This window comes from Nitrosospira sp. Nsp14 (assembly GCF_900113575.1).
Classification (GTDB): domain Bacteria; phylum Pseudomonadota; class Gammaproteobacteria; order Burkholderiales; family Nitrosomonadaceae; genus Nitrosospira.
Genome location: NZ_FOPV01000018.1, coordinates 1 through 57,671 on the forward strand (window position 1 = coordinate 1; position 57,671 = coordinate 57,671).

At 55.1% G+C, this 57,671-nt stretch carries 51 protein-coding genes (1 of these 51 running past the window's edge); 29 read left to right on the plus strand and 22 right to left on the minus strand.

Features of this window, described 5'->3' with window-relative positions:
- Window positions 1–712 (plus strand): exodeoxyribonuclease III (gene xth, locus BM022_RS11840; protein ID WP_143079579.1); only part of this gene is annotated, 712 nt, incomplete at its 5' end.
- Window positions 713–826: 114 nt separating this feature from the next.
- On the opposite strand, the gene BM022_RS11845 is transcribed toward xth, so the two are convergent.
- The 3 genes from BM022_RS11845 to pmbA all read right to left on the minus strand — a co-directional run bounded on the left by BM022_RS11845 (window position 827) and on the right by pmbA (window position 4,344).
- Window positions 827–1,561, minus strand: coding sequence for a LuxR family transcriptional regulator (locus BM022_RS11845; protein WP_091139551.1), 735 nt, complete (start codon window positions 1,559–1,561; stop codon window positions 827–829).
- 319 nt (window positions 1,562–1,880) lie between these two features.
- Complete coding sequence (locus tag BM022_RS11850; RefSeq protein WP_091139552.1) at window positions 1,881–2,918, minus strand: phosphoglycerate mutase; 1,038 nt, start codon at window positions 2,916–2,918, stop codon at window positions 1,881–1,883.
- A 67-nt stretch (window positions 2,919–2,985) separates the two neighbouring features.
- On the minus strand, window positions 2,986–4,344 hold the full coding sequence (pmbA, locus tag BM022_RS11855) for a metalloprotease PmbA (RefSeq protein ID WP_091139554.1): 1,359 nt from the start codon (window positions 4,342–4,344) through the stop codon (window positions 2,986–2,988).
- Between the two features lie 74 nt (window positions 4,345–4,418).
- On the opposite strand from pmbA, the gene yjgA reads away from it, so the two are divergent.
- Window positions 4,419–4,967: a ribosome biogenesis factor YjgA gene (gene yjgA, locus BM022_RS11860; protein ID WP_091139556.1), complete on the plus strand. Its 549-nt coding sequence runs from the start codon at window positions 4,419–4,421 to the stop codon at window positions 4,965–4,967.
- Window positions 4,968–5,092: 125 nt separating this feature from the next.
- Here the strand turns inward: yjgA and BM022_RS11865 are convergent, their stop codons facing one another.
- Window positions 5,093–6,196 (minus strand): transglutaminase-like domain-containing protein, encoded by a 1,104-nt coding sequence (locus tag BM022_RS11865; RefSeq protein WP_091139557.1) that lies wholly within the window; start codon window positions 6,194–6,196, stop codon window positions 5,093–5,095.
- 289 nt (window positions 6,197–6,485) lie between these two features.
- Here BM022_RS11865 and BM022_RS11870 point away from each other — a divergent pair, with 289 nt between their 5' ends.
- From BM022_RS11870 to BM022_RS11880, 3 genes are all read left to right on the plus strand, one after another.
- Window positions 6,486–7,169, plus strand: a complete 684-nt coding sequence (locus BM022_RS11870) for an alpha/beta hydrolase (protein ID WP_091139655.1) — start codon at window positions 6,486–6,488, stop codon at window positions 7,167–7,169.
- Between the two features lie 256 nt (window positions 7,170–7,425).
- Window positions 7,426–7,869 carry a response regulator transcription factor gene (locus BM022_RS11875; RefSeq protein WP_091139559.1) on the plus strand — a complete coding sequence of 148 codons (444 nt, stop codon included), beginning with the start codon at window positions 7,426–7,428 and terminating at the stop codon, window positions 7,867–7,869.
- A gap of 30 nt (window positions 7,870–7,899) precedes the next feature.
- Window positions 7,900–9,426, plus strand: a complete 1,527-nt coding sequence (locus BM022_RS11880; protein ID WP_091139560.1) for a sensor histidine kinase — start codon at window positions 7,900–7,902, stop codon at window positions 9,424–9,426.
- A gap of 24 nt (window positions 9,427–9,450) precedes the next feature.
- Here the strand turns inward: BM022_RS11880 and arfB are convergent, their stop codons facing one another.
- From arfB to BM022_RS11945, 13 genes are all read right to left on the minus strand, one after another.
- On the minus strand, window positions 9,451–9,873 hold the full coding sequence (arfB, locus tag BM022_RS11885; RefSeq protein WP_091139562.1) for an alternative ribosome rescue aminoacyl-tRNA hydrolase ArfB: 423 nt from the start codon (window positions 9,871–9,873) through the stop codon (window positions 9,451–9,453).
- Between the two features lie 128 nt (window positions 9,874–10,001).
- Complete coding sequence (locus tag BM022_RS11890; RefSeq protein ID WP_091139564.1) at window positions 10,002–10,916, minus strand: NAD-dependent epimerase/dehydratase family protein; 915 nt, start codon at window positions 10,914–10,916, stop codon at window positions 10,002–10,004.
- 69 nt (window positions 10,917–10,985) lie between these two features.
- A complete protein-coding gene (locus tag BM022_RS11895; RefSeq protein ID WP_091139566.1) occupies window positions 10,986–11,900 on the minus strand; it encodes a glycosyltransferase family 2 protein in 915 nt (304 codons plus the stop codon).
- Window positions 11,901–11,992: 92 nt separating this feature from the next.
- Window positions 11,993–12,871: a glycosyltransferase family protein gene (locus BM022_RS11900; RefSeq protein ID WP_256209149.1), complete on the minus strand. Its 879-nt coding sequence runs from the start codon at window positions 12,869–12,871 to the stop codon at window positions 11,993–11,995.
- Window positions 12,872–13,083: 212 nt separating this feature from the next.
- Window positions 13,084–14,196, minus strand: coding sequence for a non-hydrolyzing UDP-N-acetylglucosamine 2-epimerase (gene wecB, locus BM022_RS11905; RefSeq protein WP_091139569.1), 1,113 nt, complete (start codon window positions 14,194–14,196; stop codon window positions 13,084–13,086).
- A gap of 153 nt (window positions 14,197–14,349) precedes the next feature.
- Window positions 14,350–15,651, minus strand: a complete 1,302-nt coding sequence (locus BM022_RS11910; protein WP_091139570.1) for a glycosyltransferase WbsX family protein — start codon at window positions 15,649–15,651, stop codon at window positions 14,350–14,352.
- Window positions 15,648–16,499: a class I SAM-dependent methyltransferase gene (locus tag BM022_RS11915; RefSeq protein ID WP_091139572.1), complete on the minus strand. Its 852-nt coding sequence runs from the start codon at window positions 16,497–16,499 to the stop codon at window positions 15,648–15,650. Before BM022_RS11915 ends, BM022_RS11910 begins: the two co-directional genes overlap by 4 nt.
- Window positions 16,500–16,610: 111 nt before the next feature.
- Window positions 16,611–18,629 (minus strand): TylF/MycF/NovP-related O-methyltransferase, encoded by a 2,019-nt coding sequence (locus BM022_RS11920; protein ID WP_091139574.1) that lies wholly within the window; start codon window positions 18,627–18,629, stop codon window positions 16,611–16,613.
- A gap of 3 nt (window positions 18,630–18,632) precedes the next feature.
- Window positions 18,633–20,060: an ABC transporter ATP-binding protein gene (locus BM022_RS11925; RefSeq protein WP_091139576.1), complete on the minus strand. Its 1,428-nt coding sequence runs from the start codon at window positions 20,058–20,060 to the stop codon at window positions 18,633–18,635.
- A 34-nt stretch (window positions 20,061–20,094) separates the two neighbouring features.
- The gene (locus BM022_RS11930; RefSeq protein WP_091139578.1) at window positions 20,095–21,162 is read right to left on the minus strand and encodes a glycosyltransferase family A protein; all 1,068 of its coding nucleotides are present in this window, start codon (window positions 21,160–21,162) and stop codon (window positions 20,095–20,097) included.
- A 33-nt stretch (window positions 21,163–21,195) separates the two neighbouring features.
- Window positions 21,196–21,933, minus strand: coding sequence for a hypothetical protein (locus tag BM022_RS11935; RefSeq protein ID WP_091139580.1), 738 nt, complete (start codon window positions 21,931–21,933; stop codon window positions 21,196–21,198).
- A gap of 65 nt (window positions 21,934–21,998) precedes the next feature.
- A complete protein-coding gene (locus BM022_RS11940; protein ID WP_091139581.1) occupies window positions 21,999–22,814 on the minus strand; it encodes a hypothetical protein in 816 nt (271 codons plus the stop codon).
- 94 nt (window positions 22,815–22,908) lie between these two features.
- Entirely contained in the window at window positions 22,909–23,763 is an 855-nt protein-coding gene (locus BM022_RS11945) for an ABC transporter permease (RefSeq protein WP_371264333.1), read from the minus strand.
- 357 nt (window positions 23,764–24,120) lie between these two features.
- On the opposite strand from BM022_RS11945, the gene hemP reads away from it, so the two are divergent.
- The 10 genes from hemP (at window position 24,121) to BM022_RS12000 (ending at window position 32,500) form a co-directional block, all read left to right on the plus strand.
- Entirely contained in the window at window positions 24,121–24,306 is a 186-nt protein-coding gene (hemP, locus tag BM022_RS11950) for a hemin uptake protein HemP (RefSeq protein WP_091139583.1), read from the plus strand.
- A gap of 19 nt (window positions 24,307–24,325) precedes the next feature.
- The gene (locus BM022_RS11955) at window positions 24,326–24,523 is read left to right on the plus strand and encodes a (2Fe-2S)-binding protein (RefSeq protein WP_091139585.1); all 198 of its coding nucleotides are present in this window, start codon (window positions 24,326–24,328) and stop codon (window positions 24,521–24,523) included.
- A 42-nt stretch (window positions 24,524–24,565) separates the two neighbouring features.
- Entirely contained in the window at window positions 24,566–25,030 is a 465-nt protein-coding gene (bfr, locus tag BM022_RS11960; RefSeq protein ID WP_091139587.1) for a bacterioferritin, read from the plus strand.
- A gap of 107 nt (window positions 25,031–25,137) precedes the next feature.
- Window positions 25,138–26,043, plus strand: coding sequence for a DUF2325 domain-containing protein (locus BM022_RS11965; RefSeq protein WP_091139588.1), 906 nt, complete (start codon window positions 25,138–25,140; stop codon window positions 26,041–26,043).
- A gap of 195 nt (window positions 26,044–26,238) precedes the next feature.
- Window positions 26,239–26,883, plus strand: coding sequence for a DUF4198 domain-containing protein (locus BM022_RS11970; RefSeq protein ID WP_091139590.1), 645 nt, complete (start codon window positions 26,239–26,241; stop codon window positions 26,881–26,883).
- A gap of 116 nt (window positions 26,884–26,999) precedes the next feature.
- The gene (locus tag BM022_RS11975; RefSeq protein ID WP_256209150.1) at window positions 27,000–27,626 is read left to right on the plus strand and encodes a PepSY-associated TM helix domain-containing protein; all 627 of its coding nucleotides are present in this window, start codon (window positions 27,000–27,002) and stop codon (window positions 27,624–27,626) included.
- Between the two features lie 167 nt (window positions 27,627–27,793).
- Window positions 27,794–29,971 (plus strand): TonB-dependent receptor, encoded by a 2,178-nt coding sequence (locus BM022_RS11980; protein WP_256209151.1) that lies wholly within the window; start codon window positions 27,794–27,796, stop codon window positions 29,969–29,971.
- Window positions 29,972–30,622: 651 nt separating this feature from the next.
- Window positions 30,623–31,237, plus strand: coding sequence for an acyl-homoserine-lactone synthase (locus BM022_RS11985; RefSeq protein ID WP_177191713.1), 615 nt, complete (start codon window positions 30,623–30,625; stop codon window positions 31,235–31,237).
- Window positions 31,234–31,722 (plus strand): hypothetical protein, encoded by a 489-nt coding sequence (locus BM022_RS11990; RefSeq protein ID WP_091139593.1) that lies wholly within the window; start codon window positions 31,234–31,236, stop codon window positions 31,720–31,722. The genes BM022_RS11985 and BM022_RS11990 overlap by 4 nt, the downstream gene beginning before the upstream one ends.
- Window positions 31,723–32,281: 559 nt before the next feature.
- Window positions 32,282–32,500 (plus strand): hypothetical protein, encoded by a 219-nt coding sequence (locus BM022_RS12000; protein ID WP_091139597.1) that lies wholly within the window; start codon window positions 32,282–32,284, stop codon window positions 32,498–32,500.
- 53 nt (window positions 32,501–32,553) lie between these two features.
- Here the strand turns inward: BM022_RS12000 and BM022_RS12005 are convergent, their stop codons facing one another.
- From BM022_RS12005 to BM022_RS12015, 3 genes are all read right to left on the minus strand, one after another.
- Window positions 32,554–33,054 (minus strand): ferritin-like domain-containing protein, encoded by a 501-nt coding sequence (locus BM022_RS12005; protein ID WP_091139662.1) that lies wholly within the window; start codon window positions 33,052–33,054, stop codon window positions 32,554–32,556.
- Between the two features lie 122 nt (window positions 33,055–33,176).
- Window positions 33,177–33,779, minus strand: coding sequence for a peroxiredoxin (locus BM022_RS12010; protein ID WP_091139599.1), 603 nt, complete (start codon window positions 33,777–33,779; stop codon window positions 33,177–33,179).
- Between the two features lie 722 nt (window positions 33,780–34,501).
- Window positions 34,502–36,028, minus strand: coding sequence for an NAD(P)H-hydrate dehydratase (locus BM022_RS12015; RefSeq protein ID WP_091139601.1), 1,527 nt, complete (start codon window positions 36,026–36,028; stop codon window positions 34,502–34,504).
- Window positions 36,029–36,205: 177 nt separating this feature from the next.
- On the opposite strand from BM022_RS12015, the gene purL reads away from it, so the two are divergent.
- The 11 genes from purL to der all read left to right on the plus strand — a co-directional run bounded on the left by purL (window position 36,206) and on the right by der (window position 52,547).
- The gene (gene purL / locus BM022_RS12020; protein ID WP_091139664.1) at window positions 36,206–40,195 is read left to right on the plus strand and encodes a phosphoribosylformylglycinamidine synthase; all 3,990 of its coding nucleotides are present in this window, start codon (window positions 36,206–36,208) and stop codon (window positions 40,193–40,195) included.
- A gap of 84 nt (window positions 40,196–40,279) precedes the next feature.
- The gene (locus BM022_RS12025; RefSeq protein ID WP_256209152.1) at window positions 40,280–41,518 is read left to right on the plus strand and encodes a ChaN family lipoprotein; all 1,239 of its coding nucleotides are present in this window, start codon (window positions 40,280–40,282) and stop codon (window positions 41,516–41,518) included.
- Window positions 41,515–43,614 carry a M1 family metallopeptidase gene (locus tag BM022_RS12030; protein WP_256209153.1) on the plus strand — a complete coding sequence of 700 codons (2,100 nt, stop codon included), beginning with the start codon at window positions 41,515–41,517 and terminating at the stop codon, window positions 43,612–43,614. Before BM022_RS12025 ends, BM022_RS12030 begins: the two co-directional genes overlap by 4 nt.
- 204 nt (window positions 43,615–43,818) lie before the next feature.
- Window positions 43,819–44,244 carry a nucleoside-diphosphate kinase gene (gene ndk, locus BM022_RS12035; RefSeq protein ID WP_091139604.1) on the plus strand — a complete coding sequence of 142 codons (426 nt, stop codon included), beginning with the start codon at window positions 43,819–43,821 and terminating at the stop codon, window positions 44,242–44,244.
- Window positions 44,245–44,265: 21 nt separating this feature from the next.
- Window positions 44,266–45,363, plus strand: a complete 1,098-nt coding sequence (gene rlmN, locus BM022_RS12040; RefSeq protein ID WP_091139606.1) for a dual-specificity RNA methyltransferase RlmN — start codon at window positions 44,266–44,268, stop codon at window positions 45,361–45,363.
- Between the two features lie 100 nt (window positions 45,364–45,463).
- Complete coding sequence (locus tag BM022_RS12045; RefSeq protein ID WP_177191714.1) at window positions 45,464–46,471, plus strand: RodZ domain-containing protein; 1,008 nt, start codon at window positions 45,464–45,466, stop codon at window positions 46,469–46,471.
- A 38-nt stretch (window positions 46,472–46,509) separates the two neighbouring features.
- Window positions 46,510–47,754: a flavodoxin-dependent (E)-4-hydroxy-3-methylbut-2-enyl-diphosphate synthase gene (gene ispG, locus BM022_RS12050; RefSeq protein ID WP_091139609.1), complete on the plus strand. Its 1,245-nt coding sequence runs from the start codon at window positions 46,510–46,512 to the stop codon at window positions 47,752–47,754.
- Window positions 47,744–49,033, plus strand: a complete 1,290-nt coding sequence (gene hisS, locus BM022_RS12055; RefSeq protein ID WP_091139611.1) for a histidine--tRNA ligase — start codon at window positions 47,744–47,746, stop codon at window positions 49,031–49,033. The genes ispG and hisS overlap by 11 nt, the downstream gene beginning before the upstream one ends.
- A gap of 14 nt (window positions 49,034–49,047) precedes the next feature.
- Complete coding sequence (locus BM022_RS12060) at window positions 49,048–49,686, plus strand: tetratricopeptide repeat protein (protein WP_091139613.1); 639 nt, start codon at window positions 49,048–49,050, stop codon at window positions 49,684–49,686.
- 131 nt (window positions 49,687–49,817) lie between these two features.
- Complete coding sequence (gene bamB / locus BM022_RS12065; RefSeq protein WP_091139614.1) at window positions 49,818–51,047, plus strand: outer membrane protein assembly factor BamB; 1,230 nt, start codon at window positions 49,818–49,820, stop codon at window positions 51,045–51,047.
- Between the two features lie 99 nt (window positions 51,048–51,146).
- Window positions 51,147–52,547, plus strand: a complete 1,401-nt coding sequence (der, locus tag BM022_RS12070; RefSeq protein WP_091139616.1) for a ribosome biogenesis GTPase Der — start codon at window positions 51,147–51,149, stop codon at window positions 52,545–52,547.
- An 85-nt stretch (window positions 52,548–52,632) separates the two neighbouring features.
- Here der and apaG read toward each other — a convergent pair whose 3' ends face one another.
- A complete protein-coding gene (gene apaG / locus BM022_RS12075) occupies window positions 52,633–53,016 on the minus strand; it encodes a Co2+/Mg2+ efflux protein ApaG (RefSeq protein WP_091139667.1) in 384 nt (127 codons plus the stop codon).
- 203 nt (window positions 53,017–53,219) lie between these two features.
- On the opposite strand from apaG, the gene rpe reads away from it, so the two are divergent.
- From rpe to trpE, 3 genes are all read left to right on the plus strand, one after another.
- Entirely contained in the window at window positions 53,220–53,903 is a 684-nt protein-coding gene (rpe, locus tag BM022_RS12080) for a ribulose-phosphate 3-epimerase (protein WP_091139617.1), read from the plus strand.
- A gap of 313 nt (window positions 53,904–54,216) precedes the next feature.
- Entirely contained in the window at window positions 54,217–54,870 is a 654-nt protein-coding gene (locus BM022_RS12085) for a phosphoglycolate phosphatase (protein WP_091139668.1), read from the plus strand.
- A 165-nt stretch (window positions 54,871–55,035) separates the two neighbouring features.
- A complete protein-coding gene (gene trpE / locus BM022_RS12090) occupies window positions 55,036–56,520 on the plus strand; it encodes an anthranilate synthase component I (RefSeq protein WP_091139619.1) in 1,485 nt (494 codons plus the stop codon).
- Between the two features lie 52 nt (window positions 56,521–56,572).
- Here the strand turns inward: trpE and dacB are convergent, their stop codons facing one another.
- Window positions 56,573–57,671 carry the 3' portion of a D-alanyl-D-alanine carboxypeptidase/D-alanyl-D-alanine endopeptidase gene (gene dacB, locus BM022_RS12095; protein WP_177191715.1) on the minus strand. 512 nt of this gene lie beyond the right edge of the window, so only the last 1,099 of its 1,611 coding nucleotides appear in the window; its start codon lies off the right edge, out of view — the gene reads right to left on this strand; its stop codon occupies window positions 56,573–56,575.

Here is a 57,671-nt window from a genome sequence, read left to right on the forward strand (position 1 = left end):
AGTCAACATAATCGGCAGCCAAAAAGCCACCATATTCGCCCAGGTGGGTCAGTTTTACTCCGGCTCAGTGGGTCAGTATTACAGCGGCGCTAACAGGTACCAGACAGTTTTTTCGGGCCAGAAAACCTACAATGGCGTCGCGCTGCTCAGCAAGCTACCTGGAGTAGACATTGTCAGCGGTATTCCTGGTCTGGAGGACCAGCAAAAACGTGTGCTGGGTGCGGTTTATGACGACATCCGGGTGGTGTGTATTTACGTGCCCAATGGCGAGCATGTCACATCTGAAAAGTATCAATACAAGCTGAAATGGCTGGGCGCCCTTCGGGACTGGGTTCGGGATATGTTGTGCAGTCATCGGAAACTGGTACTGCTGGGCGACTTCAACATCGCGCCTGAAGAGCGCGATGTCCATGACCCCGCGTTATGGGAGGGGCAGGTTCTGTTCAGCCGGCCGGAGCGCGAGGCGTTTCAGCAAGTGCTTGACCTGGGGTTGCTGGATAGCTTCCGTTTGTTTGAGCAACCGGAGAAATGCTATACGTGGTGGGACTATCGTATGATGGCCTTTCGCCGTAACATGGGTTTGCGGATAGATCATATATTATTGAGTAGCGAACTGGCTGGAGTATGCACTGCCTGCGTGATTGACAAGGCAACGCGCAAGCTGGAACGTCCTTCTGATCATGCGCCGGTAATGGTCGAGCTGGTAAGGTAGCGTTGACGTAATCTTTGCGCTCGCATGGCATTGAAGCTGGGTTCTACGCCAGTGCTTGGCTCGGGTTGCGACGTCGGAGGGCGGGGGCGGACTAAGCCGGCATTCCGTGCTTTATTAACCGATATGTCCGGCTTCAATAAGTCCCATCGAAAGCGCACGCGAGATAGCTTGGCGCCGGTTGACGACGCCTAATTTCTGGGCTGCGTTCTGAAGGTGAAATGTTACGGTACGTTCCGAAATATTCACAATATTTGCTATTTCCCAGCCTGTCTTGCCCTCGGCTGCCCACAACAGGCACTCCTTCTCCCGATCCGTCAGGTTGATTTTTTTCAACGGGACGGGTCCTTTACTTAAAACGATGCGCTGTACGGCCTCGTGCAAGTAACAAGTCAATAGCTGGGCTTGGCCCATCATGGCCACAATGTCGTTTTGCGCTTCGCGAGACTCTCTGGATGTGGCCAGGCTCAGCATCGCAGATTCACCCCGCCCGCCATGAACGGAGAAGCTGGCACCGCTGACCAGTCCGCAATCCTTCGCTTCGCTTCTTACACGCGCCTCCTTGCGCCCCTTGAAAATTTCATTTTTCCAGATGATGGGAATCGCTGTCCTAGCGCAGTGAGAAACGGTTGGGTCGATGTTGGCGTAACCTTCCGCATCATAGTGTTTGCGCCACACCTCTGGATAACAGCTGAGGATGAACCGATAAGGGCGGGTGAGGGAGGTGTTTACCTGAACCCCATACAGAAAATGCTCGAATCCCATCTCCCGCGCGATGGCCGTGGTATTGGCGTGCAATTCCTCGACGGAACTGCAAGTCAGCAACGATTCAAACAGATTAATATCAGTCATGATCCTCCCTCTTACAATACATCCGCTTTATTGCAGAGCTGTTACCGCCTGTAAAAACCGCCGCATTTATTATTAATTGCTTGTTTGCGCGCTATTTGCAGGCTGCATTTTGCCTGTAATCATACCCGAAGCAACCAACTTTTCGCGAACGAAAAACCTTGCCAGTAACCTTGGGTTGCCGGCGAGCCCTCTCGCTTCGCGGCGAGCGGAGAACCTTTTACTAGGCATCACTGTATATTGCCCGATAACAGCGTATTCCAAGTTTCAGAAAAGACCTCTTAATACAGGGCTTTTTCGAGCCGCCAGAGTTAGCCAGAGGTTACTTGAGGGCATGGCTCAAGATCGGTTTAGGTCTACGCCAGAATTTTCCTAAATCACTGCGCCTGACGACGAAGTTCGTGGTTCCCTTATCGTCCAGTGTTGTGAGCGTCACTTGATCGACTTGCCCTTGCCTGAACATCCCCCAAAGCGGCCCGAACCAGTCGCGGTCAAGCGCTTTCAGGCTTTCACGCCATCCGTACGCATCGCGGTACTGAGCGGTTCCCTGCAGGGCGTCAAGCACGACGAGGTGCTTACCGGAGGTGGCGGATGTCCCCAATATTGTCGCGTTCAGGGGAAGCGGCGCGTGGTTTGTTTTGGAGGCAACCGCGAGAGACAGCGCAAGAACATCGTTGCTCCACACGTGAGCGTAAGGGGACTCCACCGATTCAGGCATGATTCCTCCCCCCCAGAACCAGGCGCCGTTAATGGCCGGTTCTCCACGCGCCTCGCGCGACTGATTAAGCGGGTGCTCGTGCAGCAGCATTTGAATCTCATTAAAAAAACCGCGCCAGATCGTATTATTTGCGCCGAACGGCAATCGTTCATTGATGCCGCGGTTGACGACATCGCTGAGTAAATGCGTTTGTCCCAGCGGCGTCTTGATCACCCGCAAATACCAGCGATCAGGCCGCAAGGGCAGGAATGCCATTTCGCTTGCGGAGAAATGCCGGTTGAGCAAGCTTGTCAGCTGATCGGCTTCGTCTGGCGAGATCGGGAAGACGCGGCTGTCAGCCAGCACAATCTGGTCCCGCTCGATATGCAAGTGCACGGGGTCGGCACGGATCCAGTAATCGTCTGCGGGATTAATATGAGCTTTACCATCGCCCAGCAGCGTGATAGGCGCAACCGGCCAGTCAAGCTGTTTCGCTACGCCAAAAACGCGGCAAAGCCGAGGTTCAAGGCGCTCTGGCTCATCATCGGTGCGTGAGCATTTAGCTAGGAAGTTTTCCAGCGCGGGCAGCGGCAAGTCATGGTAAATTTCGGGAAGTGACGCGTCTGGCCAGAAAAGCGCGGGAACGAGCAAATGCAGATTCATCGGGATTAGGGCTGTGGCTTTCCGTCTGTAAGCAGAAAATCATCCGCTAACGCTTCCTCAGCGGCAGCTAGCCGCCGGCAACCATCATCTTGTCTATCAGCAGCGATCCGCACTGTTTTGACCCTCGCACAACTACATCATTTCCCGCGGCAGAAATGCCAAGAAGCATATTTTTCAGGTTGCCTGCAATGGTGATCTCTTCCACCGCATGCTGAATCTCTCCGCCCTCGACCCAGAAGCCGGCTGCGCCGCGCGAATAGTCTCCGGTCACCGGATTCACGCCTTGCCCCAGCAATTCGGTAACCAGCACGCCTCTGCCCATCTCTTTCAGAAGCGCGGGGAAGTCCAATCCAGCCCCATTCTCAAGAATGAGGTTGTGGTTGCCACCGGCGTTTCCAGTGGTGCGCATCCCAAGTTTGCGCGCGGAGTAACTGCCGAGAAAATAACCTTGCACCACACCGTTCTCGACAATGTTTCGCTCATGCGTGGCTACGCCTTCGTCATCGAACGCCTGGCTGGCCAAACCTCTTTTCAGGTGAGGTACTTCCCGAATCTGGATATGTGGCGCGAAAACCTGCTTGCCGATACTTTCCAGCAGAAACGATGACTTCCGGTAGAGGCTGCCACCACTGATGGCTTTGACAAAATGCCCCATCAGGCTCGAAGCGATGGGCGCTTCAAACAGCACCGGGACTTCACAGGTGGGGATTTTTTTGGCGCCGAGCCGGGCAACAGTACGCATGCCTGCTTTTCTGCCGATGCTATCGGCTTCCTCGAGGTCGGTTGCGTTACGTGCCACGCTGTACCAGTAGTCACGCTGCATGGTGTCCTCCTGGCTCGCTATCACGGCGCAACTGATGCTGTGACGCGACGCCGGATAACCCCCCATGAACCCCAGGCTGTTTGCATAAACAAACTGTGATTCATTGAGATAGACGCTTGCCCCTTCAGAGTTGGTAATGCGCTTGTCAACTTCAAGCGCAGCCGCCTCGCATGTCTTTGCCAGTTCTATCGCCTGCTCTACCGGCAGGTCCCAGGGAAAATAAAGGTCGAGATCGGGAAATTCCCGGGCCAGTAACTCCGCATCGGCCAGTCCCGCGCAATCGTCAGCCGCTGTATGCCCGGCTATCGAGATAGCCGCCGCGACCGTGTCGTTCACCGCCTGGGGTGAAAAATCGGAAGTACTCGCATTGCCGCGCCTCTGCCCGATGTAAACGCTTACGGACAGACCCTTGTCCCGATTGTATTCGATTGTTTCAACTTCCCCTCGTCGTACAGTAACGTTCTGTCCGAAGCCATCGGAGATGTCGGTTTCGCAGGCGGTGGCGCCAAGCTTCTTTGCCTGGCTCAACACATCTTGCGCGATTTTCTGTAGCGTGGTGGAAGGATAGGAGAAGCGGGGCGAAGATTTTGCGATGGCGGTCATGGACAATGATTTCTGCAGTTGTGGGAATTTGTTGCAGGAGAATGGCGCTATGATAACAGTTTCTTAATGCGGGAATGACTGTGGAAAAAAACACGCCTCTTAATTCTGAATCCGAGCTTCCGCTCAGCAAGACGCGGCTCAAGCAGCAAATGCATGCGCTACAGGATATTGGCGAACAACTCATCCAACTCGATCTCAAGCGTTTGACGGAGCTCAGCTTACCGGAAGCGCTAACGGAAGCCATACTCGAGGCCAAGAGGATGCGCAAACATGGCGCCATTCGCCGCCAGATGCAATTTATCGGCAAACTGATGCGTAATGTTGATGCGACGCCTATCAAGCAAAAGCTGGAAGCATGGAACAATGTATCGTTGCAGCAGACCGCGTGGCTGCATGGGCTGGAACGCTGGCGGGAACGGCTGCTGTCGGATGAACAGGCTCTGGGGGAGTTCGCGCAGCAATTTCCCGCTGCCGACTTGCAGCAGTTGCGCGCACTCGTGCGCAATGCCCACAAGGAACGGCTTGCAAACAAGCCGCCCAAGAGTTTTCGCGCCTTGTTTCAGGAACTTCAGAAGATTATTCCGCAAACAGTGGAGGAGGCCGGATCCGTTCGGGACGAATAAGGAGGATGGGGAGGCATCACGGCCGAGATACCCGTTCTTGTCTTGTAGCTACGCGGTTGGCTCAGGCACGGCCCGCCAAAGGCTGTAAGACCACATGGAGACCGCGCGATCTACGCGGACGAATGTTAAAACTTGATGCCTGTGCCAACCAATTGCGCTGAAACGATCTTATATGCAAATTCTTCCGGTTCCAGACTGTCCTGCGCATGCCCGCCGACCTCGGCCTGGGGATACATGAAGAATGGCAGGTCGCCGAGGACGCTGTCTCGAGCGAGAATAACATCTCGGGCCTGGTTAAACGCCACCCAATTCATTTCCCACGAGCCAAACAGTTTTTCGCGCAATGCAGCCACTCTGGGGTGGGCAAGCGGCAAGTCTTCGTCCAGCGCCAGTTGACGCACATCGGAAGGATCGACGGGCACCCAGCCCAGGCTAGCAAGATAAAACTCGGGACGGCAATGTTGGGCCGTGGTGACATCCCCCGATTTGCCCAGCGTCTTATGCGCGGCGGACTCATCTATCCGAATCCCATAGTTGTCTCGCGCGGGAACTCCCGCTGCCCTGGCCAAACCAACAAACAAGGTGTTGAGGTCGGCGCATTTGCCGCGCAGATTGCCAGACTCAAGCATGGATTTGATATCTCCCCGCCCGCAGCCTCGTGTTTCCGGGTCGCGATAGGAATTATCCACTACCCAATCATATATCGCCTGCGCTTTTTGCAACGGCGAGTGCGCGTTCGCTTCCTTGACGATCGAGAGCGCGGTCTTGCGTACGATTCCATCCAGCGGAATACGCTTAGTGGCCTGCAGGTAACGTTTCACATCTGAGGGAATCGCGGCTCCGCGTTGCTCGGAGTAATGCTGCAGATCGACAGTGCGGTTGGTTGTTTTGACGACGCTGCTCACTGTAGCAGTGCGGGGTCCGCCCCCGCGCCACTCCCCATAAAACATGGGCGAAGCCGTGCCGGGAACAGTATCAAACCGTGCGATGGTTGCATTACCGCTCCAAACACTGCCCTGAGAAAACTGATGGGCGCTATCGTTAATATCAGGCAAAGGAAGCCATAGGCGCGCCTTGTTCCCATCGGCGGGCAAATCGACCTTATAAGTCAGGCGATACGTTTGCGTTCTTGGCCGGATGACTCCCTGGTCCTGACCAAACACCGACGGTGCAACGGGAAGCAATGCCGCGCCAACGCCCGCCAGCTTGATAAAATCCCTGCGTTTCATGATTTTCTCCTGCTGTATGATTTGAACAAGAAAATCGAAAGGTGCGAATCTAATCCTCCATTTGGGTTAAGTCAACAGGGGAAGCCCTGTGCCGATCTGGGTGCATATATGACACCTGTTGCGCCTCGGTTTCTGCCACAAACAGGCGTTCCCGTTGTTTGCACTTCTGGCCGTCGTAGGCTACGCTAGCGGTTATCTGGGCATTTTTTTGGCAGCATCTGTTGCAGATACTTCCAAGTGCCAGCGACCCATTTGGCCAAATTTGTCCAGCTCGTTTTTACTTCTCCCGATGAGCGTTCCAAACAGTCTACTCCCTGCCGTCGAGCTTGAGACCGGTACACACCCCACCCACGCGGTCCTGTGGCTGCACGGCCTTGGCGCGGATGGGCATGATTTCGTCCCTATCGTGGACGAACTCGCGTTGCCCTCAACCATCAGTGTCCGCTTTGTGTTCCCACACGCTCCCATGCGCCCGGTAAGTATCAACCGGGGCATGGTGATGCGGGCGTGGCACGATTACGACATGATCGACGCCAAGGTCGGGGTTCAGGAAAACATGGAGAGCTTGCGCAGTTCGCAGCAAGCGATTGAAGCTCTGATTGATCGAGAAAGGCAACGCGGGATCAAGCCGGAGAATATTGTCCTGGCCGGCTTCTCGCAAGGTGGAGCGCTGGCGTTGCATACCGGTCTGCGCTATCCCGAAAGACTCGCCGGCATGCTGGCGCTATCATGCTATCTGCCGGCTCCGGCAACACTTGCGGCTGAAGCGCAGCAAGCCAATTTAACTACCTCGGTTTTTATGGCTCATGGCCGCTCTGATTATGTCGTGCCGTTAGTGCTGGCACAGGCTTCGAAACGGCAGTTGCTCGAATCGGGCTATGCAGTGGAATGGCATGAGTATTCCATGGCGCACACTGTTTGCCGCGAAGAAATCGACGACATCAGCCACTGGCTGAACCACGTGTTGAAATAGCTTAACCAATCCCATCCACCATCATTAATCATCGTTTTTAACGCTATCCCGTATGCGGATACGTCGCGGTTTCGCCTCCACAGCCCTACCTCTTCCCAGCCGATAGTGCTGAAATCTTCACTAATTTTTTATGTATAAGTGACGGTTACCTCACATCCGCTATATTACCCTGATGACAATATGGAATTATGTGCTATATTCCTTTTTATCAACAGGGTAATTTATAACGAGAACTAACCAAGCGGAGGAAAGCTAAATGCACGCGGTTGCCGAATATCAAAATACTGACCAGTCGCCGAGTTCCATAACAGCTAAACAAAGCGTGACCCGGAGAATCGCCCATATTGATGATGATCCCGACATTCGCGACACCGTGAGAAAAATTCTGACGGCGAATGGATATGCGGTCGATAGCTACCAGGCGATGAACGATTTCACTGAATCGTTACGGAATACGACAGATCTTCCGGATTTGGCGATTCTGGACGTGATGGTGGAGACGATGGACAAGGGACTCGAAGCCTACGTTGAAATACGCAGTCGTTTTCCCAAGCTTCCTATGATATTCATGACTTCCCTGGGCCAGGAGATCCGCCCTTATTTCACCGGGCTTTCCGACGAATGGATATTGATCGTGGAAAAACCAGTGGACCCCATGAGTTTCTTGTCGATCGTTCGTAGCCGTCTGGAAGACGCCTGAAGGTAACCAGTTGTCCGCGGAAATCTAATCATGGCAGTCGCCGAGTTTTCCTGGGATGGTTCCAAAAATCGCTTCGCATTTCCGGGGGCGGGCGTGGGTCGCGCCAAGCTGAGTGACCAGGTATTAATCGGCAATGCGCGGTGGTTTATCATCTTTCGCTGGGCCGTAATCGCGCTACTTATTGGTTTTCAAATATTTGCGCTTATCGCCTCCGACACGCTCACCACCATTGGCATCACTCATCAGCAGGGGTGGCCAGTCGCCGTAACGGCCATATTGTCCATTGCCAATATTTTCTATATCTATGCTCTGGATTTCCGTCCGCGAACAAGATATAACTCCCCATCCATTAACATCTGGGCGCAAATAATAGTCGACCTTCTTTGCCTGTCGATCGTCGTGCATTTTGCGGGCAGCATCGGCACACCCGCTCCGTTCTTCTATGTACTGCACATTGTCCTGTCCTGCATTTTTTTCTCGACCATCGAGAGCCTGATCGTTACCGCGCTGGTCTGTTGCATGTACGGAACGGTTTTGCTGATTGAGAATCCTTTGCTTTTCCTGGCCCCTCAATCTGTGCTGATAGATTCAGGCGCAGCCGAAGTTACCCCGCTCAAGGTCAATATCCTCTTATGGATGGTTACGCTGGATGTGCTTTTCCTCATAGTCTGGTATGTCGTCTCGCGACTCGCAATCGTCGTGCGCACCAATGAGCGGCATCTTATGGATGCCTATAAGCAGATCAGCCAGGCTCAAGTCGAGAAGGACCGGTATGCGGTTCTTATGACCCATCAGCTCAAGGCGCCCCTGGATGCCATTCGCAGCAAAATTGGCTTGGTAAAAGGGAATTATTGTGGGGAGGTGTCACCTGAAATAAAGGATATTCTTGGAAAAATCGATGACCGCGCCTCAGGTATGGCAGGCTTGATCCTTGACGTGCTTAAACTGGAACGCTTGAAAGCCGCCGCTAGGGATCCAAATAATCATGAGTGCGTCAATATTGGCCCGGTCATTCGCAAATGCATCGATAAACTCGGGCCCATAGCAAATTCGCGCCAGATCCGGGTCAACGCCTCGACCGAGGATTTTCTCGTGCAATGTATTCCCAATCAGCTTGAAGTACTTTTCGAGAATATCATCTCAAATGCCATTACCTACTCCTACGATGGTGGTTCGGTGGAAATTGTGTCCAAATTCAACCGGCAAAGCTTATCCGCTGTGGTAACCGTTATCGACCACGGAATCGGCATCGGCGATACGGAGTTGCCGCATATATTCGACGAATATTTTTACGCGCCCAGGGCAGCTCTGCACAATCGGACGTCGAGCGGAATCGGACTGTCAATCGTGAGAACAGTGGCGGAAAATAACAAGCTCCACATCCAGGTTGCCAGTGAACGCGACGTCGGGACCGCTTTTTCCGTTCTTTTCCAGGACGTGGGAAATGCCTCGGATATGGAAAAGGAAATGCAAAAAATAAATACGGGTAAGTATGTGGCCGCGGATCCCGCGGAAGAATCATTGGAACACTCCAAAGGCGGGTGCCAGCCCGCGTAGCTCATGGGACATTGCGAGTCCGCCTCATGTCGGATAGTCATTCATTTTTTTTCGCATGATTTTTAGCTGTCCGCGCTGAGTTTTACTCTCAAGCCGTTTTTGTTTGGATATATGCGTGGGCTTGGTTGGCTTGCGCTTGGCAGGCACCATGGCTATGCGGTCAACGAGTTCTTGCAGCCGTCTTAGCGCGTCTTCGCGATTTTTCTCCTGATTGCGGTACTGTTGGGCCTTGATGACGATAACGCCTTCCCGGGTGATCCGCGTATCGTTGAGCTTCAACAACCGCTCCTTGTATATATCGTCCAGCGAAGAAGCGGCAATGTCGAAGCGCAAGTGAATTGCACTCGATACCTTGTTCACATTCTGTCCACCAGCGCCCTGTGCTCGAATCGCTTTTATCTCAAGCTCGCTTTCGGCGACGGATATTTTGCCGGGATTCTCCACCATTTTGTTGTGCGGGCAGTGCCCGCGGCGTACGTTCCAGTTCCTGTTCAGTTGCGATTGGCCCAGGTTAGTATCCTCGCGCTCGTGCACCGTGATTACACAACGCCGCCCGCTTCACGCCCGGTTCATTTTTACATCGGGTTCCCACGGTGCCTGCGGTCGCCACGGTTCCATTGGGGAAGAAACAACCGTGGCGAAAAACCGAAGTCCCTGGTCGCTTCCGCATGATTAAAACACAAATCGGTGTTCATCCGAGTCGCCATTTCCGGGTTCAGGCCCTGCTTTCCGGGTAGCAGCCTGACGACACGTATCGCCCGATTAAATACCCATTCAGGAACCGAAAGAAAACGTTCCGGGTGACCAAGCGAATGAAAGATTTTCGCGACCATTTGCCGATAGCTCAATGTTTCGCCACCGCTCAAGTTGTAGGCCCGGTTGAACGTCTCCAGCCGAGAGAGGGCCAGAACGCACGCATTCGCGAGATCGTCCGCGTGCACCGGCTGGCGCAACCCCTTCGCTTCTCCCAGCAAGGGAAAAAAGCCAAAGCGCCGGATGAAATTCGCGATTCTTGTAATATTTTTGTCCCGAACACAATCGTATACCAAAGTCGGGCGGAACACGGTCCAGTTGATTCCGAACTTGGCACAGAGCTTCCTGGTAGTCTCCTCCGCCTCGGCCAAGTTTGCGGCCACGCGACGCTCGTCCGGATTTCTGGAATTCGCCTTGCTGAATACGCTGGTGGAACCGAAGCCAATTACCCGTCGGACCTGACGTGAATCAAGAACGGGCAGCAGGGGGGGAAGCAGCCAAAGGGGCGCAAGATGAACCAGCGCACTCGCGGAAGGGCAGCGTAACTGCTCCGGATGGCTGATGTCGCTCGAATGCCAAAAGATATTTTTATGGATCGCGACCAGATTGCTGCTGTTTTCGCGGCTGATGGCATATACCTCGTTGCCGGCAGCCGCAAGTCTCGGCAGCAGGAACTGGCCGATGATGCTGGTCGCGCCGGTGATAATAACGCGGTGAGGTGAAGAGGACTCAGACATCGACTCGACTGGCAACCATCATGGTAACGTTAATAACGCTTTGTTTGTTACGCGAGGAGAGCGCACGGTTTATTTTCGACCAAGACCGAGTCGGCGTCCGGCGTTGCGAATGGCATGAAATGACGCCACCGCTCCAAACCTTAACCACACGCCCGTCGCCACCAGCCACATCACCGCACCAGGGTATTCCTGCCGAAAGAACTTGCGGTAGAACCGCATCATCCCTTTGTGCTTGTGCCATTCCACGAAAATGGGGCGAGAGCGGCTGCAGGTTCCCTTATGATGCACAACCGGTGCATCTGGCACAAACAGGATTTTCCAGCCTTTTTGCTGAAAGCGCATGCACCAGTCCAAGTCTTCGCAGTGAAGAAAATACCCTTTATCCCAGGGGCCGGCGTCTGCCATCGCCGCTCGCCGTACCAGCATGAGCGCGCCGGAAATAGCCTCCACCTCAACTGGAGTGGGCGGCAAAGGCTGCTTGTGCAGGTGGAAATCATAAAACAGGCGAGGCCAGTGACGATGAAAGCGATACAGCCCAAACGCCCGCACGAAGGCGCGCCACGGCGTCGGCACTGCCCGTCGACCGCCTTCCTGCTCGGTACCGTCGGCATTGACCAACCACCCCCCCACCATGCCCGCTACAGGGTCTCTTTTCAATACCTCAAGCATACGCTCCAGGGAACCGGCGCCTAGAACACAATCAGGGTTGAGAAACAGCATGTACGGCTCGGCCGCAGCACTGGCACCGATGTTACAGGCTGCGGCGAAACCAAGGTTGGTGCTATTGCGGACGATCTTCAGTTTTGCCTCATTGGAAAAACGCTGCGCGCAAAGCTCGAGGCTGAGATCGGTGGAGGCGTTGTCCACCACCAGTATTTCGCTGGTTTGGGAAAGCGCCGAGTGAACGCATTCGGCCAGGAGTGGCCCGGCATTATAATTTACGACGATGACCGAGACCGGAAGCTTGGCCTCGAGGGTATCCATCTCAGCTGCCATAGTCATAGTTATAGTACGGCCCCTGCAGTTACAGCGGTTTAAGAGGGGGGAGGAATGAGTCATCCGGAAGGATCAATTCGTTAGCCGAAGATCCCGGCTTGATCAAACCGGCGTTCCCATGAGTTATTCATCCGAAAGTGCGCGGTGCTCTCTGTCGTGGCGCAATTGGCTAAAGCCTCGCTTACCAGTTCCGTCATATTCGCATTGCGATCGATGAGGTAGACGCCATCATGTCCTCGTCGGCGCGCCATTTCTCCAAATGCTGAGCTGAGTACTGGCAGACCCAGGGCCCGATATTCATAGTACTTGATCGGATCCACGCAAGCGGTGAGCGAATTCTCCACGAATGGAATCAGGCCCGCATTGAACTGAGTCATGGCGCGTAATGCCTCGGTATGCGGCAGGGCTCGCTCCAAACGTACATTGTGCGGTAGGGCGGGCGGCCGAACATACACAGGGCCGATGAGGCGAAAGTCAATTTTTAAATTCGATTTCGCCAACGCAATGACGAGTTCCCAGTCGAACCAGGCCCCAATGGTCCCCACGTAGCCAATTATCGGGCGTTGGTCGTCCCGAAGCACAGCCGAGATTCGGCATGGGGGCAGCCGATCCACTGCGCAAGCGTTCATCACGAGGCGCACGTCGCTGGCCAGGGGTCGCAACCGGTCTTCGAGCGCGGAAGACGATGCCAAAATGGTTGACACGCTTTTTATCACCTTGCGTTCCCGGTTCATCATCGCTAAGCGGGACCAGCCCCGATAGAAAGCCGGATAATTGTCCATGGCATCGTAAAATGAAGCGCGACAGTCCTTCTTCTGCAGTAGTCGCAACGCCAGCGTTGTCGGTTTCCCGATCCCGAGAACGGTCGAGTCGTCGATGAAACGGTTGACCTCTGATTCAATCTCGTCCCAAAACAGGCCATTGATCGTAGTGGAAAATGGCAACGGTTCTATCGGCAATGCCCTTGGCTGTATCATTGTTAGGAACGCTGGAATTTCGCAGTCCTTTTCGCCGGTGGTCGGGCGTGGGGTCATAAAATCGGACAACGTCGGGAAACGCCCTGGATAAGGTTCTATCCAGAGAACCCGGCCGCCAGTGCGCGCATGAAAATATCTGACGAGTTCGTGTGGCCGCTGAGAAAAACTGTGCCAGGGAACCGGCGAAAGATAAATCAGACGCATGCGGCGAAATAGTCGCGCAACACTGAGGCAATGCGGCCCGCTGCCCTGCCGTCGCCATACGGAGAGACACCGCGGGCCATCCTCCTGTAGGCGGCGCCATCGTCCAACAAGTGTTGTGCCTCGCCAACAATTCGGTCACAGTCGGCGCCTACCAGCTTGACTACCCCTTCTGCAACCGCTTCCGGCCGTTCCGTTTCGTTTCTTAAAACCAACACCGGCTTCCCCAGCGCGGGCGCCTCTTCCTGTACCCCACCGGAATCGCTGAGAATCAGGAACGCCTGTTTCATGGCTGCGACAAAAGGGAGATAATCCAGCGGTTCGCAAAGCGTAATTCTGGAATGGTTTCCCAGAACTTGAGAAGCCGTTTCGCACACGTTTGGGTTCGGATGAACCGGATATACCACCTGCACGTCCTTGTTGTGGTCGGCCAGCGTCAGTATCGCCCGGCAGATTTCCCGGAATGGCGCACCGAAATTCTCCCTGCGATGCGCGGTGACCAGGATCAGACGTTTACTCGAATCAAGGTTAAAGGGGAGCGGGATTTCACGTTTTGCGACGCTCAACAGTGCATCGATCACCGTATTGCCAGTAACAAATATGTTGCTCTCGCCAACACCTTCTTTAAGCAGGTTTTGGCAGGCGCTCTCGGTAGGGGCGAAATGCCACTTGGTCAACTTGCCGGTGACGACCCGGTTCATTTCTTCCGGAAACGGATACGCCATGTTCCAAGTGCGAAGCCCGGCTTCCACGTGCCCGAACGGAATCCGGCGGTAGAAGCTGGCGAGCGCCACGGCCATGACGGTAGTGGTGTCGCCTTGAGCCAGCACGACATCAGGCTTCTCGGCTTGAAGCACATCATCCAGAGCCGGCAAGAGACGAGCGGTCAGAGCAGCAAGCGTCTGGTCCGGCTGCATGATATCGAGGTCCATATCCGGTTCAATGCCAAAGACGCGCAGGACCTGATCGAGCAGGTTTCGATGCTGCGCAGTCGCAAGAACCCTGCATTCAAAAGCCGGGTGTTCCTTTAGCGCAAGAATCACCGGGGCCATTTTGATCGCTTCCGGTCGTGTTCCGACCACACAAAGGATTTTGTGTTTGTCCATTTCCTTATTTGTGGCAAAAAAAGCCGGGAAAGACAGAAACACAGACAATAAGAATTTGTGGCCGGGTTACGCTGCGGTGGCAACTCGACATCCCTTGTGGATGGCTCCGCTGGCCGCCGGGCCAGAATTCGGCATTCTCCCCCAGGCCTACGATTACCGCTGCACGCGTAAGGCGCGCACTGCCCTCACAAATGGGAGCAGCATGAAGCGCAACCACGGGATCTGGTTCACAGCGAGCCGCAAACGCTGAATCTGCAACGGTACGTGATAGCTGACGACCTTCGATATTTCCTGCCAAAATTCCTGCTTTGCTGTTTCGGGCAAGCCAACGTCCGGGAAGGTGGCAAATCTGCGCAAGCCCATCTTGGCGTTTTGTGTTGCCTGAAGAAATTTATGGCCGTGCCAGCGATCGGGTTCAAGGTGGCAGCCCTCAGCCCACTCGTTCCAGGCATTGATAAACACAAGTTCATCCTTCTCTCCTGTCCGCACCGCCCGATCGATTGTGGCTCCAAGCCAGTATTCATAATTATCAGGCGTGCCGTTCAGAACAACGAGGGCACGCTCTTTTGTGCGTGCCGTATTATCCCAGGATGGAAATACCGTCTTGAATATACGCGGATCCCTGTAATCTCTGTCGAGAAATGAGTTGGCTATTGACTCATACTGCATAAGATTGCCGTAAAAGGCATTAAAAAAACTGACCTGGTTGTTAACCGGAGCTGTTCTCAGATTGTGAGGCGGAAACTCGACGCCGCTGTCGAATCCAAAAGAAGCGTATTCCTCATTTCCGTGCGTCAATGCAGCGCTGATATGAATTTCGCCCAAGCCGATCCTCCGGCAGTAGTCTCGCCATACCCTAAGACTTTTACGAACGTCTGGAAGATGGGGTGGCCGGTACACACAGAAGTATGGCTTTCCATCGACTCGTATGTAGCGCTTGTCCTGAAAGAACGGTATCAGGGATTTGATGAAATCGAGATCATCACCAGGTCGGTATTCCTGGGCAATAAGTACTTCATGCTCGGCTGCGTCCCAACGCCGCGTCCAGTTTTCGTTCGCCCAGCACAGGCAGAATGGCATGTCGCTTTCGGGATCGGCCAGCATATCATCCAGCGGCAAATGTAATAGGCGCTTGCCGGAGAACCAGTAGTAGTGATAACAAAATCCGTCAATGCCGTATTGCTTCGCAACTTTGATCTGATCGCGCCGGGTTTCTCGCACGCGCAAGTCGTAGAAGCCGAAGTCAGTGGGAAGGTGCGGTTGCAGGTGGCCTTCGAACAAAGGCGCCGCTTTTGTGACGTTTGTCCATTCGGTGAACCCCTTGCCCCACCAGCGGTCATTCTCCGGCGTTGGGTGAAACTGGGTAAGGTAAAAAGCGATTAGCCGGGGAGGCGCCTGATTGCCAGATGCTGGAATTTCATTATCGTATCTGGATGTATGTTGACCTGTTGTCATATATTGATGCCGAACGCCTTCAGGCCCTTGCGAATATGCCGTTTGTGCTCCGGGCTCAGGTACTGTCCCACCCGCGTTTTCCATGACATCCTGGGCGCTGCCACGGTTGGCATGGAGGATTGTTCAGGCTGCGCCAGGGGCACGATGTCACCCGGATAATTGAGTGGTACTGCTTTTACCACCACTTGATAGACGTTGGCGTAGGCACTGGTTCTGATCGCAGCCTGCTGCGCCGTGGAGAGCCTCGACCAGCTTGCCGAAAATTCCGTTTCTTCGGGTGGCTTGATCACATATCGTGCTTCAATGATCTTGAGTCCAGCCTGCGCGAACAATGTCTCGATATTCTTGAATCCGAAGAAACGAATATGAGTCCGATCGAGCAGACCCCAATCCCGATATTCGAAATCGCTGTTTATCAAACATGACACCACAGCTGCGTGGCCGACGTGTGGCAGCGAAATCACCAGGTAACCGGTCTCGTTGATCAGTGGCGCCATACGTTTCAGGGTGATCCAGGGATCATACAGATGCTCGAGTACATCGGCGGCCACGACGACATCAAATGGCGCTGCTCCATCGAGCAAGCGCGGCCACTCCTCCGAGTTCAGATCGGCTTGTATCACCTGCTCGCAATACGGCGCCACCTCTTTTATCGCGGCTGAATCCAGTTCCATACCCGTTACCCGGCAGTGACCGTGTTGCACCAGAATTTTGGTGATCGAGCCTGGCCCGCACCCGACCTCCAGTACGCGCTTCGATGGTCCGACCAAGCGCATCACATGCACAGGCGCAGTTTGCCCTGACACATCGACTGGGTAGTCGTAGACATGGCGTTTTTCAGAGTGCATATTGCGTGTAGCTATAGGTTAACTGGTATTAACAGCGAAATTTTTTCGGCCAACGGAATAAAGGCTTGTAAAGGCGACTCTAAAGGCCATCCGAGGCCTAACTCTAGGGAATCAATCAATAACCCTATTCTTGGCGTCGTTGATTATGTTTTTTATTGCTCGTATGGGACTGGTTACTTTCCAGCTCGTCGAGGACAGAATCGCTTGTAGCTTGTCATTGGCCTCTGCAGTTTTTCTATCTGAGTAAGCTAATTGCATATCCTGCTCTGCAATAATCTGGTTTCGCTCTGCAATAATCTGGTTTCGCTCGGCAATGGCTGTGTTCTGAGCGGAAATGGCCCGGCTGAGCCTATTTATCTGCTCATCCCTCTCAACTACGGAGTGTTCCAGTTGCAAAATCACGTTCAAACTCAGCTTGGATATGGCTCGGTGCAGTCGGTTGACTTGTATGCCCGGAGACTCGACTCTCCGGTTTAGTCCAGCAAGCTCAGCTTTCGGCGTGGTATAGCCTGGCTTGCGCCAGTAAACACCGACGCCGTCAATCTCCATAATCTCCGGTTGCATTTGATTGGAAGCGCAGAAATCCTCGACCGCCGCCTTGCATGCTGGTACCGCGTGATAGTCGTCGATGATCACATATCCGCCAGGTGAGAGCCTGGGATAAAGGCTGGTGAGGGCATCCATCGTGGATTCGTACATGTCCCCATCGAGGCGCATAAGCGCAAGTTGACTGATGGGCGCTTTCGGCAACGTATCCTTGAACCAGCCCTTGAGGAATTTCGTCTGCTCATCGAGCAAGCCATAGGCCCGAAAGTTATCCTGTACCTGTTCCAGTGTTACCGCAAGCTCCTTGTATTTATGGAATTCTGAACCAGCGTCAGCCGGATACTGCTGCTCATTGGCTTGCGGCAACCCTTCAAACGAATCCGCAGCCCAGACGTACCGGTCGGTAACATTGTATGCAAACAGCACGGCACGCACCAAAATGCACGCTCCGCCCCGCCAGACACCAGTTTCGATCAGATCCCCTGGAACGTTGTCCGCAATAACGGATTCAGTCAAAGCCCGCAGGTTGGCGAGCCTTTTGACGCCAATCATCGTCTGTGCATGTGCCGGCCAGTCCAGGCCGCGCTCGCGCAGGTCTGGATTAAACGTATTCGGTGCGAACGGTGCTTGTGACGCATCGTGGTAAATGCTACCGGTCAGACAGGATTGAATTAGTTCGAGATAAGCGTTCTGAACTTGCTGTAGCTCGTTCCCTGTCGCTTGCGAAGTATCAGCTTGATGGTCCGTCACGATAATATTTGTCTCCAACAGGATATCTGGTGCATCGGTGGCGATTTTGCGTAGCTTTAAGGTTTTCCCCCCCCGTCGCTCCCAGGCTTCCTGATAGAGAACTTGATCAAGCTGTGTAAATTGCCCTAGCAGTTCCAGTGTCGACCGGGGAAGATTCTTCGAAGTAGGCCGACGCGGGGTCGAATTTGACGTGTAGTTTACTCGAGGAGAAACGACCCCGAGGTCGCGGAGTATCCTCTCGCGGTCCTCGTCAAAGGTCTCAGTAAAACCTACATAAGAAAAGTCATCGAGGTGCCTAATCGCCAACCGGAGAAGCTCGTCTGGGTCAAAGAACGACGAGTCAAGATATTGAGAATTACCAAACCCGCACGCGAGTTGCCATACCTGATTGTTCCATACAAGGGACTTCACTTCGGGCCGTTCCATCGCGATCCTCAGAAATTCATCCAGGCTGGAGTCCCGACAGAGCCTGTGTATCTCATATTCGTCCGGATCCCGGGTTTTGCAGAAATAATAAAAAGATAAGACCCTTTCTATAGGGTTCCGGAGAAAAGTGAACGAATACCTATCGTTCATAAACGGCTTCGCAAAATCGTACCCGAAATGGCCAGATAGAAAGCGGATATTACGCAAGCTCGCGGCGAATTCAGCGGTGACTTTTGCTTCAGTCGTCAGGTAAGGTAAAGCACGCAAGTAATCGCCATGGCTAATAATGTGGTTTTCTCGATAGTGTTGCCTTAAAGAGTCAACAATGGAGGTGCCCGCTGTTTTCTGAATGTGCAGAAAAATAGCGGGTTTATTTTTCGAGCTTATTCCTGACTTGTAACCGGACATCGCCTACCCGTTTGTATTGCGAAGCTCTACCGAGTCGAAAATCAATCCGACCAATCCATCGAGTATGCTTGAGGCGTGCGATTCGAGGCCGAAGGCGTCGTGTAGCCACTGAAGTTGGACGACCTCGGGTGGACTGCCTTCAGCAACGGCGACATCGACGGTATAAGATCCCCGGCGAAGTATTGGCATGCGAAAGGTGAAAACGGCTTCCACTGCCTCTCCCGGCTTTGCTTTCACCGGGCTCAGGCAATAGTCCACGTAAGTATTCTGTCCAAACAACACCTGGCCCAGCTTATCCTTGAAACTCATCCCTACGATAATGCTTTCGCACCACACTAGCACCTCCGTCGTAACTGCAATTCGCACCTGTTCGCCGCCAACAACCCAGGACAACTGGCGACCTTCCAGGTCGGTCATCTTGGCGCTGATGATCCTCGCGCCACCAGTCCCGAAACCTCGGCCCCCCGGCACAAAATCGAATATCTGGATATCATTCCGAAGATTCGACTGGTTGATGAATTGCAGACGCATATCGCGCCGGGGCATCCCGTCCGTTTCATTTCCCGAAAGGGAAGTTTGCGCGGGTTGCGCAGGTTCATCGGCCGGTATTTCCTGGACTGCCGCACGCGCCGGCACTTCTCCTTTTCGCTGCAGTGCCGACGCAGCTTCGATCTCGTAACGCCTCGCCAGGTATTTTTCGGAAACCATCTTTGCCGCCCCTGATGCCTGGACGGCTCCGCGATCAAGCCAGACGGCACGCTCACACAAGCTCACCACCGCGCCGGAGTCATGCGTGACAAAAATGATAGTCCCCCTGGTTTTAAAGTCCTGTAAAAACCGCATGCATTTTTGCGTAAAAAAAATGTCACCTACCGCCAGCGCTTCGTCAATAACCAGAATTTCCGCATCGACGTTGGCCACGACAGCAAACGCAAGGCGAACATACATTCCAGAAGAATAACGCTTCACTGGTTGATCGATAAAATCTCCTATATCTGCAAACGCGACAATATCCTCGTACCTTGCATCGATCTCGGCTTTTGCGAGGCCAAGAATCGATGCATTCATGTAAACATTTTCCCGCCCGGTAAACTCCGGATTAAAGCCTGAGCCGAGTTCCAGCAATCCTGCAATACGGCCCTTAGTCTCCACAATTCCCGCAGTAGGGGCAAGCGTCCCGCAGATGATTTGCAGCAAGGTTGATTTTCCTGATCCATTGCGTCCGATGATGCCCACGGTTTCATTTTTTTTAACACTAAATGACACATCCCGGAGCGCCCAGAATTCGCGAAAATATCTCCGGACCTTCCGCCCGACCATGCGTTGCAGTCGCGGGGCTACAAACTGCTTCAGCCGGTCGCGCGGTGTGTCATAAATTTGGTAGCATTTTGAAAGGTTCTGGATGCTTATGGCGATATCGCTGGAACTCATTGCTGCGCTGTCGTCCTTGTCTTTGAGCGCTCTATTATCGCTCTTCCCTCTGAAGGCTTGGATCCGGTATCCAGTTCCCCGCCGACGCACAAGTTGCATGATCTGGCTGCAATTGTCCAAGTGCTCCCGCGCTGGGAGAACCGGACTGCTGGAATGCAAGTTTTTTCTCAACCGCCCCCTTCATCAAGCAGGCTTTGAAGGCTGCCCAGTATGCACGGTGGAGAAGCGCCCGAGTGTCTTCATCCAGCCCCAGACTCCGAGCCAGCTTTAAATTGGCCATCAAGTCAAGATGACGCGCCGATTGTTTGATCGCTTCGTGATGGGGCTCAATCATCGGCCAAGTTTGTTCCGAGTCGGCTATTCCGGTCAATTGCTGTACTTCCGATTCCGGGTGGAGTTGGCTGAAGACGTAATTGGAAGCGCCTTGGCGTTCCAGACGGTTGCAAAAGGCATCAAAGTCTATTTTTCTCACCGTGTAAGATACAGCGTTCTTGTTATACACCACCCGCAGCCCCTGCCGGGAGAGCCGATAGCCCAGTTCGATATCTTTACAGCCAAACCGGAAAACCGGGTTGAAAACGCCGAACTCAAGCAGCAGAGAGCGCTTGCAGGAAGATCGGCCACCCCAGAAATAGGTGTAGTCCAGGACATCCCCTTGCCGCAGCGATGGATAGGAAAACAGGAAACAGCCGATTTCTGTAACAAAATGCATGAGCGGGTCTGGCCTCATGCCGTCGCCGAGCCCGGTGTACCCAAGGACGGCATATTGCTCAGCGGGAAACGCCATGTGGGTTTTGACGTGCTCTTCGAGCAGGTCTGCCGCTGCGATATCATCGTCATCCAGAAACAGCACGATATCGCCCCGGGATGCGAACAGTCCATGGTTTTTAGCGCTTGCTAATCCGGCATTGCGTTGGTAACTATAGCGGAGCGGTAGTCTGGAAGCGTAAGAAGCAGCCACCGCATCTGTATTATCGGTGGAGCCATCATTGATGATGATCACCTCAAAATCATGCAAAGGCAGTGTTTGCGTGCACAGGCTACCGAGCACCTTATCCAATAGCGAGGCGCGATTAAAGGTGCAAATCACTACGCTCAGCATTGATCTGACCAGGCTGGGGGCGCGGTCAACATCTTAACAGACATAGGACTCCAATATAAAAAAGGCGTCTTTTCTGGATAGATGGGGTCGCGCAGCAAGGTAATTTCTCATCGCATCCGCGTTGGTTCCGTAATTGTAATAGGCCACGGGCTTGCGCAGGTTGTGGGCAACCGGCGCTGCATCAACAATTCCCATTTTAAGGTTGTGCTTTTCCGCCAAAACAGGCCATACAAAATCATTGCCCCAGCCCATGGGGCTCGCCTCGTCAAAGGGCAGGAAATAATCATATGCCGCGCGATGGAGTGAAAACAGAGGTCCGATTTCGACAAACCGTGTCCGCCGGGCATCGATCCCATCCAGTTGCTCGACAAACCGGTGGTCGATGTAGCTGTCGTGAGTCCGTGCTGGTTGCGCGAGGGCGAAATCATGCCGCAATACGAGCGCGAGATAGCGATCCAGGAAGCCTTCCGGCAACTGGATGTCATCATCGCTCACGATCAGATACTCAAAGTCGCGCAGGTCAATTTGCTTGAGAAGCTGGTTCAACAGGAAGAATTTTGGTGAAGGCTTGTCCACGACCCGTGCCGTGTAAGGCGCGATGTCAGGGTCCGGCGGGCTCTCGCCCAGGGAAATCCATCGCTGTTCTACCGCCCAATCCTTGCTATCCGCCAATGTCCGCGATATGTGAGGAGCCAGGTTCTTTTTGTCTGAAAGATACACCCCGGCTACCAGTACTCGAGGCGACAGAGGCTTGATGAGATCATTTTTCACAGACTAGGTTGTTAGATGGAATCTTTCACTGAGAGATTTCCTATAGTGTTCCCTGCCAAGCGGTACTAAACATCAGATGGTTGTTGCGCGAAAGGTATTCTCGGGGAGAATATCTCATGTACATGCGGCAGAACGGCAACCTCGATATTGGGTTCCAAACTTAGCAGATCGTTTTTCTCCTCAACGGTCGTCGCCAAAACCAGATCGGCGCAGGCGGCGTTGAAAATTTCGATGCGGCGGGAGGGCGAAACGACGTCGGTTAAGTCGTAATTGCCGTAATTGTCGTGATTGGCCGTGACCTGCATCTTGCTGTCAGGCTCGACCCAGCGCAGCCCCGTCGCGTCGCATATGACTTTGCTGTACAGAGCGTGAGCGCGCACATAAGGCAAGTATTTGAACGCTACTTCTGGCCGTAACAATAGCACGAAATGGTATTTTCCTCCCGCCTCCGCCAGATGATGCCGCGCCGCGTCAAATCCGGTAATGACGGTAATGCCCTGTTCTTCCAGCAGTTGCTGCTCGAGGTGCGGGCAAGCGTCTAAATCGGACACAAAAGCAGCGCGAAAAGACATTTCTCGCAGCAGCCGAAATAAAGTTGACATGGGAGCGTGGCTAGAGTTCTCATCGGGCAGTGGAATCCCCGAGTCGATCACCAATACCCACGGCTGAGCGGGATCAAACTGCCTGGCGCCGGTTGCTACTTGAACTAACGCTTCTCGGTTTCCAACGAGTCGGAAAAGCTCCTTGTTATTTGCTTTCCAGGCGCCGGGCCGGCGGAGATAAATCTCCTTGAGCCTTTGTTTGACATGCCAAGGCAGTGGCAGTCCCTTATATATACGGCGCACCAGCTTGTTGTACCAAATTGTGTGTGTGATTCCCATCAGTCCTCAAGGTGTTGCTGATTTTTTACGCGCCGCGCCCGAATCGGGCCGGACGAAGAAATTGAAACAGCGGATGCTGCGCCACATACTCGATTTAGAGCACATCGGCGAATCCCTTGCGCGTTTTTTGAAACCAGGCAAACGCGGCCCATGCAATCAAAAGTCCCACTGCTGTCATGATTACCCATCGTTCAATGTTTGGCAGTTGTCCCAAAACAAGCACCTTTCGCCCTTCCTCGATGATAAAAGCAAGCGGATTGAGTAGCAGCCAGCCTTGATATTTAGGAGGTAAAGCGCTTATAGGATAGAACACGGGTGAAACAAACAACAACACGGTGGTGAACATTCCCGTGATCTGCGCCACGTCACGCACAAATACGCCGAACGCCGCCAAAAACCAGGCAAAACCCATCGCAATAAATACCAGCGGAAGCAAAACCAACGGGAAAAGAATAGCGGTCCACGGCAACTGGTGATTGAGGATGAGCTGGGCCAGCAGCAGCACCGCGATGCTAATGGCGGTATGGAACAGGGCGGAGCCCAAAGCAACCCATGGCAGGATTTCCAGTGGAAAGATAACTTTTTTTACATAATTGACATTGGACAGGATCAACGCAGGAGCGCGGTTGACGCATTCCGCAAATAGCCCGTGCACGATCATACCGACGAATAAAATAATGGCGAAATCGGTTTTGCTTTCTTCGCCGCCAACCCCCCAGCGCGCCTTGAACACCACGGAAAAGACGAACGTGTAGATCATGAGCATAAGCAGAGGGCTGAAGAATGACCATGCCAGCCCCATGATCGAGCCACGATAGCGCCCGACCACTTCGCGTTTGACCATTGCGACTATGAGGCTTCTGTTACGCCAGACGCTTGCTGCCATTTCGCGCGGCGATGTGGAAAATTTCTGCATGTGGTCGATATAAAGACTTTGAAAAGCGCCCACGGTTGCCAGCGGCGGCCTTAGGTGCGCGTCCGGCAGCAGCTATCGGAAGGGTTGGCCGAGAACCGGGAGAAACAAGCTCTTCATTGGCGGCGAAGCAGGCGCATAAGAGTCAGTTAGAGTTGGCGAATCAGTTGCTCCGCTTCCTTGCAAGCACCCGAACCGCGCGCAGTGCGTCAAACTTTTTATCTGCCCGCCAACTGATTTTACCAGCTCGTTTGCCAACTTGGGCGCGTAGCAGCACTCAAACGGAGACTCCGCGAATTACTTTTTTAAAAATTGTTAATAACGCTTGCATTTCATCCAATGTTTAATATAATTACGAATCATTCTCATTAATAATTGCGGAAGCAGCCCAAAATGGATAAGCTACTCACGACACCTGAAACAACCGTGGATAAACAAAAGGTCGTCATGCTGGACCGGAACAAAAGGCTATACAGCGATTCTCTATTCTCGCACGGTGACGAGGTATTTATTCAGCACCAGGGCGAGCAGTATCGACTGCGACGCACGCGTAACGGCAAGTTGATTTTGACTAAATAGTAGACTTAAGGCGCTCATCATGTATATTTGTGTCTGCAAAGGTGTAACCGATACCGCCATCCGCGAAGCTGTGCATTGCGGAAGCGCTGGCCGGATGCGGGATCTGAAAGCCAACCTGGGGGTAAGCGAGCAGTGCGGAATATGCGCCTGCCACGCAAAACAGGTGCTGGAACAGGCACTGATGCAGAAAACCCTGGCGCAAGGCCAGTCCACATAAACCCACTCGCTTGAATGCGAGATCTCGCCTGAGGAGGCAAACATGAAGAGCAACACAGACATTATTCAATGGCTAAACCGCCAGCTTCAACACGAACTGACGGCCATCAATCAGTATTTTCTCCATGCGCGCATGTACAAAAACTGGGGCTTCGACAGCCTCGGCAAGCATGAATATGAGGAATCCATAGAGGAGATGAAGCATGCCGATGTTTTGATTGAGCGTATCCTGTTTCTGGAAGGGTTACCCAATCTGCAAGAGCTGGGCAAGCTGTTGATTGGTGAGAAGGCGGAAGAGTGTGTCGAGTGCGACCTCAGGGCGGAGATGGCCGCGCGAGAGTCATTGCTCGGCGGGATTGCCGCATGCGAAGCAGCGAAGGACTACGTTTCGCGCGAAATTTTCAAGGACATACTGGAAGATACCGAAAAACACATCGACTGGCTGGAAACCCAGCTGGATGTCATGCAGAAAGTCGGTATTCAGAACTGGCTGCAAAGCCAGATGTAATTCTTTATCCGTTGCCGCTGGCTTTCTCCCGAGCCGGCGGCTTTTAGCCAGCCAGCCTGTACAAACGGCAAGCCAGCTTTTTTCTGACTTGTGACGGAGTATGGGCTGTGGAACACATAACAACCTCGGCGGTTTCACGCGCCGCCCTCCCTCTTCTGTTTTTCAAAGCGCCTCGCGCTGGCGCGATTCTGCTTGTCCCTCTCCGGGCCATGCGGTCGATATCTGCCGTTCTGATAGCCAATTTTCAGGGAAGCTCCGGTAGCGGAAAAAAGCACAAGTTCCTTCCGAACGTGTTTCCTCTTCAGCGGGCGATCGAACAGGTTTTCCGCGTTAGAGGCGGCCGGGTGCGGTCCGGTTGTGCTGATCCGTTCCCGACAACAAGTCGTGTGCAGGCAGGAGGTCGGAATAATTCCGCGGCCTTCTCACCCGCGGGAGCCTTGGCGGATGGTCATCAAGCGCTGTTGGAACGTATTGATTTGCTTCAGCGCAGGCTTGCCGATGCCCGCATTTCCGTTCCGCAGGAGCCCGATTGGTTCCCGCTGGTCAAGACTGCAGGTGCCTGCGGCGAGGGACCGGGTGCCACCGGAAAACGGGGGCCCCACGTTGCACAAGCGGCAAAGAGTGCAAAATCTGCATTGCATCGCGCTACTTGCAATGAAAAAAAGGCGATTTGGGAGGCCGGTTTTGATCTTGCGGCAGTGAAGCTCCTGTGTGTAGGGGGCCGGGCAGCGCTCTATCCCGAGTACAGCCGCCTGGTTCATGCGTCTGGAGGCATTTTATTCTTCTATCGAAGCGATCCAGGGGTTGGCGGAGAAAAGTTGTCGGAGCTGCTCGCCCAGGCTGATATGGTGATATGTCCGGTAGATTGCGTTAATCATCAGGCTTACTTCACTGTAAAGCGCTACTGCAAGTATTCCGGCACGCCTTACGTCGTGCTCGACCATTCCGATATACCCACCTTCAGTAAGGGGCTGGCAAAACTCGCAGAGCTGGTTTCATGCCCAGGCTCTTAGCCAGACGCAGGTTCGGTCTATCAAGTCTGCTTCGACGGCAGAAATCCGGTTTACCAGCGATAGCCACTACCTGATGAACTTGCAGCACGGGTGCTGAAGTGCCTGCTTGCGGTCTTCGACTCAAACGTTTGGGTAATTTGAATGTCCTGGCTACCTTGTCCAACAAGTTAACAAAAATCAATCTAAAGGAAAAACATGAAAATCGCGTCACTTGTCTCCGGGACTGTCGCCCTTTTTGGCTGCGCGCTAAGCCTGAACGCCGGAGCGCATGCATTGTGGCTGGAGAGCGGTACGCCAGCCAGCAAGCTTTATTTTGGCGAATATGCCGAGAACCTCCGGGAAACCTCACCGGGAAGGCTCGACAGTATCGTTGAACCGGACGCAACGATCATTGACCAGGCGGGAACGGCAAAAGCGATCAGCCCAAGCCGTGAAAGTACGCACTTTTCTCTACCGGCGGGCGCGACGGTACTGATCCAGGCACGCCGCCAGCCGATACGAGCACCACAAGGGGACACGCCAACCCCTGTTCAACGGCGTTTTCTTTACGCTCGTCTGGGTGAAGGCGGCAGTTTACCGCTCGATATAAAGGGTAATGGCAATACGCTGCGCTTGACCTTCATGGGCGAGCCGGTACCAAAGGCTGAAATCGTCGTTATCGCTCCCAGCGGCTGGGAGAAGCATCTACGCACCGACGAGAAAGGTGAAACTTCCTTTTCGCCACCCGAGCCCGGCCTCTACGTCATAGAGGCTAAGCATGAACTGAACAAGCCCGGCGAATTCGAGGGCAAGGCATATGCGGTAGAGAGTCACAAGGTCACGCTCAGTCTTTACAAATGAGCATTTCTCAATCGCGCGCCCGCGTCAGCGAGCCATCTGAGCCAGGAGCTCGCGGGCAGAATGGGGGTCAGCCTTCGGGGGCTGAGCCACGCGGTTACCTTTTTCTGCCGCAATCAATGAAGCGCGGGCGCTTTCTCGTCTGGCTACGGCGGACACACGCCTGGATCGGTCTCTGGGGCGCAGCGCTCGGCTTGTTGTTCGGCACTTCCGGCATTCTGCTCAACCACCGCAATGAGATGAAAATCCCCCTCGCGAGCCAGCATGAAACCCGGCAGACCTTGGTCCCGCCTATGGAAAGCCTGCAATCCGCCGAGGCCTTCGAGGCATGGCTGCGCTTGAACTTCAAACTGCCCGATGCCAAATCCCGTATCCAGAAGAAGCCGGGCGGGCCCGTGCCCTGGGGTGGGGGTCAAATAATGCAACCCGAGAACTGGCGCGTCACGCTGACAACGCCCAATCTCAGCCTGAATGCCGAATACTGGCAGGGCGACACCGAGGCTCATATCGAGCAGAAGGAAGCCAATGCGTGGGCCACGCTGGCCAATTTTCACAAAGGCAGCGGTATGTCGAATGCCTGGATACTACTTACCGACACGCTGGCGGCCGGTTTATTGGTGCTGGCAATTACCGGCACACTGCTGTGGAGCCGCTTACATGGGCCCCGATTGATAGCAGCAGCACTGATCGGCACGACCCTTACTGCTTCAACCATTCTTATGCTTACGACCCTCTCGTTGTCATGAAAGTGGTCCGATAACGAACGTCAAGCCCCGGGACCCAACAGCAAGTATAAATATGTAAATTTCATCCCCTCCTGCCCCGTTCCAACGGAGCAAAGGCGTTCCATAGCCCGCCATAAGCCCTCCGCTTGTAGCCAGCCAGCTCACAAAAAACAACAGAGAGACTACAAGTGAAACCGTTACACAAATTCAAACGCAGGCATCGTCAGATTGGCCCTATTACCCTATTGTCATTAGGGATGCTGGCGGCACCTTTAAGCGTGGTCGCGCAGGAGACCCAGGCTGGCAAGGAAAAAGATAACCCGTTGCCGGAGATCAAGATCACCACGGGCCGGGTTCGCCCCGGCACGCTGGAGGATGTGGCGCGAACAGGGAGCAAGACCGATACGCCACTACGGGATATCCCCGCGAGCGTCGACGTGGTGCCCGCGAGCATACTAAAGGAGCAAGGGGCCATTACCATGAACGATGCTATGCGCAACGTTCCTAGTGTCCAGCCGTTGATGGGGGGTGGCTATGGGTTTGGCAACAGCTTTACTTCGCGTGGTCTTTCCCTGAGCTTTTTACGCGACGATATTCCTGACGGATCTGCGCAAAACAGCTACTTCCGTACGATGTACGACGTCGATCGCATCGAAGTATTGAAGGGCCCCGGTTCGGCGCTATTTGGTGTTGCCGGACCGGGCGGCAGCATCAACATCATCACCAAAAAGCCACGAAACCAGTTCGACCTCACCGCAGGCACCATGCTTGGCAGTTTCGGTACCCGCAATGGTTTTGTCGACTTGACAGGTCCGCTCGGGCAGCGCTTCGCGGGTCGCGCAATCGCCAATCTTGAGCATACAGATGGGTTCCGCGGGCTTGAGCGTAATATTTTCGAGGCCTCCCCGAGCTTGCTGTGGCGATTGGCCGACGATAAAACGCTTTTGATTGACTACGATCACCGCGAAATGAAGATCAAGCCGGATAACTACGGCATACTTTTTGACTTCAATTCCAATATCGCCAATGTTTCGCGCAATAACCGCTACTACAGTCCATTCAACAAGACAGATCATACGATCAATCGCCTCGGGCTCACCCATAACTGGGCAATATCAGACACGTTGAGCATGCGTACCGCATTCGTATACGATGCCCGTACACTCGAGATCGTGCGAAACGGGGGCGGCAATCAAGGGAATGCGCTCGGCGTGTCGACTGGGCGCGATGCCCGTCAGCAATTCGATAACGCGGGCTACACCGTATTGCAGAATGAATTCATATGGAAAACAAGTACCGGACCGGTTAAACACACATTTTTGGGGGGATTTGAATACAAGAACACTGATATCAATACGGTGCGCGGTGATTACACCTTATCGTCCATCAATATTTTTAATCCTGTCAATGTGGAAACCTCCTTGAACGGACTCACGCGCAGGCCCATTTTCGACCGCAGGATTACCAGCGATCAAACGTCGTTCTATGCGCAGGATCAGATAGATTTGACGAAACAATTCAAACTTCGCCTCGGCATAAGAAACGACCTGGTGCAGTACAGCGACAAGGGATTTCAGCTGGTATCAGGAAACTATGGCTATCGTGAGATTGAGAAAACCAAATCCTTGACCACCTATTCCACGGGCGGTGTCTACCAGCCAACGGAATATCTCGCGTTTTACGCCGGCTATAGCACAGGCGCATTCATTAATCTCGCCACCGAGGCGCAGGCGGTCTCCCGGTCACCGGAAACTTCAGACCAGATAGAAGTGGGCGCAAAAACCACTCTGCTGGACGGCAAGGCCGATTTGAACGTTGCGCTTTTTCAGACAAGCCGTAATAACTACTTCGTCATTTTGCCCGGTTCTGGGGGGCAGGCTACCCAGGATGGCAAGGATCGATCGAGGGGCGTGGAAGTTTCGCTGGGTTTGAGGCCCGTGGCGGGATTGAACATCATCGGCAGTGGAGTATGGATGGATCCGGAAACATTGGCTCAGAATGTCGCTACCAATGCCGTTCTTGGCATCACCGGAAGTGTTTACGGAACGCGGCCTGTGGGAGTCGCTACTCACGCGGCCAACTTATGGAGTACCTACCAGATCCAAAACGGTTTCGCGCGCGGTTTGACGTTCGGCTTTGGCTTGACCTACAAGGGCGATACGTTCGCGGATAGCCTGAACCTGCTGCGTGTGCCATCTTATGTCGTTTTCGATGCCGCCGTGTCCTATCGCATAAAAAGAATGGATCTGGCGGTCAATATTAGAAATCTTACGGACAAAACCTACTTTACCAACGCAACATTCGCCGGTGCATTGCCGGGGGACCCCCTTAGCGCGTACGGTTCGATCCGTTTCAATTTCAACTAGGAAAAAACTTGCCAGAGATAGAACCCTTGTTTTGTTATCTGACGTTCGATAATGACTGCGGTGCAGCAACCCTAGCTCGCGGAAATACCAGTGCAATCCATTTCCTCTTTGCGCAATTAGCGTAAAGATTTTAGCTGCGTGGCTTGCGCCAAGCAATGCCATCACGGTTTGCGGGATACGGCCGCCTTCCGACCAAGGAACAAGTGCGCCATTTCCCCCGCGCCCGCTGCTACCTGCCCACGTGCAGTCCATCGCATCCAGGCGGTGCATACCCCCGATGCGAGTTCCGCCCGAAATCCTGACAAAGTGCTCTGTTATCCCATTGTCCAGGATGGCGCGATCTCTAAAGCCTAAAGCGCACCACTCGCTTGTCACCAAGAGCCCGCCCCCAAATGCTCCCTTTTGCGCCTCATCCAAAATCCGTTTTCGACTGCGAAAACACGAGAGTGGCCTCTTGAAATGCCATTTTTCAGGGGAAATTCCGCCTCAAAAACCACGTCGAAGCATAGCTCCCGCTAACCGCTAAAAGCCGCTCCAGTAAACGGTTTCCAGGAATACTCAGCATTTGTTCCTGTAAGATTTTACAGCTATCCCGGGGCCTCGTTCCGTTGTTTCATAGCATCGTCATAACCAACGATGGATGCGAAACAAATGGGACAAATAATGCTTGCGCAACACGGGAACGGCTCTCTAGATCAACGGGCAGCGATGGGAATGTATCAACTGCGACACGAGGTTTTCCATGATCGGCTTGGCTGGGAAGTTACAACGGATAATGGGATGGAGCACGACGAGTTCGATCATGCCGACCCTGTATATGTATTGGCCAAAGGCGACGAAGATGAGGTATTGGGCTGCTGGCGGCTTCTCCCAACTATGGGCCCCAACATGCTGCGGGACACGTTTCCACAACTCCTGCATGGACAGCGGGCGCCCCAACAACCGGATGTGTGGGAGCTAAGCCGCTTCGCGGTGACGGTTCCCAAATACGAAAGCGCGGGGTTCGGCTTCAGCGAAATTCCTGTAAAAATGATGCAGACCTTGTTCGACTTCGCTCGGCACAACGGTATCACCCGTTATGTTACCGTGACCACCGTTGCCGTAGAGAGGCTGATACGCAGGCTGGGGGTCAACGTTTCACGGCTGGGCCCTCCCATTAAAATCGGCCGTGTCATGACCGTCGCTTGCTACATCGAAATTGACGAGGTTACGGAATTTGCCTTGTTCGGCACGCTTCCGGAGAACGCGCAGAGGAAAGCAGCGTGAATATCCTGGTCGTGGGGGAAAGACAAGATACGCGTCGCATTCTGCAGATGCTGCTTGATAAATCGAGGCACAGGCTGGAGCGGGTATCGTTGGAAGATTTTTCGGAACCGGATCTTGAATCCTACGATATGGTTCTTGTGGATGGCGCGGTTCAGGATTGCACACAACAGTTGAATCTCCTGCAGTGGATCCGGGAGGCAAGGCGGCGTTATCCGCATCTGCCCGTGGCGGTGATGAACAATGTCGGGTCTCAGGTGATTCGGGAAGGACGTGATCCACGCGACGAAGCGTTGCAGCATACTTGCGGAATCGTTGAGTCCAGCAATGGGGTATTGAATATGCGCTGCCGTCTGCGTGAAATTGCACTGGGGGAAACCGCCGCGCTTGTGCGGGAGGAGTGCGAGCGGCCGTTGCTGGAGCCGATTACTTTCGAATATTCGGGCCGGGAAGGGAATGCCGGCGGAGCAAAAGAAGCGGGGGCGTGACGGTGAGCATCTTGCGATCCACATCCGCTCCCCGTTATTGCCGGCGCCAACTGCATTGACGGGTCTGGCAAAAACTCATCATTGTATTTATAAAACTTTCATAAAACGTTCATCGCAACGCCATCTCTTCCAGGTAGCCTGAACAGGCCAGCAAAGTATTTAAAGTCGTTGGCGAAATTTGTTCATCATAGGAGGGAATATGAAATCCCAGCTACCTGCGTTAATAATGCTGCTGTCGGAATTCTGGAAGCCCATTCAAGCTGGAGATAGCACGAAGGGACGTACTTTCCAGTCCGGCCGAAGCTTCGGCATTAACCCAACCCCCGCAATCGGTGAAGCCGGCAATTTTCTGCCGTCCATGTCTCGTGGCGCACCATGGGCTAGAAGCAAAAAGAAACGATTCGGCTAAGGCGGATCAGGTGAATGCAATGCAACATACCGAGTTTCAGGCTCAATACAATCATCGGGCATCTTTCTCCAGCACTGACGGTTTCGTGGCCCCGAAGATTCCTACAAGCAATACTCGATCTCGGGCATACCTATACGACGGGTTTGTAAAATGACGATGAGCACAATAGAGGCGGGAGCGAATCTCGGTGAAGTTGAGGGTCAAAGCGGCCATTCTTCACCTTCCATCGACTTAAACAATGTTGACGCGCTTTGCTCCCTCATGAAAATGTATGAATCCGGTCAGGTTCTGGATGAGGAGGAGAGCGAAGTGGATCTGATGATTCAGCTGAGCGGAATGGTATATAGCGATACGCGTTCCGCCGACTAGCGCGGCTCGGCGGCAAACAGGTAGTCGCCCACCCTATCTCCTATTCCTATCGCCTATCGTTTTTTCTTTTTAGGCGCTTCACTTGCGGGCCCCTTACTTGTAGGCGCTTCATATACCGCGGTTGTACCGGTCCGGCGCAGCATTTTATTCACTTCGTCGGCGTGCAGCTCTTCCTCGACAATCAGGCTTCGCGCATAATCTTCCAGTACTACCGATTTGCCTTGGGTCAGTTCCAAGAGCTCATAGTAGGCTGCGCATGCCTCTCCTTCGTGCGCCAGGGATTCCCTAAGTATATCCGCAATGTCATGATGATGCGTCTCAAGCAGAGGTCCGATCGACAGCGAAGGATATCCGCCTAATAGCGTGACAAGCTCACCCGCGCGGTGGGCATGCAGCAGGCCTTCTTCCGCCTGCGCCTTGAGCCATTCCACGACTGGAATTCGATTGTAGCCGTAGACCATCAATGAATAATGCGTGTAACGCACAACGCCCGCCAATTCAAGCTCCATGATCCTGTTCAACAATCCAACCGCCCTGTCTTTATCGAAGTTCATGCGCTTCTCCTTGTTCATTGCAAAAATCCAGGTGGGTGCCGCGTTCACTATTACGCGGCCAGCAGCAGGCCGCGCCGTTTTTCGTCTCTTTAAAGTCTCGCTTTATTAAAGCCTGCTGTGCTTCACAACTGCTCTGCGTGGCTGCCCAGGTATTCAGCGACGCCCTCCGGACTCGGCTTCATGCCGGGTTCTCCGCTTTTCCAGCCCGCAGGGCATACTTCGCCGTGGCTTTCGTGGAATTGCAGCGCATCCACCATGCGCAGCATTTCATCCACGTCCCGTCCCAACGGTAGATCATTCACCACCTCGTGGCGCACGATGCCGCTTTTATCAATGAGGAAGGAAGCGCGCAACGCAACGTGATCGGGATGGCTGACGCCATACGCATGCATGATGTCTCCCCCTATGTCCGACACAAGGGTGATACCTACAGAGCCGATGCCGCCCCTATCGATGGGCGTGTTGCGCCAGGCATAATGAGTGAACTGGGAGTCGACAGAAACGCCAATGACCTCCACGTTGCGTTTGCGGAACTCTTCGGCGCGGTGCGAATGAGCGAGAATTTCCGAGGGACAGACAAAGGTAAAGTCGAGCGGATAAAAGAACAGTACTGCATATTTGCCCGAGATTTCCGTATGAAAATTGAAAGCATCATTGAAGGTGCCATCCGGAAGGACAGCAGGTTTAGTAAAGTCAGGGGCAAGATGAGTTACAAGAACGGACATTGACATTCTCCACTGTAAATTAACGGAATCCGCGCCGCAAACGCTGAACCAGGTGCGCGGACAGTCTTAAGATTAGAACATTCCTTGCGTGTTTTCCAAAAAATCCAACCACACTGCGCCGACGCGATTCGTAAGCAGTCAAATTGTGCCAGAAAAAACGGAAATCCTCTCAATGCTACCTCATCCATTAGGGGTTTTCGGAATATTCCGGCGATTTTACGTTGGCGGCCACGCCAGAACGCCAACATTGAGATTCTCCCCATGAGCATCGTCCTCCCTGATAGAAACAGCAAGGCGCAACTTAAAAATGGAGCAAGCTGAATTTATCTGGGCGTCCATTATGGATTCGACAACCTGCAGGGGCAATTGCTGGGACTGGCAGGGGCGGACATGAATATCAAATCGAATGATCCTGCCGCAACGAAGTTGACGGTGAGGATTCGCCCGTTTCCTTCAAGAGAATCAGGCATACCCCTGTAGGGGGATCCCCGGAGCTCTACGGCTACTTTTGGCGTGAGCCGGGCGATCAATCCACCCCGGATGAAATTGATTATCCCCGGCGCCGCCATTTCCCTCCGCAGATGGCTGCTGCGCGGGCGGGCACAGCAGTCGCCTGAGTGCATCTTTCATGGCGGCGTCGTGCCGGCTGCAGGATGCCTCTTTCGCAATGCAATGAAGTTAAATCAAATTACCCGGGGCTAGCTCATGCCGCAGCTTGGGTGCTAGGAATTGTAGATCCACCGGTTCAGAAGGTTGCGGGCGGCAACTGGAATTTCCGAAGCCGTCATGCCCACGGGCCCCCCATGTTCTTTCTGAAGCGCGTCCGCCGCCGCGCCATGCAGGTATACGGAAAGCAGCAATGAATTTTCCGGGCTTGCTCCCTGTGCCAGCATTGCCCCTATCATGCCGGTCAGAATATCTCCGGTCCCTGCACTGCTTAATCCGGGATTCCCGCTTGTATTGATGTAACGTTTGCCGTCGGGTGTGGCACAAATACTGCCCGACCCTTTCAGCACCACGCAGCAGTTGAATTTATCGATCAAACTCTGTGCTGCCGCCATCCGATTCTGCTGGATCCTGCCAGTGTCTACGCTCAGCAAGCGCGCTGCTTCGGCAGGATGAGGCGTAAGAATGGAGGGGGCCTTTCGGTTCCGTAGCAGGCTACCGATAGCGGGCCAGGTGGCCATAAGGTTTAGAGCGTCGGCGTCCAGTATTAGCGGCAGGTTGGACTTCAGCGCACAGTCAAGCCAGAAGCGTGCGTCAGGGTCCGATCCCAGTCCTGGGCCGACAACAAGGCAGTTTAGATGACCGGTCCGGAACAACACGTGGATCGGGCGCAGCATCAATTCAGGCTGCGTGGTATCCACGCCAATCACGTTTGCGGCCAGCAAACCGAGATAGACGCGGCCCGCTCCCAGCTTCAACGCGGCCGTGCCTGCCAGAAGTGCCGCTCCGATCATTCCGGCCGATCCGCCAATGATCCCGATGCTGCCGAACATGCCTTTGTGGCTTTCGGCGGGACGGGGGGCGGGCAGCAATTTTGCGATATATGCCCGATCCACTGCCCATGAACTTGGCACCTTTAGCGCGTTAACGTCCAGACCGAGCCTCCGCACAAAGATTTGTCCGCATTGGTCAGGACCGTGATACGTGAGCAGACCGGGTTTGAGTCCAATGAATGTGACGGTGATCGCGGCCCTGATCGCCGCGCCGCGCACTCTGCCTGTGTCGCTGCCCAGGCCGCTGGGGATATCAAGGGCGAGAACAGGCGCTTCCATTGCATTCACCGCATTGACCAGGGCAAGATATTTATCCGCCAGATCCCGTCCCTCCCGCTGATCCAGGCCGATGCCGAACAGCCCATCGATTAGCGCGTCCCATTCTTCGTCCGGTGGAATCGTCTCCACTATTTCCCCGGCACTGGCGACCCAAGCATCCAGCGCCCGTCTTGCATCGTCAGATAGATTGCAGCGTTCGCCCGTAAATACCAGGGTAACCTTATACTGCCATGAGCGCAGGTGACGGGCGGCGACGAATGCGTCGCCACCGTTGTTCCCAGGGCCGGCGAGCACCAGCACTTTTTTCCGACCGTGGATCAGCAGTTTATCGCGCGCGACTTGGGCTGCCGCCAACCCCGCTTTCTCCATGAGCTGCGGGGGCTCCGGCAGGGCAGCAGCAAGCCGCTCGATTTCGCGGATTTCAGCAGTGAAATAGACAGGGTTGGTTCCCTGGTCGGCTGATATGATCATGCTGTTTCTGACAAGTCAGCGCTTCTATTGATGTATTTCATGTTGGCGGCGAATTTGAAGCACGCATCTTTCTCGGCTGCGGCGCGTCTGCCTCTGGTGTAAAATCGGGGATTCGCTGAATGAGTCCGTCTTTGCACGACCCCGGCACCCATTTTTCAATCTGACCGACAGATGCTGATGCTTCGCCTTCGTGGTGGCCGCGCGCTTTCGCCGTTTCGTCTGGAAAAGCTGACGAGCGCTCTTAAAACTGAAGCTTCGCAAGTTTCCCATATTTCTGCGGAATATTGGTATTTTTGCGCGACTGCGCGCCAGTTGCGCAGGGAGGAAGTCGCCATTCTTGAGAAGTTGCTCAAGTGCGTGCCGGAAGCCGAGTTGGTCCCGGCGGGCGGACTGTTCCTGGTCGTGCCCAGGCCCGGCACGATTTCTCCCTGGTCCAGCAAGGCAACAAACATCGCTCTCCATTGCGGGTTGGAGGCAGTGGAGCGGTTGGAACGCGGTGTAGCCTTTTATGTAGAACCCACAGAAAACGCCGCTGGGTTAACTGCCCCGATTAGGAAGGCGCTGCTCCCGCTGATACACGACCGCATGACGGAGTCGGTGTTTGCCTCCCTGGATGACGCTGAGAAATTGTTCCGGCATTTTCCGCCTACGCCGCTGGAAGCGATTGACGTGTTGGCCGGTGGTGGAGAGGCGCTCCATAAGGCCAACGGCGAGCTGGGATTAGCGTTGTCACCGGACGAAATAGATTATTTCGCGGACTATTTTCTGCGTGTCGGCCGCAATCCCACGGATGTGGAATTGATGATGTTTGCCCAGGCTAATTCCGAGCATTGCCGCCACAAAATATTCAATGCCGACTGGGTGATAGATGGCCAGCCACAAGCAAACTCGCTGTTCTCAATGATCCGCAACACGCACCAGCAAAACCCGCAGGGCACGGTGGTCGCTTACGCTGACAATTCTTCCGTTATCGAGGGAGCAAAGATCGCCCGCTTTTATGCGGGCCAGGATAACGCTTATCGCTATGAGGAGGAGCAGACGCATATTCTGATGAAGGTGGAAACGCATAATCACCCCACCGCAATTTCGCCCTTCCCCGGTGCAGCAACTGGTGTCGGCGGCGAGATTCGCGATGAAGGCGCCACCGGTCGGGGGGCGAAACCGAGGGCGGGCCTGAGCGGCTTTTCCGTTTCCAACCTGAATATCGCCGGCTTTATCCAGCCGTGGGAACCGGGCGCGGGGAATTACGGCAAGCCGGGCCGTATCGCTTCTGCCCTGCAAATAATGCTGGAAGGACCGATTGGCGGCGCGGCGTTCAACAACGAATTCGGGCGTCCGAACCTTGCGGGATATTTCCGCACCTTCGAGGAGCGCGTAGCAGGCGAGATGCGTGGATACCATAAGCCCATCATGCTTGCAGGCGGCATCGGTCATATTGCTGCGCACCATGTGCTAAAGGAGCAATTCCTATCCGGCGCGCTGCTGATCCAACTGGGGGGGCCGGGCATGTTGATCGGTCTCGGCGGTGGCGCCGCGTCCAGCATGGATACGGGAACAAACGCCGAGAGCCTCGATTTCGATTCAGTTCAGCGCGGCAATGCTGAGATGGAGCGGCGGGCGCAGGAAGTCATCGACAGTTGCTGGCAAATGGAACGAGGCGGTGAAGCCAATCCGATTCTCGCCATCCACGACGTCGGCGCAGGCGGTTTGTCGAACGCAGTACCGGAACTTTTGCATGGATCTGGTCGGGGAGGTCACCTGAACTTGCGCGACATTCCCTCCGAGGAACCCGGGATGTCCCCCATGCAAATCTGGAGCAATGAGGCCCAGGAGCGTTATATGCTTGCCATCCGGCCAGAGTCGCTGGAATCCTTCAATGCAATTTGCGAGCGCGAACGCTGTCCGTATGCGGTGATTGGCATTGCAGCTCCGGAAGAACAACTGGTGGTGACGGATCCGGAATTCGAGAATCGTCCAGTTGATATGAGTCTTTCGGTGTTGCTGGGGAAGCCGCCAAAAATGATCCGGACGGCTACACATATCGCAAAACCGCTGTTGCCCTTTTTTGCCAAAGGACTGGATTTGCGTGAAGCGGCCTATCGAGTGCTTCGCCTGCCTGCCGTAGCGGACAAGACCTTTCTCATCAGTATTGGTGACCGTACCGTCGGCGGCATGACGGCCCGCGACCAGATGGTGGGCCCTTGGCAGATTCCGGTAGCGGATGTGGCCGTGACATCGATGGGCTATAAAACGTATCTGGGGGAAGCATTCTCGCTTGGCGAGCGCGCGCCGGTGGCCCTGGTTGATCCGGCGGCTTCGGCGCGGATGGCGGTCGGCGAAGCGCTCACAAACATCGCTGCCGCATACATAGCGGCCATCGGTGAGATCAAGCTATCCGCCAACTGGATGGCTGCCGCAGGGCATCCGGGAGAGGATGCGGCCCTGTTCGACGCCGTGCATGCGGTCGGCATGGAGCTGTGTCCCCGTCTGGGCATTAGTATCCCAGTGGGTAAGGACTCGATGTCGATGAAGACCGTATGGCAGACGGAGGCCGGGGAGCGGGCGGCCGCAATTAGAAAGGAAGTGACGGCACCCTTGTCACTGGTCATTTCCGCGTTTGCAAGAGTGACGGATACGCGCAAAACGCTCACCCCGCAGTTGCGCACCGATTGCGGCGAGACCGACCTTGTCCTGATTGATCTTGGTGCAGGCAGGAAACGGTTGGGTGGCTCGGCGCTGGCCCAGGTCTACAAGCAGGTAGGCGATGAAGCGCCGGATGTAACCGTTCCAGACGGTGCTGAGAAATTGAAGGGATTTTTCTCCGCCATACAACGTTTGAACCGCGATGGCAGAATACTGGCGTATCACGATCGCTCCGACGGTGGCATGTTTGCGACGCTGTGCGAGATGTCGTTTGCCAGCCATGCCGGAATTACCGTAAATCTCGATCAGCTGTGTTTCGATCCCTCTGCGAACGACGTGGACGGTCAAGAATTGCGGCCGGAAGCGCTGAGCGGTCGATTTCACGAGGGTATTCTGCGCGTACTGTTCAATGAAGAATTAGGCGCCGTAATCCAGGTTAGGACGGCAGCGCGTGGCGAGGTTCTGGGTATTCTGGCGGAATACGGTTTAAGGGACATCAGCTTCATCATTGGCGGGATTAACGGCAAGGATGAGATCCGGGTTTTGCGTAACAATAAACCGGTATTTTCCGAGAAGCGCGTCGACCTTCACCGCGTCTGGTCGGAAACGACTTATCAGATGCAGAAGTTGCGCGATAATCCACAATGCGCGCAACAGGAATACGACCGTATCCTCGATACCGATGACCCCGGTTTACATGCGCAATTGAGTTTCGATGTCGACGAGGACATATCCGCTCCCTTTATCTCGACCGGCGCCAGACCTCGCGTTGCAATCTTGCGCGAGCAGGGCGTGAATGGGCATGTGGAAATGGCCGCAGCATTCGACCGGGCGGGATTTGCCGCAACGGACGTGCACATGAGCGACATTATCAAGGGGCGAGTTTCACTGAAGGATTACGCTGGCTTTGCCGCGTGCGGGGGTTTTTCCTACGGCGATGTGCTGGGCGCAGGAGAGGGCTGGGCCAGTTCGATACTTTTCAATAGCCGTGCCCGCGACGACTTCGAGGCGTTTTTCGCGCGCGGCGACACCTTTGCCTTAGGCGTTTGCAATGGGTGCCAGATGATGAGCAATTTGCGTCAAATCATTCCGGGGACGGAACATTGGCCGAAATTTGCGCGGAACAAATCGGAACAGTTCGAAGCGCGTCTGGTCATGGTGGAGGTGCAGGAAAGCCGATCGCTGTTTTTTGACGGCATGGCCGGCAGCCGGATGCCCGTTGCCGTTGCACACGGTGAAGGTCGGGCTGAATTCCCCGATGAGAAAGCTGTCTCAGTTATCGCGTCCCTGGTTACGCTGCGTTACGTCGATAATCGCGACAAAATTACCGAGGTTTACCCACTCAATCCCAACGGTTCGCCCTTGGGTATTGCTGGCGTTACCACACCAGGTGGGCGCTTCAGCATCCTCATGCCCCATCCGGAGCGTGGATTTCGAACAGTCCAGCACTCCTGGCATCCTGATTGGGGCGAAGATGGGTCATGGATGCGGATGTTCCGGAACGCGCGCAAATGGGTTGGGTGAGCGCCTCTGCCGAAGCGGATCGATGGCGCCGGTGGGCTTGAGTACGGGTGAGCATGGGTTCGCCCAATGATAAGGAGTATCAGCTTGAAAATTATCCGGAACGCTCGCCGTGCCTTTCAGGGCGCATTGTCGGCGATGATGTTATTTGCCGTTGTTACACCCATGAATATTGCATTGGCGGAAACAAAAGTGGATAACAAGGAAAAAGAAAGCGTCGATTGCGTTCCAGTCGGGAACTGGATCGTGCCAGGTGCAGGAAAGATTACGGAGGCTGACGTTATCGCCAAGGCATCCCGGCGCACGGCAGTGCTGCTGGGCGAAATGCACGATAACGCTGAGCACCACCGGTGGCAATTACAGACGCTCGCCGCGCTGCATATGGCGCGACCCGAGATGGTAATCGGTTTCGAGATGTTCCCGCGTCGGGTGCAAAAAGCGCTTGATCAATGGGTGGCCGGGGATCTCACCGAGGCTCAGTTTCTTGCCGCGGCGGACTGGGGCACGGTCTGGAGCACGGACGCAAATCTTTACTTGCCGTTATTTCATTTTGCTCGCATGAATCGAATACCGATGGTGGCCCTTAATATCGATACGCAGTTAAGGCGAACAGTTGCCTCGAAGGGTTTTGCCGCCGTGGCCGAGAAGGAGCGCGAAGGCGTGACGGCTCCTGCTGCCCCCAGCGCCGCTTACCTCGGTTATTTGCTGCCGATTTATGGCGAACACGACCGCGGCGGCAAGAAGCGGGGTGACACCAAGCCGGATGATCCAGGTTTTCTGCGCTTCGTCGAAAGTCAGCAACTCTGGGACCGGGCAATGGCCCAGGCGATGCACGCTGCGCTGGAACGGCCGGGGCGTCCTCTGGTGGTCGGAATCATGGGATCAGGGCATATCAGGCATGGGTACGGTGTTCCGCATCAACTGAAGGACCTGGGAGTGGCAGATGTCGGGACGCTGTTGCCATGGAATAGCGGCACGGGATGCAGTCAAATGGTCGCTGGAATTGCGGACGCGGTGTTCGGCATCGCATCGCTATCCCCCTCCACCCAGGAATTTTCATCACGTCCGCGCCTGGGAATTCGCTTCGAGATGGCCCAGGATGGCGGCGCGCGCGTGCTGCAGGTGGAAAAAGGAAGCATAGCGGAGGCGGCGGGCCTTCGGGACGCAGACATAATCGTCGAAGCAGCCGGCATCCCCGTCAAGCGCACCGAGGATATCGTGGAGACGGTCAAGCGCCAAGCGCCGGGCACGTGGTTGCCGCTGACATTAAAACGCGGAAGCGATTCGAGCGAGATTGTTGCAAAGTTTCCGGCGGTGCGGAAATGAAGCCCATGAAGCGACTGATGCCGCGCGTGCGGTCCCTTACATGGGACCTGAGAGGTGTAGTCTGTCTCCTGTGCTCTATGCTCGTGGCGAGCCCTGCATGGGCCACGTCATCGGCCACGTCCGACGTGGCGCCGGCCCCCGTTCCGGCTGAGGTCCAGTATGAAATAACGGTGCGTCTGGATCCGGTTGCGCGCAGGATAGAGGGACGCAGCGTTATCACGGCAAATACGCCCGAAGAGTTGACCCTGGTGATCGGGCGCCGCTTCGAGGTCATGCATGGGCGGGTCGATGCTGAGCCCTTTGGGCCGGCCGTAACGATGGGCAGGATGCGTGCATGGCGAATTCTGGGTCACGAAAAACTGCCTCGCCGCATCGAAATCCATTGGCGTGGGGAGCTTGCAGCGCTCGATACCGCGCTCGACCACCATCAGACGTTGGGAAGAAATGAGCCGGCCAGCGGCGAAGCCGGTACTTTTCTGCCGGATTCGAGCGGGTGGTATCCCTATCTGGCGGATAAACTCGCCAGCTACAACCTGACTATCGAACTGCCAGCCGGGCAGCGCGGTATTGTGCCTGGGCGTCTTGCAGAAGAAACCGAAACGGCCGAGGGATATCGCGCCCGATTCGAGTTTCCGGCGCCGACTGGCGGTATCGACCTCATGGCCGGTCCCTACGCGGTGGAAACCCGCACGGTACGTGGGGCAGGCGGCAAGCCGATACAGCTAAGGACCTATTTCCATCCTGCGATTGCCGATCTCGCACCCGCCTACCTGGATTCGGTAAAAGGCTATCTCGGACTCTACGAGAAGTGGATTGGCGAGTATCCGTTTACGGAATTCAGTGTGGTATCGAGCCCCACGCCGACCGGCTTCGGCATGCCGACACTCACCTACTTGGGCGTAGAGGTGCTGCGGCTGCCGTTCATCCGCACCACTTCTCTGGGTCATGAGGTGTTGCACAACTGGTGGGGAAATGGCGTCTATCCCGATTATGCTAAAGGCAACTGGTCCGAGGGGCTAACCACGTTCATGGCGGACTACGCGTACAAGGAGCGTGAAAGCGATGAAGCTGCGCGTGATATGCGGCGCGGCTGGCTGCGGGATTTTGCCGCGTTGGCACCCGGACAGGATAAGCCGCTCACGAGCTTTACTTCGCGTTTGCACGGGGCGACACAGATCGTCGGCTATAACAAGGCCGCGATGTTGTTCCTGATGTTGCGTGACATGCTCGGGCAGACAACCTTCGACCGCGCCCTTCAAACCTTCTGGAACGAGCAACGCTTCCGCATCGCTTCATGGTCGGATTTGCGGCAGGCATTCGAGACGGCATCCGGGCAGAATCTTGGCCCGTTTTTCGACCAGTGGCTCACGCGTGCGGGTGCGCCGGTGCTTCGGATCGCCGATGCGGCGCTGGCGAAACCGGGGTCGGGTAGTCACCGGGTGACGGTTACGCTTGAGCAAGGGGAGCCAGCGTACCGGCTGCGTGTGCCGATCGGCATTCGCACCGCCGAGGGCGAGGAACTTCACATGCTTGACTTGGAGAGCGCGCGCCAGGCATTTACGGTTGACGTGCGCAACCGGCCGACACAGGTGATCCTTGACCCCGATCTCCGGTTGTTCCGCCGCCTGCTGCCCGATGAGGCTCCGCCGATTCTGCGCCAAGTAATGGTAGATCAGACAACTGAAACAATCTTGCTGCCCGAAAATGGGGATGCGCGCAGCGCGGCTGAAACACTCGCGTCGAAAATGCAAAACCGCGTGCCGAAACTGGTTGCGCGCAAGGACGGTAACGGCCTGCCGGCTGTGCCCCTACTGGTGATCGGTCTGGCAGACCATGTGGACGCGTGGCTTGCAAAAAATCATTTACCGGGGAGGCCTGACATAATGAAGGAGAAGGGCTCGGCGCAAGCATGGACCGTCCGCCGGCCGGACGGCTTCACGCTCGCGGTGGTGTCCGCGCTGGATGCCGCCTCGCTCTCCGCGTTGGCGCGGCCGCTGCCCCACTATGGGCGCCAGAGCTATATCGTATTCGATGGCGCGAAGGCGATCAGCCGTGGAGCCTGGCCAACACGTTCTCAAGTCTTGAAGCTGGATTGATGGTTTTATCTTTGGCATTTTCGGGCGGAAACAACTCTCCAGATTCGGCATAAGTGTGGTGAAATCAACAATGACTTTCCTGGCAGATCCGTTGCTTATTCCCCGAGGAAGCCAGGCTCGTGAACGGTTTTCTCATTTCCCGGACTTCGGGACCGGTTTTTGTTAAAATATGCGTTATTTTCATAAATTTAGTAGGAGAATTTGATGGCGGTCGAGAGAACCCTTTCCATAATCAAGCCTGACGCGGTAATCAAAAACGTGATTGGGGAAGTCTATTCACGCTTTGAACGCGGTGGATTGAAAATAGTCGCCGCACGCATGTTGCGCCTGTCCCAGACCGAGGCCGAGGGTTTTTACGCCGTGCATCGAAGCCGACCGTTTTTTAATGATCTGGTGAAATTCATGATTTCAGGGCCGGTAATGGTGCAGGTGCTGGAAGGTGAAGATGCGATCAAAAAGAATCGTGACTTGATGGGCGCAACCGATCCCAAGAAAGCAGAGAAGGGGACGATCCGCGCCGATTTTGCGGACAGTATCGATGCCAACGCTGTGCATGGCTCGGATGCATCCGAAACGGCAGCGGTCGAGATCGCTTACTTTTTTCCTGAACTTAATATTTATTCCCGCTAAAACGATACGTAGCTCACCAATATGAGCGTCAATCTCCTCGATTTCAACGCCAAATCTCTTGCCGGTTTTTGTAACGAAATTGGCGAGAAGCCGTTCCGCGCGCGGCAATTGCTGCGCTGGATACACCGTTCCGGTGAGGCCGATTTTGCGGCGATGAGCGACTTGGCGAAGGGATTACGGGATAAGCTCTCTACCGCTGCTGTGGTCCAGGCTCCGCGTGTCATCAGCGATCATATTGCCGCCGACGGCACGCGCAAGTGGCTTTTATCGGTTGGCGCGGGTAACGGCATCGAGACGGTTTTCATACCCGAAACCCATCGCGGAACGCTTTGTATCTCCAGCCAGGTCGGGTGTGCGCTGGCATGTAGTTTTTGCTCTACCGGCAGGCAGGGATTCAATCGCAACCTTACGGTCGCGGAAATTATCGGCCAGTTGTGGTGGGCCAACAAAGCGCTGACCGAAGAGTTTGAAGGCGAGTCTATGCGCGAGCGCGCCGTCACCAACGTGGTGATGATGGGCATGGGCGAGCCGCTGGCTAATTTTGAAAACGTTGTAACAGCGCTCGATCTGATGTTGGACGACAACGCCTACGGCCTTTCAAGGCGCCGCGTCACCGTGAGCACTTCGGGGCTGGTGCCTGCCATGGACCGGCTGCGCGAACGCTGCCCTGTTGCGTTGGCCGTATCGTTGCATGCGCCCAACGACCCGTTGCGCGACCAATTGGTGCCGATTAACAAGAAATATCCGATCAAGGAATTATTGGCGGCCTGCGAGCGCTATCTTGAATCTGCGCCGCGTGACTTCATCACCTTCGAATATGTCATGCTGGATGGCGTCAATGACAGCGTGTCTCACGCGCGTCAATTGGTGCAGCTGGTCCGGCATACGCCTTGCAAATTCAACCTGATCCCATTCAACCCCTTCCCGGATTCCGGCTACGAACGTTCGTCGCCGGAAGCGGTGGCGCACTTTCGAGATGTGCTTGTGCAGGCTGGCCTGGTAACCACCGTACGGAAGACGCGCGGCGATGATATTGCCGCAGCCTGCGGTCAGCTTGCCGGAAAAGTGCTGGACAAGACTCGTCGCGCAAGCCGTCGGTCATCGGAAGCCGCAAGATGAGCCAGACGGTTATTTTATTCCGCGGTGGCGGTGGTGGAGGACATGCGGTCGTCGCGGGAAGCCCGGCAATTCTCGCGCATTGCAGCGGCGAAGCCAGTTGATGGATGATCAAGATAACAACTTCGGTGACGTACCCGGCCCAAAACCGGCGCAAGCTGAACCGGGCCCTGGTCAATTGCTGCGTGCGGCACGGCTGGAACAGGGTTTGAGCCTCGAGGATGTGGCGCGACAAATGCGACTATCGGTCAGGCAGGTAACCGCGCTGGAAGAGGATGATTACACTAAGCTTGCAAGCGGTACGTTTCTTCGCGGGTTCGTGCGCAACTATGCGAAGCTGCTACAGATGGATGCCGCCCCGTTGTTGCAGAGACTGGAGCAGTCCGTTCCCCCACCGCCGCCTACCCAAACGATTTCGTATCCGATCGAGGGTACCCCTTTCCCGTCAAATCGGGACCGCGGCAAGCGCAACCTGATCATTGGCGCAGGTGTCGTTCTGGCGTTATTGCTGCTTGTCTACGAAATCTACCGCGGAAGCGAGGCAAATGTAGAAAAAGCACCCAGCGCGAACGTGGAAAGCCGCGCGGCGGCGGAGGAATCCCCGGACACACGATTATTCGAGCCGCCCGGCGAATTGATGGCTGACCGGGCCGATGTCAGAGCAACCGCTGATAGACCCGGTACGGCGGAACCAAAACATGATGTTCAGCCTTCGGCTGCGCCAACTGCCTCTTCTCCGGTTTTGTCGGCGGCGCCGCAAGCAGCGCAGCAGCCCGCTGCCTCCAAGCCGGCTGATGCACCCGTGCGGGAAGCGTCCAGGCCGCAATCGGCGAGTACTGCAGCTGCGCCGGAACCGGGAGATGAAGGACCGGGGGTCGTGCGCTTGATATTCGGAGGCGACGCTTGGGTGGAAGCCAGGGATGGGAGGGGGAGACTGCTTCTATCGCGGATCAATCCCCGGGGTAGCGAACAGGTGCTGCGCGGCACGCCGCCGTTCGCCCTTAAGATCGGCAACGCCGCGGAGGTTAAGCTGGTCTACAATAGCAAGCCGGTTGATTTGACGCCGCACATCAATATCTATGGCGGAACTGCGCGCCTGTCGCTGGATTAGGATTATCAAATTTACGGATTTTTATACTTACTATGACTATGTCACAAAATATTTTCCCGCCGCGCCGCAATAGCGTCGGCGTGCGTGTTGGTACGGTCACGATCGGTGGCGGCGCCCCGGTGGTGGTTCAGTCGATGACCAATACAGATACGGAAGACGAAAGCTCGACGACGTCACAAGTGGCGCAACTGGCGCGTGCCGGATCGGAACTGGTGCGCATTACCGTCAATACACCCGCGGCAGCCAAAGCGGTGGCGGGGATCCGGGCGCGACTTGATGACATGGGTTGCCATGTGCCCCTGATAGGCGATTTTCACTTCAACGGCCACAAGCTGGTGACCGAATATCCCGATTGTGCGCGGGCGCTGGCCAAATACCGGATTAATCCCGGGAATGTGGGGCATGGCAAGAAACGCGACGAGCAGTTTTCCATCCTGATCGAGACCGCCTGCAAGTATGACAAGCCGGTGCGTATCGGGGTCAATTGGGGCAGCCTCGATCCCGAACTGCTGGCACGGATGATGGATGAGAATGCCCGCTCGGGCGATCCGAAGGACGCCTCGCTTGTTATGCATGAGGCATTGATTACCTCTGCGCTGCAAAGCGCCGCGCGAGCAGAGGAGATCGGGCTGGGCCGGGACAAAATCATATTGTCCTGCAAGATGAGCGGCGTGAGGGACCTGATCGCTGTATACCGCGACCTGGCTGCGCGCTGCGACTATGCTCTGCATCTCGGGTTGACCGAAGCGGGGATGGGATCGAAAGGAATCGTGGCATCTGCCGCGGCATTGTCGGTGCTGCTTCTGGATGGGATTGGCGATACCATTCGCATATCATTGACTCCTGAGCCCGGCGGTGACCGCTCGCGTGAAGTGATTGTGGCGCAGGAGATTCTGCAGACGACCGGGCTACGCGCTTTTGTGCCGCTGGTGGCCGCTTGTCCCGGGTGTGGACGTACCACGAGCACCTATTTTCAGGAGCTGGCGGAGAGCATTCAGGGTTATGTGCGCAACCAGATGCTAGTATGGCGCGAGGAGTATGATGGCGTGGAGAATATGACCTTGGCCGTGATGGGCTGTGTGGTCAATGGCCCCGGTGAAAGCAAGCATGCCAACATAGGCATCAGCCTGCCGGGGTCGGGCGAACGGCCGGTGGCGCCGGTATACGTGGATGGACAAAAATCGGTAACCTTGAAAGGCGATAACATCGCCGGCGAGTTTCGCCAGATCGTCGATGAATATGTGCAAATGAAGTACCCGAAGAAAGCAGGTAATGTCCACTAGGGGGATACAAGCTATCCGCGGGATGAACGACATCCTGCCCGACCAGACCCATCTTTGGGAGTTCTTCGAGCAGGTTGTGCGCGACGCGATGGTGGCACACGGCTACCGTAATATCCGCATGCCGATAGTCGAGCAGACCGACCTGTTCGCACGCTCAATCGGTGCGGTGACGGATATCGTCGAGAAAGAGATGTATACCTTTTTGGATCATCTCAATGGAGAGAGCTTGGCGTTGCGTCCGGAGGGAACAGCGTCCTGCGTACGCGCGGCGCTGGAACATAATCTGCTCTATGGCGGGCCCCAGCGATTGTATTATTCGGGGCCGATGTTTCGTCACGAGCGGCCGCAAAAAGGTCGCTACCGCCAGTTCCATCAGGTAGGGGTCGAAGCGCTGGGTTACGGAGGCCCGGACATCGATGCCGAACTTATTGTGATGTGCGCCGAGTTATGGAAGAGATTAGATATTTCCGATCTGCGCCTGGAGATCGGCACGCTTGGCAGTACCGAGTCCCGCGCACTGCATCGGCACCGCTTGATAGCATATTTTGAGCGCCATCTCGGCAAGCTCGATGACGACGCCTCGAGACGCTTGCACAGCAACCCGTTACGGATACTGGACAGCAAGAATCCTGAAATGAGGGAGATCATCGATGGCGCGCCCCGGTTGCTCGATGATCTGGATGAGGATTCCCTTGCGCATTTCGAGGGATTGCAAAAAATCCTGCGTGATCAGAGGGTAGAGTTCGAGATCAATCCGCGCTTGGTAAGAGGGCTGGATTATTACAACCGCACCGTTTTTGAATGGATTACCGGCAGCCTCGGCGCCCAAGGCACGATCTGCGCAGGCGGCCGCTACGACGGGCTGGTGGAGCAGATCGGTGGCGGAAAGGGATCAGCGGCGCCCGCCTGTGGTTTTGCAATGGGTATTGAAAGAGTGCTGGCGTTGATGGTGGAAAGCGGTGTGGATATACCGGGTCCAGTACCCGATGCCTACGTCGTGCATCAGGGTGAGGCCGCGGATGGCTTCGCCTGGAAAACCGTGCGGCACCTGCGGGCACGGGGACTCCGGGCCATTCTGCATTGCGGCAATGGCAACTTCAAGGCGCAAATGAAAAAAGCACACGCCAGTGGCGCGCGTTTTGCCATCATTATCGGCGATGAGGAAGCGCAATCCGGTGAAATAAGCATCAAGCCCTTGCGCGAAGCAGCCGAGCAAGTGAGAGTCACACTCGCGGAAGCAGCCGATTTGCTCAGAGGCTCAGAAGTAATACATTCTTGATGGGGAAACGCTAGATGGCAGTTTATGATCTGGAAGAGCAGGAAAAGATAGACGAGCTGAAAGCTTGGTGGCGGAGATATGGCATGCTCATTGTCATTGGTTTGGCGGTCTTTGTGGCCGGTATCGCCGGCATGCAGGCATGGAAGTACTATCAGAGCCAAAAGGTGGAGCAGGCGGCGGAACTATTCGACTCGCTGCTGCAAGTCCAGACCAGCGGAGACCCGAAGAAGATCAACGATGCTGCCGGTTTGCTCATGGAAGGTTTTCCGGCCAGCGGCTATGCCGCGCGCGCGGCGATAATCGCGGCACGGGCGAGCTTCGACGCGCGTGACTTGCAAAACGCGAAGAGCCGGTTGCAATGGGTGCTGGACCATTCGAAGGAAGATGAGCTTAAAAATATCGCCGGGCTACGGCTCGCCAGCATCTTGCTGGATGAGAAAAAATACGATGATGCGCTGCGGGTCCTGGCGACGAAGCAGGGCGCATCTTTCGACGGTCTCTACGCCGATCTCAAGGGCGACGTCTTGTCCGCGGCAGGAAGAATTTCTGAGGCGCGTGCGGCTTATCAAATGGCGCTCGACAAGATGGCTGGAAAAGGGACGTACTTCAATATCGTCCAAATGAAGCTCGACGCCTTGCAAGACGCCAAGTAACCGGTTTTGCATATGTGCATCCCGAGCGGGAAAGCGGCACGAAGTGTTGCTGGGCAGCTATTTCCGGCCGCCGTAAATAATTCGCTCAGATCCATTAACATGACAGTTCCTTTTTGTTGTAAACAATACCAATGTCATCAGGCAAGTCCATAGCCACCAGTATTCAGCGGCATATTGTGCTGGCGGCGTCGATTCTCGCGTTATCGGGATGCGCGGGCGTTACCGAATTGGTGCGCGACGTGATAACCGGCCTTGCGGATATCGATGTGTCAGGCGTCACAGACTTTTTCGGTGGCGGTAAGGTTGAGTTGAGTCCTGAACAGACCGCGCAGCTGGCAAAGATTCCTCCCGCCCGTGCCCTGTGGCGCAACGTCACGGAAGAAAGTCAGGCGGCGGTATTTTCTCTCGTATTCGAAAAGGACGCGGTTTACGCAGCCTCCACCGAGGGTCGTCTGTTCCGGTTTAATCCGGTTTCGGGAAAGGAGGAAGGATCGACCGACACCAAGCGGCGGCTATCGGGCGGGATCGGCACCGGGGAAGGCTTGTTGCTCGTTGGAACTTTCAAAGGCGAGGTTCTTGCATACGACAGGGAAAATGGTAAATTGCTATGGACTGCCCAGGTCTCCAGCGAGGTGCTGAGTCCACCCCGGGCAGCCGGTGGCATGGTCGTGGTTCGCGCCGGGGATGGCCGGATTTTTGGGCTGGAAGCGGTCAACGGGAAGCGCAAGTGGGTCTACCAGGGTGCTACCCCATCACTGACGGTGCGCAGCTTCGCTGGTGCCCTGATCTCGGGCAGTACCGTATACGCGGGTTTTGCCGGAGGCAAGATGGTAACGATAAATCTGGCAAACGGCGCAGCAGGGTGGGAAGCGGCGGTAGCCCGGCCACGAGGCGCCACAGAGCTCGAGCGTATTGCCGATATCACCAGTTTGCCTGTCATTGACGAACAGCAGGTATGCGCCGTCGCCTATCAGGGACGGGTCGCCTGCTTCGAAATCGGGACGGGCAATCAGATCTGGGCGAAGGACGTATCGAGCAACGCTGGCCTGGCGATGGACAGTCATTATATTTATGTCAGCGAGAATCGCGGCAATCTCTCGGCCTATGATAAACGGGACGGCACCTCTATCTGGAAACAGGAACTGCTTAACGGACTGAAATTATCCCCGCCCCTTCTTCACGGGAATCACGTCGTTGTCGGGGATTCCCAAGGTCATGTGAATATAATCAAGAGTGATAACGGTGCCATGGTAGCCCGCTCCGCCGGCGACGAAAGCGCGATCGTTACTTCACCGGTATCTCTGCCGAACGGTTTCGTCGTTCAGACCAGAAAAGGCGGAGTCTTCGCATTCGCGCTCTAGGCCCTTACAGCAGCGATTCACGCCGCGGGGCTAACGAGGACATTTATCTTTTCTCCTTCTCTCCTGTTAAGTATTATTGCCTCCACTAAGGCCTGAACCATGAAACCCACCCTTGTTCTGGTCGGGCGGCCGAATGTCGGTAAATCGACGCTTTTTAACCGCCTGACACGTAGCCGCGACGCGATCGTGGCGAATATTCCCGGTCTGACGCGAGACCGTCATTATGGCCATGGAAGGCTCGGCGATAAGCCCTACCTGGTGGTTGATACAGGCGGTTTCGAACCCATGGCAACCGAAGGCATAATGCATGAGATGGCCAAACAGACGCGACAGGCGATCGACGAGGCCGACCTGGTGCTCTTCATCGTAGACGGCAGGACCGGTTTGACGTCGCAAGACAAAATTATTGCGGAGCAACTGCGTAAAACCGGCCGCAAGTTGCTGCTGGTAGTGAATAAAACTGAAGGCATGGTTTTGTCCGTCGTTACTGCCGAATTTCACGAACTCGGACTGGGGCTGCCGTGCGCCATTTCCGCTGAGCACGGCGATAATGTCAGCGAACTTGTCGAGGTGGCGTTAACCGGTTTTCCTCGGGCGGGGGAGAATGAAAAACAGGATAAGCATCCCAATATCGCCATTGTAGGGCGCCCTAACGTCGGCAAATCGACGCTGGTAAACGCTCTGCTGGGCGAAGATCGTGTAATTGCATTTGATCAACCTGGAACCACTCGCAGCAGCATTTATATCGATTTTGAACGCAATGGGCGCAGGTATACCTTGATTGATACCGCCGGATTACGCCGTCGTGGGAAGGTGCTCGAAACGGTGGAGAAGTTCTCGGTGATCAAGACGCTGCAAGCGGTCGAGGACGCGAATGTCGTGGTACTGGTACTGGACGCGAGCAGTGAAATATCCGATCAGGACGCGCACATAGCCGGATTCATCCTTGAGGCTGGGCGCGCGCTCGTAGTTGCAATAAACAAGTGGGACGGCCAGGACAATTATCAGCGCGAGGTTATCAAGACCAGTGTCGCCAGGAAATTGCCTTTTCTGCTGCATTTTGCCCGTTTTCACTACATTTCGGCGCTGCTGGGCAGCGGCCTGAAGGGCCTGCTGCCGTCGATAGACGCGGCATATGGTGCCGCGATGGCGAATTTGCCCACCCCCAAACTGACTCGTACATTGATCGCCGCGGTTGAGAAGCAGCCACCTCCCCGCTCAGGCGTCTCGCGGCCCAAATTGCGCTATGCCCACCAGGGCGGCTCCAATCCGCCGTTGATCATAATTCATGGGAGCGGCTTGGACCAGGTGCCGCAGACCTATCAGCGATATCTCGAGAATACGTTTCGCGAAACTTTCCAGCTTGAGGGTACGCCGTTGCGGGTGGAGTTTAGAACGGGCCGCAATCCCTACGCCGGGAAGCGTCCCGCTCCTTTAAGCGACGCAGAAGCAAAACAGGCTCACCGCCGCCGTAGATACGGTCGAAAGCACTATAGCTGAAGTGAGGCAGGTAGCTGAATTGGGACCTCGGAAGCGGCGTTGCCGGTATCGTCGCGCCGGCTTCATCGTTACCCGGATGCCGGTGCTAATGTAACACCCTGGGGACGCTCAGGATAAACTCTGGAATGGCGGCATCGAAACGCAAGCCGTCTTCGGCCACCATCTGGTAACTGCCCTTCATAGATCCGACCGGTGTGGAAATGGCCGTGCCGCTTGTGTATTCATAGCTGTCGCCCGGCTTCAACAGGGGTTGTTCACCCACCACTCCCAGTCCGCGTACCTCCTGTACCCCGCCGCTTCCGTCTGCAATGATCCAGTGGCGGCTGATGAGTTGTGCCGGAACGGTGCCTGTGTTTGAGAGGACAATCGTGTAGGCAAAAACATATCGATCAAGCGCCTCATCCGATTGTTCCGGAAGGTAGGTGGTGTGAACCTTCACAATAATTTCGTACTTTTTTCCTTCATCCATGGCTACATTGCACACTATTTTTTGCGCGACGGCAAGGGTGGTTCCGACAAAATAAGTGGAAAAGGCCGAGATGCGCGCACGTTGAGCGCGAGTAGGCTTCATCTCGACGCAGGCATGTCCGTCACCCTCAGCAGTAAGGCGAGTTAACTTGAGACCGCCGTTTGCGGTTAAAATTGCAATTTTTCTACTAAAGGATGCCCTTCATGGCTAACTATCGCATCGCCCCCAGTATTCTTTCCGCAAACTTCGCCAAATTAGGCGAGGAAATCACTGCTGTTATCGATTCCGGCGCGGATTTCATCCACTTTGACGTAATGGATAATCACTATGTGCCGAACCTGACGATTGGGCCGTTGGTGTGCGAGGCGATACGGCCATTGACCGATGCGGTTATCGATGTCCACTTGATGGTTGAACCGGTCGATCGAATTGTTCCGGACTTCGCCAAGGCGGGAGCCAATATTATTTCCTTTCATCCGGAGGCATCCAGGCATATCGACCGCACGATCGGGCTCATCAAGGAGCAGGGCTGTCAGGCGGGCCTGGTGTTCAATCCCGCCACGCCGCTAAATTACCTTGACCATGTGCTGGATAAGGTCGATCTGGTGCTGATCATGTCGGTGAACCCCGGTTTTGGCGGGCAGAAATTTATTCCTGAAGCGTTGCAGAAACTTAGGGCCGTGCGCAAGCGAATTGATGAGTCGGGCCGGAATATCCTTCTGGAGATTGATGGCGGCGTCAAAGTGGATAACATTGCTGAAATCGCGCGCGCAGGGGCCGATACGTTCGTCGCGGGCTCCGCGATTTATGGCGCGGGCAGGGACAGTGATCCCCATCGTTATGACACGATCTTGGGCGCTCTGCGAGCAGAGTTGGCGAAGGTCTGAGCGTGCCGGGTTAGTACACGAAATCCAAAAACCCAAAAACCCAACTCAAATTGGTGGGTGCTGAAGTGATAGATTCGCAAATTGCTCGGTTTATTCTACCGACTCCGGAAGTAGTGGGGGTGAATTGTGAAGTGCGATCGCAGTTGCCTCTACAGCTTCGCAGCGTGACAAAAATTCCCGTCGCTTTAGACGGGGAGCGCTGTCATATTATTCTTGATTTTTTACCGAGGCCACAAACTTGAACAAGAGCTTTTCCCCCACGGCAGGTTCCCCCGCGATTGAAATAGAATTTCCCGTGTTAGTCAAGGCTGTGATGGTCGATCTGGACGGGACACTTCTGGATACCGCAGGTGATTTGGCCGCCGCAGCGAATATGATGCTAGTGGAGCTGGGCAGAGCGGAGCTTCCGCTTGAGACGATCAAATCATACATTGGGAAAGGCATACAGAAGCTGGTCAAGCGTTCGCTCACCGGCAGCCTGGATGGAGAGCCCGATGCGGACCTGTTCGAAAAGGCAATGGCGCTTTATGAGCGCAACTATTCCGAGACGCTGTGTATGAGTACCCAGCCCTATCCAGGGGTAGTGGAAGGATTGAATATCCTGCGTGAGCGCACTTTTAAGCTGGCCTGTGTTACCAACAAGGCTGAGGCTTTTACCCTGCCCCTGCTTCGGGCCACCGGTCTGCTGGACTTTTTCGATATTGTCCTTGCGGGCGATAGCCTACCTCGGAAGAAACCTGATCCAATGCCTCTCCTGCATGCCTGCACACACTTTGGTATCCAGCCAGGCGAAATGCTGCTGATCGGCGACTCCCTTAATGATGCGCAGGCAGCGCGCGCGGCGGGATGCTGCGTCTTTTGCGTACCTTACGGATACAATGAAGGACGGGACGTACGCGAACTCGATTGCGACGCTATCGTCCCTTCATTATTCGAGGCAACAAGGCTGATTCAGAAATTGCCATGACCAACAGAAACAATAGAAATGGACCGATACGTGACTAGAGCTTTGCGCCGTTGGCGCCGCTGCTAGGATTTGGCGCGCTCACGAATTCCTAGTGTGTTCCAACCCATGGTTTTCGCACCGCCGTCGCGTTTTTTTCCTTTCTGTCTGTTAGTACGGAGTTGAATCATGACCGAAACTGAATTCAATGGCCTCGCGGCACAGGGGTACAACCGTATTCCCGTTGTGCTGGAGACTTTTGCCGATCTGGACACGCCCCTGTCAGTTTATCTGAAGCTGGCAAACCAGTCGTATTCCTATTTGCTGGAATCCGTGCACGGCGGTGAGCGCTTCGGGCGCTACTCCTTTATCGGCCTTCCCGCCCGGACTCGCATCGAGGTCCGCGATAACCGCGTCAGCCTGATCACGGGTGCAGAACTGCAACAGATCGAGGCGGAAGACCCGTTGACTTTCATTCAATCCTATCTGGCGCGTTTTAAAGCGGCGCCATATCCCGGATTGCCGCGTTTCTGCGGCGGCCTCGCGGGCTATTTTTCCTATGACACGGTAAGGTATATAGAGCGCAGGCTGGCCGCGCATCGGCATGCGGGTGCACTTCCGGACAGCCTTGATACCCCGGACATATCGCTGCTGCTGTCCGAAGAACTCGCGGTGGTGGATAACCTTTCCGGCAAGCTCTACCTTGTTGTTTACGCCAACCCAGCCATCCAGGGCTCGTACCTGGCGGCCAGGGTGCGCTTGAAAGAACTGCTGGCGAGTCTCCGCCAGCCGGTAGCAATTCCAGCGGAGGAACCGGGATCGCCGGGAGAACCTGTCTCTGAGTTCAGCGAGGGGGACTTCATCGGGGCAGTGGAGCGTGCAAAGCGCTACATTTTCGAAGGCGATATCATGCAGGTCGTGCTTTCGCAGCGCACCCGCAAACCCTTTGGCGCGTCTCCGCTGGCACTATACCGGGCGCTGCGCAGCCTGAATCCTTCTCCCTACATGTTTTACTATCATTTTGGCGACTTTCATGTCGTCGGTGCCTCACCCGAGATCCTGGTGCGACTGGAAGGCGATAGCGTAACGGTAAGGCCCATTGCCGGTACCCGGCCGCGGGGAAAGACGATTCAGGAGGACTCCGCGCTGGCCGCCGATCTGCTCGCTGATCCAAAAGAACGCGCGGAGCATGTCATGCTGATGGATCTGGGACGCAACGATGTCGGCCGCGTCGCCCTGACGGGCTCGGTGGAAGTCACCGAGAATATGCAAATCGAGAATTACTCTCACGTCATGCATATTGTTTCAAATGTGGAGGGCAAGCTGAAGCCCGGACTCACGGCAATGGACGTTTTACGAGCAACCTTTCCCGCAGGCACGGTAAGTGGCGCCCCCAAAGTGCGCGCAATGGAAATTATCGATGAACTGGAAGTCTCGAAGCGGGGCATCTATGCCGGCGCGGTAGGCTATCTGGGCTTCAATGGCGATATGGATCTCGCCATCGCAATCCGCACAGGCATCATCAAGGACGGTACGTTACATGTGCAGGCGGGGGCCGGTATTGTTGCAGATTCTGTTCCCATGAGTGAATGGGTCGAGACAAAAAACAAGGCCAAGGCGTTGCTGCGAGCGGCAGAGATTGCAGAAGCGGGGCTGGACACGAAGGTGGAGTAATACAGCCGCGACTGGAATTGTGTGAGCGAATTGTGGGACCAATTGTAGGATCTTAAGGCGCTTCGTACACCCAGTGAAGCAGCGCATCCAGCGCCTGTTGCGCGTTCCCCGACCTGGGATGGTTCACAAAGAAAACCACAACGATGCGCCGGCCCTCTTTATCGAGAACATATCCAGCCATGGTTCGCACCCCCTCCAGCAAACCGGTCTTTATGTGCGCCTGACCAGCGGCGGCGCTGCCGTTGAGTCGTTTCTTCATGGTGCCGTCCACCGCCGCAATCGGCAGGGATGAAATGAACTCCGGCATGACCGGACTCTGGAAAGCCGCGAGCAATAACGCACCCAGGTGGCCGGCGCTGATACGTTCCGCTCGTGATAGGCCTGAGCCATTTTCGATTACTAGTTCGGGGAAGCTGTACCGTCGGGAGGCGAGCCACCGCCGCATTGCCATCGCCGATTTTTCAAGCGTTGCACGCCCCTTATCGAAGTTGCTAACCATGCGGTTGATTGCGCTGTTAGGTATGCTGTCCATCTCCCCGTGCGCCGCCAAAGTACTCGTCGCGGAAGTACCTGCACCCCGCGCACCCGCCTCAGATGTGGAACTGTTCGCCAGCCCCAGCGCAAGGTACAGTTGTCGCGCCGCTGTGTTATTACTGAATTTGTTGATATCCCGCACGATGTCCGCGAGGGGTGGAGATTGATGGGTTTCCAGAGGCATTATTCCTTCGGGTACTATGCCGCTTCGTACACTGCCGCGAAACGTGCCCCCTTGTTCTTCCCATAATTGCTTGAACAGGCCGTGGATATAGTCAGCCGTGTCATGCACGCTCAGATAAAGGGTTTTTTCTCCGCAATCGCTGGAATAACTGCCGTTAAGGGAAACCAGGCCACGGATATTTCCGTTGGAGACCGTGCGGATGTCGGTATTAAGCGCATCGCGCCATTCGTTGCATGGGCCACTGACAAGTGCCAGGCTGTTTTTAAGGTCCAGTGACCCTAGCAAAGGATCGGCAACTACGCGAACGGTTTTGCTTGCCGGTTGCGGAATCAGGCGCAGAGCAAGGGTCCTGTAATTAACCAGCAGCGCCTCCGGAAGCACGTTGTAGGAGCGGTGCGGTTTGCCGTCGAACGCCGCCGGGTCAACGCTCGGG

Excerpts from the sequence above, each read along its gene's own strand:
- BM022_RS11845 (WP_091139551.1), bottom strand. The coding sequence starts at position 1,561 with ATGACTGATATTAATCTGTTTGAATCGTTGCTGACTTGCAGTTCCGTC.
- BM022_RS11850 (WP_091139552.1), bottom strand. The coding sequence starts at position 2,918 with ATGAATCTGCATTTGCTCGTTCCCGCGCTTTTCTGGCCAGACGCGTCA.
- pmbA (WP_091139554.1), bottom strand. The coding sequence starts at position 4,344 with ATGACCGCCATCGCAAAATCTTCGCCCCGCTTCTCCTATCCTTCCACC.
- yjgA (WP_091139556.1), top strand. The coding sequence starts at position 4,419 with ATGACTGTGGAAAAAAACACGCCTCTTAATTCTGAATCCGAGCTTCCG.
- BM022_RS11865 (WP_091139557.1), bottom strand. The coding sequence starts at position 6,196 with ATGAAACGCAGGGATTTTATCAAGCTGGCGGGCGTTGGCGCGGCATTG.
- BM022_RS11870 (WP_091139655.1), top strand. The coding sequence starts at position 6,486 with ATGAGCGTTCCAAACAGTCTACTCCCTGCCGTCGAGCTTGAGACCGGT.
- BM022_RS11875 (WP_091139559.1), top strand. The coding sequence starts at position 7,426 with ATGCACGCGGTTGCCGAATATCAAAATACTGACCAGTCGCCGAGTTCC.
- BM022_RS11880 (WP_091139560.1), top strand. The coding sequence starts at position 7,900 with ATGGCAGTCGCCGAGTTTTCCTGGGATGGTTCCAAAAATCGCTTCGCA.
- arfB (WP_091139562.1), bottom strand. The coding sequence starts at position 9,873 with ATGGTGGAGAATCCCGGCAAAATATCCGTCGCCGAAAGCGAGCTTGAG.
- BM022_RS11890 (WP_091139564.1), bottom strand. The coding sequence starts at position 10,916 with ATGTCTGAGTCCTCTTCACCTCACCGCGTTATTATCACCGGCGCGACC.
- BM022_RS11895 (WP_091139566.1), bottom strand. The coding sequence starts at position 11,900 with ATGGATACCCTCGAGGCCAAGCTTCCGGTCTCGGTCATCGTCGTAAAT.
- wecB (WP_091139569.1), bottom strand. The coding sequence starts at position 14,196 with ATGGACAAACACAAAATCCTTTGTGTGGTCGGAACACGACCGGAAGCG.
- BM022_RS11910 (WP_091139570.1), bottom strand. The coding sequence starts at position 15,651 with ATGACAACAGGTCAACATACATCCAGATACGATAATGAAATTCCAGCA.
- BM022_RS11915 (WP_091139572.1), bottom strand. The coding sequence starts at position 16,499 with ATGCACTCTGAAAAACGCCATGTCTACGACTACCCAGTCGATGTGTCA.
- BM022_RS11920 (WP_091139574.1), bottom strand. The coding sequence starts at position 18,629 with ATGTCCGGTTACAAGTCAGGAATAAGCTCGAAAAATAAACCCGCTATT.
- BM022_RS11925 (WP_091139576.1), bottom strand. The coding sequence starts at position 20,060 with ATGAGTTCCAGCGATATCGCCATAAGCATCCAGAACCTTTCAAAATGC.
- BM022_RS11930 (WP_091139578.1), bottom strand. The coding sequence starts at position 21,162 with ATGCTGAGCGTAGTGATTTGCACCTTTAATCGCGCCTCGCTATTGGAT.
- BM022_RS11940 (WP_091139581.1), bottom strand. The coding sequence starts at position 22,814 with ATGGGAATCACACACACAATTTGGTACAACAAGCTGGTGCGCCGTATA.
- hemP (WP_091139583.1), top strand. The coding sequence starts at position 24,121 with ATGGATAAGCTACTCACGACACCTGAAACAACCGTGGATAAACAAAAG.
- BM022_RS11955 (WP_091139585.1), top strand. The coding sequence starts at position 24,326 with ATGTATATTTGTGTCTGCAAAGGTGTAACCGATACCGCCATCCGCGAA.
- bfr (WP_091139587.1), top strand. The coding sequence starts at position 24,566 with ATGAAGAGCAACACAGACATTATTCAATGGCTAAACCGCCAGCTTCAA.
- BM022_RS11970 (WP_091139590.1), top strand. The coding sequence starts at position 26,239 with ATGAAAATCGCGTCACTTGTCTCCGGGACTGTCGCCCTTTTTGGCTGC.
- BM022_RS11975 (WP_256209150.1), top strand. The coding sequence starts at position 27,000 with ATGAAGCGCGGGCGCTTTCTCGTCTGGCTACGGCGGACACACGCCTGG.
- BM022_RS11985 (WP_177191713.1), top strand. The coding sequence starts at position 30,623 with ATGGGACAAATAATGCTTGCGCAACACGGGAACGGCTCTCTAGATCAA.
- BM022_RS12000 (WP_091139597.1), top strand. The coding sequence starts at position 32,282 with ATGACGATGAGCACAATAGAGGCGGGAGCGAATCTCGGTGAAGTTGAG.
- BM022_RS12005 (WP_091139662.1), bottom strand. The coding sequence starts at position 33,054 with ATGAACTTCGATAAAGACAGGGCGGTTGGATTGTTGAACAGGATCATG.
- BM022_RS12010 (WP_091139599.1), bottom strand. The coding sequence starts at position 33,779 with ATGTCCGTTCTTGTAACTCATCTTGCCCCTGACTTTACTAAACCTGCT.
- BM022_RS12015 (WP_091139601.1), bottom strand. The coding sequence starts at position 36,028 with ATGATCATATCAGCCGACCAGGGAACCAACCCTGTCTATTTCACTGCT.
- purL (WP_091139664.1), top strand. The coding sequence starts at position 36,206 with ATGCTTCGCCTTCGTGGTGGCCGCGCGCTTTCGCCGTTTCGTCTGGAA.
- BM022_RS12030 (WP_256209153.1), top strand. The coding sequence starts at position 41,515 with ATGAAGCCCATGAAGCGACTGATGCCGCGCGTGCGGTCCCTTACATGG.
- ndk (WP_091139604.1), top strand. The coding sequence starts at position 43,819 with ATGGCGGTCGAGAGAACCCTTTCCATAATCAAGCCTGACGCGGTAATC.
- rlmN (WP_091139606.1), top strand. The coding sequence starts at position 44,266 with ATGAGCGTCAATCTCCTCGATTTCAACGCCAAATCTCTTGCCGGTTTT.
- BM022_RS12045 (WP_177191714.1), top strand. The coding sequence starts at position 45,464 with ATGGATGATCAAGATAACAACTTCGGTGACGTACCCGGCCCAAAACCG.
- ispG (WP_091139609.1), top strand. The coding sequence starts at position 46,510 with ATGTCACAAAATATTTTCCCGCCGCGCCGCAATAGCGTCGGCGTGCGT.
- hisS (WP_091139611.1), top strand. The coding sequence starts at position 47,744 with ATGTCCACTAGGGGGATACAAGCTATCCGCGGGATGAACGACATCCTG.
- BM022_RS12060 (WP_091139613.1), top strand. The coding sequence starts at position 49,048 with ATGGCAGTTTATGATCTGGAAGAGCAGGAAAAGATAGACGAGCTGAAA.
- bamB (WP_091139614.1), top strand. The coding sequence starts at position 49,818 with ATGTCATCAGGCAAGTCCATAGCCACCAGTATTCAGCGGCATATTGTG.
- der (WP_091139616.1), top strand. The coding sequence starts at position 51,147 with ATGAAACCCACCCTTGTTCTGGTCGGGCGGCCGAATGTCGGTAAATCG.
- apaG (WP_091139667.1), bottom strand. The coding sequence starts at position 53,016 with ATGGATGAAGGAAAAAAGTACGAAATTATTGTGAAGGTTCACACCACC.
- rpe (WP_091139617.1), top strand. The coding sequence starts at position 53,220 with ATGGCTAACTATCGCATCGCCCCCAGTATTCTTTCCGCAAACTTCGCC.
- BM022_RS12085 (WP_091139668.1), top strand. The coding sequence starts at position 54,217 with ATGGTCGATCTGGACGGGACACTTCTGGATACCGCAGGTGATTTGGCC.
- trpE (WP_091139619.1), top strand. The coding sequence starts at position 55,036 with ATGACCGAAACTGAATTCAATGGCCTCGCGGCACAGGGGTACAACCGT.